Origin of the sequence: Nonomuraea sp. NPDC049158 (assembly GCF_040648335.1) — a bacterium.
GTDB lineage: Bacteria > Actinomycetota > Actinomycetes > Streptosporangiales > Streptosporangiaceae > Nonomuraea.
This window is the reverse complement of sequence record NZ_JBEZDM010000027.1, coordinates 56,224-111,954: the sequence shown is the minus strand read 5'-3', so window position 1 is coordinate 111,954 and position 55,731 is coordinate 56,224. Positions and strand designations below refer to the sequence as shown.

The 55,731-nt window shown below is 69.7% G+C and carries 56 protein-coding genes and 1 riboswitch (1 of these 57 only partly in view); of the genes, 25 read left to right on the top strand and 31 right to left on the bottom strand.

Translation table 11 applies throughout. The features are described from left to right. Positions 1-4: 4 nt before the first annotated feature. On the bottom strand, positions 5-1,429 hold the full coding sequence (glnA, locus tag AB0B61_RS41000) for a type I glutamate--ammonia ligase (protein ID WP_358444186.1): 1,425 nt from the start codon (positions 1,427-1,429) through the stop codon (positions 5-7). 95 nt (positions 1,430-1,524) lie between these two features. Further along, on the bottom strand, positions 1,525-2,610 hold the full coding sequence (locus AB0B61_RS40995) for a hypothetical protein (RefSeq protein ID WP_358444183.1): 1,086 nt from the start codon (positions 2,608-2,610) through the stop codon (positions 1,525-1,527). 88 nt (positions 2,611-2,698) lie between these two features. On the opposite strand from AB0B61_RS40995, the gene AB0B61_RS40990 reads away from it, so the two are divergent. The 4 genes from AB0B61_RS40990 to AB0B61_RS40975 all read left to right on the top strand — a co-directional run bounded on the left by AB0B61_RS40990 (position 2,699) and on the right by AB0B61_RS40975 (position 9,170). Continuing rightward, entirely contained in the window at positions 2,699-3,160 is a 462-nt protein-coding gene (locus AB0B61_RS40990) for an RDD family protein (RefSeq protein ID WP_358188393.1), read from the top strand. Between the two features lie 63 nt (positions 3,161-3,223). After that, on the top strand, positions 3,224-7,540 hold the full coding sequence (locus tag AB0B61_RS40985) for a GH92 family glycosyl hydrolase (RefSeq protein WP_358444180.1): 4,317 nt from the start codon (positions 3,224-3,226) through the stop codon (positions 7,538-7,540). 58 nt (positions 7,541-7,598) lie between these two features. Next, on the top strand, positions 7,599-8,219 hold the full coding sequence (locus AB0B61_RS40980) for a TetR family transcriptional regulator (protein ID WP_358444177.1): 621 nt from the start codon (positions 7,599-7,601) through the stop codon (positions 8,217-8,219). A gap of 12 nt (positions 8,220-8,231) precedes the next feature. Next, entirely contained in the window at positions 8,232-9,170 is a 939-nt protein-coding gene (locus tag AB0B61_RS40975; protein WP_358444174.1) for a hypothetical protein, read from the top strand. Between the two features lie 100 nt (positions 9,171-9,270). Here AB0B61_RS40975 and AB0B61_RS40970 read toward each other — a convergent pair whose 3' ends face one another. From AB0B61_RS40970 to AB0B61_RS40900, 15 genes are all read right to left on the bottom strand, one after another. After that, positions 9,271-10,035 carry a class I SAM-dependent methyltransferase gene (locus tag AB0B61_RS40970; protein ID WP_358444171.1) on the bottom strand — a complete coding sequence of 255 codons (765 nt, stop codon included), beginning with the start codon at positions 10,033-10,035 and terminating at the stop codon, positions 9,271-9,273. A 20-nt stretch (positions 10,036-10,055) separates the two neighbouring features. Continuing rightward, positions 10,056-10,736: a DUF4191 domain-containing protein gene (locus AB0B61_RS40965; RefSeq protein ID WP_357640112.1), complete on the bottom strand. Its 681-nt coding sequence runs from the start codon at positions 10,734-10,736 to the stop codon at positions 10,056-10,058. 286 nt (positions 10,737-11,022) lie between these two features. Next, a complete protein-coding gene (gene lipA / locus AB0B61_RS40960) occupies positions 11,023-11,952 on the bottom strand; it encodes a lipoyl synthase (RefSeq protein WP_358444168.1) in 930 nt (309 codons plus the stop codon). An 87-nt stretch (positions 11,953-12,039) separates the two neighbouring features. Continuing rightward, on the bottom strand, positions 12,040-13,077 hold the full coding sequence (locus AB0B61_RS40955; protein ID WP_358444165.1) for a hypothetical protein: 1,038 nt from the start codon (positions 13,075-13,077) through the stop codon (positions 12,040-12,042). A gap of 71 nt (positions 13,078-13,148) precedes the next feature. Continuing rightward, positions 13,149-13,841 (bottom strand): lipoyl(octanoyl) transferase LipB, encoded by a 693-nt coding sequence (lipB, locus tag AB0B61_RS40950; protein ID WP_358444163.1) that lies wholly within the window; start codon positions 13,839-13,841, stop codon positions 13,149-13,151. A gap of 38 nt (positions 13,842-13,879) precedes the next feature. After that, positions 13,880-14,653, bottom strand: coding sequence for a peptidase E (locus AB0B61_RS40945; protein WP_358444160.1), 774 nt, complete (start codon positions 14,651-14,653; stop codon positions 13,880-13,882). A gap of 14 nt (positions 14,654-14,667) precedes the next feature. Then, on the bottom strand, positions 14,668-15,561 hold the full coding sequence (locus tag AB0B61_RS40940) for a TIGR01777 family oxidoreductase (RefSeq protein WP_358444157.1): 894 nt from the start codon (positions 15,559-15,561) through the stop codon (positions 14,668-14,670). Positions 15,562-15,902: 341 nt separating this feature from the next. Then, a complete protein-coding gene (locus AB0B61_RS40935) occupies positions 15,903-16,154 on the bottom strand; it encodes a hypothetical protein (protein WP_358444154.1) in 252 nt (83 codons plus the stop codon). A gap of 12 nt (positions 16,155-16,166) precedes the next feature. Continuing rightward, positions 16,167-16,763, bottom strand: coding sequence for an AAA family ATPase (locus AB0B61_RS40930; protein ID WP_358444152.1), 597 nt, complete (start codon positions 16,761-16,763; stop codon positions 16,167-16,169). Between the two features lie 8 nt (positions 16,764-16,771). Then, the gene (locus AB0B61_RS40925; protein ID WP_358444149.1) at positions 16,772-17,338 is read right to left on the bottom strand and encodes a hypothetical protein; all 567 of its coding nucleotides are present in this window, start codon (positions 17,336-17,338) and stop codon (positions 16,772-16,774) included. A gap of 293 nt (positions 17,339-17,631) precedes the next feature. Continuing rightward, complete coding sequence (locus tag AB0B61_RS40920; protein ID WP_358444146.1) at positions 17,632-18,810, bottom strand: hypothetical protein; 1,179 nt, start codon at positions 18,808-18,810, stop codon at positions 17,632-17,634. Between the two features lie 28 nt (positions 18,811-18,838). Next, a complete protein-coding gene (locus AB0B61_RS40915; RefSeq protein ID WP_358444143.1) occupies positions 18,839-19,924 on the bottom strand; it encodes an enolase C-terminal domain-like protein in 1,086 nt (361 codons plus the stop codon). A 40-nt stretch (positions 19,925-19,964) separates the two neighbouring features. Continuing rightward, entirely contained in the window at positions 19,965-20,849 is an 885-nt protein-coding gene (locus AB0B61_RS40910; protein WP_358444140.1) for a carbohydrate ABC transporter permease, read from the bottom strand. Between the two features lie 23 nt (positions 20,850-20,872). Next, a complete protein-coding gene (locus AB0B61_RS40905; protein WP_358444137.1) occupies positions 20,873-21,718 on the bottom strand; it encodes a sugar ABC transporter permease in 846 nt (281 codons plus the stop codon). Further along, the gene (locus AB0B61_RS40900) at positions 21,705-22,997 is read right to left on the bottom strand and encodes an extracellular solute-binding protein (RefSeq protein ID WP_358444134.1); all 1,293 of its coding nucleotides are present in this window, start codon (positions 22,995-22,997) and stop codon (positions 21,705-21,707) included. The genes AB0B61_RS40905 and AB0B61_RS40900 overlap by 14 nt, the downstream gene beginning before the upstream one ends. Positions 22,998-23,127: 130 nt before the next feature. Between AB0B61_RS40900 and AB0B61_RS40895 the strand changes: the two genes are divergently transcribed. Then, positions 23,128-23,784, top strand: coding sequence for a GntR family transcriptional regulator (locus AB0B61_RS40895; protein WP_358444131.1), 657 nt, complete (start codon positions 23,128-23,130; stop codon positions 23,782-23,784). A gap of 138 nt (positions 23,785-23,922) precedes the next feature. On the opposite strand, the gene AB0B61_RS40890 is transcribed toward AB0B61_RS40895, so the two are convergent. Together AB0B61_RS40890 and AB0B61_RS40885 are read right to left on the bottom strand one after the other, a co-directional pair. After that, positions 23,923-24,552 carry a LysE family translocator gene (locus AB0B61_RS40890; protein ID WP_358444128.1) on the bottom strand — a complete coding sequence of 210 codons (630 nt, stop codon included), beginning with the start codon at positions 24,550-24,552 and terminating at the stop codon, positions 23,923-23,925. An 83-nt stretch (positions 24,553-24,635) separates the two neighbouring features. Next, complete coding sequence (locus AB0B61_RS40885) at positions 24,636-25,187, bottom strand: CHAP domain-containing protein (RefSeq protein ID WP_358444125.1); 552 nt, start codon at positions 25,185-25,187, stop codon at positions 24,636-24,638. 141 nt (positions 25,188-25,328) lie between these two features. After that, a riboswitch (cyclic di-AMP (ydaO/yuaA leader) is annotated at positions 25,329-25,470 on the bottom strand. Between the two features lie 306 nt (positions 25,471-25,776). On the opposite strand from AB0B61_RS40885, the gene AB0B61_RS40880 reads away from it, so the two are divergent. Together AB0B61_RS40880 and AB0B61_RS40875 are read left to right on the top strand one after the other, a co-directional pair. Further along, positions 25,777-26,118: a YciI family protein gene (locus AB0B61_RS40880; protein ID WP_358444122.1), complete on the top strand. Its 342-nt coding sequence runs from the start codon at positions 25,777-25,779 to the stop codon at positions 26,116-26,118. After that, positions 26,115-27,131 (top strand): DUF6596 domain-containing protein, encoded by a 1,017-nt coding sequence (locus tag AB0B61_RS40875; protein WP_358444120.1) that lies wholly within the window; start codon positions 26,115-26,117, stop codon positions 27,129-27,131. Before AB0B61_RS40880 ends, AB0B61_RS40875 begins: the two co-directional genes overlap by 4 nt. 166 nt (positions 27,132-27,297) lie before the next feature. On the opposite strand, the gene sucB is transcribed toward AB0B61_RS40875, so the two are convergent. From sucB to AB0B61_RS40860, 3 genes are read right to left on the bottom strand one after another with little or no spacing between them, the layout of a single operon-like run. Then, positions 27,298-28,773, bottom strand: a complete 1,476-nt coding sequence (gene sucB, locus AB0B61_RS40870; protein ID WP_358444117.1) for a 2-oxoglutarate dehydrogenase, E2 component, dihydrolipoamide succinyltransferase — start codon at positions 28,771-28,773, stop codon at positions 27,298-27,300. A 38-nt stretch (positions 28,774-28,811) separates the two neighbouring features. Beyond that, positions 28,812-30,176 (bottom strand): dihydrolipoyl dehydrogenase, encoded by a 1,365-nt coding sequence (gene lpdA / locus AB0B61_RS40865; protein ID WP_358444114.1) that lies wholly within the window; start codon positions 30,174-30,176, stop codon positions 28,812-28,814. A gap of 51 nt (positions 30,177-30,227) precedes the next feature. After that, complete coding sequence (locus tag AB0B61_RS40860; RefSeq protein WP_358444111.1) at positions 30,228-31,709, bottom strand: leucyl aminopeptidase; 1,482 nt, start codon at positions 31,707-31,709, stop codon at positions 30,228-30,230. Between the two features lie 105 nt (positions 31,710-31,814). Here AB0B61_RS40860 and AB0B61_RS40855 point away from each other — a divergent pair, with 105 nt between their 5' ends. Both AB0B61_RS40855 and AB0B61_RS40850 read left to right on the top strand, forming a co-directional pair. Further along, on the top strand, positions 31,815-32,162 hold the full coding sequence (locus AB0B61_RS40855; protein ID WP_357944901.1) for a GntR family transcriptional regulator: 348 nt from the start codon (positions 31,815-31,817) through the stop codon (positions 32,160-32,162). Next, positions 32,159-33,130, top strand: a complete 972-nt coding sequence (locus tag AB0B61_RS40850; RefSeq protein WP_358444108.1) for a hypothetical protein — start codon at positions 32,159-32,161, stop codon at positions 33,128-33,130. The genes AB0B61_RS40855 and AB0B61_RS40850 overlap by 4 nt, the downstream gene beginning before the upstream one ends. Positions 33,131-33,169: 39 nt before the next feature. Here the strand turns inward: AB0B61_RS40850 and AB0B61_RS40845 are convergent, their stop codons facing one another. After that, positions 33,170-33,904: an adenosylcobinamide-GDP ribazoletransferase gene (locus AB0B61_RS40845; RefSeq protein ID WP_358444105.1), complete on the bottom strand. Its 735-nt coding sequence runs from the start codon at positions 33,902-33,904 to the stop codon at positions 33,170-33,172. Positions 33,905-34,240: 336 nt separating this feature from the next. Here AB0B61_RS40845 and AB0B61_RS40840 point away from each other — a divergent pair, with 336 nt between their 5' ends. Continuing rightward, positions 34,241-35,041 (top strand): ATP-binding cassette domain-containing protein, encoded by an 801-nt coding sequence (locus AB0B61_RS40840; protein WP_358444102.1) that lies wholly within the window; start codon positions 34,241-34,243, stop codon positions 35,039-35,041. A 199-nt stretch (positions 35,042-35,240) separates the two neighbouring features. Here AB0B61_RS40840 and AB0B61_RS40835 read toward each other — a convergent pair whose 3' ends face one another. Both AB0B61_RS40835 and AB0B61_RS40830 read right to left on the bottom strand, forming a co-directional pair. Next, entirely contained in the window at positions 35,241-35,972 is a 732-nt protein-coding gene (locus tag AB0B61_RS40835) for a bifunctional adenosylcobinamide kinase/adenosylcobinamide-phosphate guanylyltransferase (protein WP_358444099.1), read from the bottom strand. A gap of 742 nt (positions 35,973-36,714) precedes the next feature. Further along, positions 36,715-36,963 carry a hypothetical protein gene (locus AB0B61_RS40830; RefSeq protein ID WP_358444097.1) on the bottom strand — a complete coding sequence of 83 codons (249 nt, stop codon included), beginning with the start codon at positions 36,961-36,963 and terminating at the stop codon, positions 36,715-36,717. Between the two features lie 475 nt (positions 36,964-37,438). Between AB0B61_RS40830 and AB0B61_RS40825 the strand changes: the two genes are divergently transcribed. Next, positions 37,439-37,645 (top strand): hypothetical protein, encoded by a 207-nt coding sequence (locus tag AB0B61_RS40825; RefSeq protein ID WP_214637851.1) that lies wholly within the window; start codon positions 37,439-37,441, stop codon positions 37,643-37,645. Positions 37,646-37,711: 66 nt separating this feature from the next. On the opposite strand, the gene AB0B61_RS40820 is transcribed toward AB0B61_RS40825, so the two are convergent. Next, positions 37,712-38,713, bottom strand: a complete 1,002-nt coding sequence (locus tag AB0B61_RS40820; protein WP_358444094.1) for an aldo/keto reductase family protein — start codon at positions 38,711-38,713, stop codon at positions 37,712-37,714. A 57-nt stretch (positions 38,714-38,770) separates the two neighbouring features. Between AB0B61_RS40820 and AB0B61_RS40815 the strand changes: the two genes are divergently transcribed. Further along, positions 38,771-39,838, top strand: a complete 1,068-nt coding sequence (locus AB0B61_RS40815) for an SMI1/KNR4 family protein (RefSeq protein WP_358444091.1) — start codon at positions 38,771-38,773, stop codon at positions 39,836-39,838. 6 nt (positions 39,839-39,844) lie between these two features. Here AB0B61_RS40815 and AB0B61_RS40810 read toward each other — a convergent pair whose 3' ends face one another. Further along, a complete protein-coding gene (locus AB0B61_RS40810) occupies positions 39,845-40,429 on the bottom strand; it encodes a DUF3043 domain-containing protein (protein ID WP_225298405.1) in 585 nt (194 codons plus the stop codon). Between the two features lie 153 nt (positions 40,430-40,582). Here AB0B61_RS40810 and AB0B61_RS40805 point away from each other — a divergent pair, with 153 nt between their 5' ends. The 7 genes from AB0B61_RS40805 to AB0B61_RS40775 all read left to right on the top strand — a co-directional run bounded on the left by AB0B61_RS40805 (position 40,583) and on the right by AB0B61_RS40775 (position 47,517). Then, positions 40,583-41,389, top strand: a complete 807-nt coding sequence (locus tag AB0B61_RS40805; RefSeq protein ID WP_358444088.1) for a PspA/IM30 family protein — start codon at positions 40,583-40,585, stop codon at positions 41,387-41,389. Then, a complete protein-coding gene (locus tag AB0B61_RS40800; protein ID WP_357640046.1) occupies positions 41,386-41,664 on the top strand; it encodes a hypothetical protein in 279 nt (92 codons plus the stop codon). The genes AB0B61_RS40805 and AB0B61_RS40800 overlap by 4 nt, the downstream gene beginning before the upstream one ends. A 2-nt stretch (positions 41,665-41,666) precedes the next feature. Next, on the top strand, positions 41,667-42,563 hold the full coding sequence (gene htpX / locus AB0B61_RS40795) for a zinc metalloprotease HtpX (protein WP_358444085.1): 897 nt from the start codon (positions 41,667-41,669) through the stop codon (positions 42,561-42,563). Between the two features lie 4 nt (positions 42,564-42,567). After that, a complete protein-coding gene (locus tag AB0B61_RS40790; protein ID WP_358444082.1) occupies positions 42,568-43,125 on the top strand; it encodes a hypothetical protein in 558 nt (185 codons plus the stop codon). 25 nt (positions 43,126-43,150) lie between these two features. After that, on the top strand, positions 43,151-44,530 hold the full coding sequence (locus AB0B61_RS40785; RefSeq protein WP_358444079.1) for an alpha/beta fold hydrolase: 1,380 nt from the start codon (positions 43,151-43,153) through the stop codon (positions 44,528-44,530). 167 nt (positions 44,531-44,697) lie between these two features. Further along, entirely contained in the window at positions 44,698-46,863 is a 2,166-nt protein-coding gene (locus AB0B61_RS40780) for a serine/threonine-protein kinase (RefSeq protein WP_358444076.1), read from the top strand. Positions 46,864-46,899: 36 nt separating this feature from the next. Then, positions 46,900-47,517, top strand: a complete 618-nt coding sequence (locus tag AB0B61_RS40775; protein ID WP_358444073.1) for an SIMPL domain-containing protein — start codon at positions 46,900-46,902, stop codon at positions 47,515-47,517. 22 nt (positions 47,518-47,539) lie between these two features. On the opposite strand, the gene nadA is transcribed toward AB0B61_RS40775, so the two are convergent. Continuing rightward, positions 47,540-48,697: a quinolinate synthase NadA gene (gene nadA / locus AB0B61_RS40770; RefSeq protein ID WP_358444070.1), complete on the bottom strand. Its 1,158-nt coding sequence runs from the start codon at positions 48,695-48,697 to the stop codon at positions 47,540-47,542. A 157-nt stretch (positions 48,698-48,854) separates the two neighbouring features. On the opposite strand from nadA, the gene erpA reads away from it, so the two are divergent. After that, positions 48,855-49,208, top strand: coding sequence for an iron-sulfur cluster insertion protein ErpA (gene erpA, locus AB0B61_RS40765; RefSeq protein WP_214637841.1), 354 nt, complete (start codon positions 48,855-48,857; stop codon positions 49,206-49,208). A gap of 113 nt (positions 49,209-49,321) precedes the next feature. Beyond that, complete coding sequence (locus tag AB0B61_RS40760; protein WP_358444067.1) at positions 49,322-50,308, top strand: carbohydrate kinase family protein; 987 nt, start codon at positions 49,322-49,324, stop codon at positions 50,306-50,308. Positions 50,309-50,434: 126 nt separating this feature from the next. Here the strand turns inward: AB0B61_RS40760 and AB0B61_RS40755 are convergent, their stop codons facing one another. From AB0B61_RS40755 to AB0B61_RS40745, 3 genes are all read right to left on the bottom strand, one after another. Beyond that, positions 50,435-50,863, bottom strand: coding sequence for a CBS domain-containing protein (locus AB0B61_RS40755; RefSeq protein WP_358444064.1), 429 nt, complete (start codon positions 50,861-50,863; stop codon positions 50,435-50,437). A 93-nt stretch (positions 50,864-50,956) separates the two neighbouring features. Further along, positions 50,957-51,202, bottom strand: coding sequence for a sulfurtransferase TusA family protein (locus AB0B61_RS40750; protein ID WP_225298426.1), 246 nt, complete (start codon positions 51,200-51,202; stop codon positions 50,957-50,959). Beyond that, on the bottom strand, positions 51,199-52,341 hold the full coding sequence (locus AB0B61_RS40745; RefSeq protein WP_358444062.1) for a cysteine desulfurase family protein: 1,143 nt from the start codon (positions 52,339-52,341) through the stop codon (positions 51,199-51,201). Before AB0B61_RS40745 ends, AB0B61_RS40750 begins: the two co-directional genes overlap by 4 nt. A 175-nt stretch (positions 52,342-52,516) precedes the next feature. Between AB0B61_RS40745 and AB0B61_RS40740 the strand changes: the two genes are divergently transcribed. From AB0B61_RS40740 to AB0B61_RS40725, 4 genes are all read left to right on the top strand, one after another. Next, entirely contained in the window at positions 52,517-53,311 is a 795-nt protein-coding gene (locus AB0B61_RS40740; RefSeq protein ID WP_358444059.1) for a cytochrome c oxidase subunit II, read from the top strand. Further along, positions 53,308-54,969 carry a cytochrome c oxidase subunit I gene (gene ctaD / locus AB0B61_RS40735; RefSeq protein WP_358444056.1) on the top strand — a complete coding sequence of 554 codons (1,662 nt, stop codon included), beginning with the start codon at positions 53,308-53,310 and terminating at the stop codon, positions 54,967-54,969. Before AB0B61_RS40740 ends, ctaD begins: the two co-directional genes overlap by 4 nt. Further along, complete coding sequence (locus AB0B61_RS40730) at positions 54,969-55,382, top strand: cytochrome c oxidase subunit 4 (RefSeq protein WP_225298434.1); 414 nt, start codon at positions 54,969-54,971, stop codon at positions 55,380-55,382. The genes ctaD and AB0B61_RS40730 overlap by 1 nt, the downstream gene beginning before the upstream one ends. A 141-nt stretch (positions 55,383-55,523) precedes the next feature. Further along, a protein-coding gene (locus AB0B61_RS40725; RefSeq protein ID WP_358444053.1) for an Ig-like domain-containing protein crosses the window boundary here: on the top strand, positions 55,524-55,731 show its beginning. Its footprint extends 1,076 nt past the window's final position; the window shows 208 of its 1,284 coding nt (coding positions 1-208); its start codon is at positions 55,524-55,526; its stop codon lies off the right edge, out of view.

Genomic DNA, 55,731 nt, shown 5'->3' with positions numbered 1-55,731 from the left:
ACTGCTAGATGTCGTAGTAAAGCTCGAACTCGTGCGGGTGCGGCCGCAGCCGGATCGGGTCGACCTCGTTCTCGCGCTTGTACGCCACCCACGTCTCGATCAGGTCAGGCGTGAAGACGCCGCCCTCCAGCAGGTAGTCGTGGTCGGCCTCCAACGCGGCGAGGACCTCGGGGAGCGAGCCGGGCACCTGCGGCACCTGGCGGGCCTCCTCCGGAGGCAGCTCGTAGAGGTCCTTGTCGACGGGCTCCGGCGGCTCGATCTTGTTGCGGATGCCGTCGAGACCGGCCATCAGCATGGCCGAGAAGGCGAAGTACGGGTTGCACGACGGGTCCGGCACGCGGAACTCGATGCGCTTGGCCTTCGGGTTGGACCCCGTGATCGGGATGCGGACGCAGGCCGAGCGGTTGCGCTGCGAGTAGACCAGGTTGACCGGGGCCTCGTAGCCGGGCACCAGACGGTGGTAGGAGTTGACCGTCGGGTTGGTGAACGCCAGCAGCGACGGGGCGTGCCTGAGCAGGCCGCCGATGTAGTAGCGGGCCGTGTCGGACAGGCCCGCGTAGCCGACCTCGTCGTAGAAGAGCGGCGAGCCGTCCTTCCACAGCGACTGGTGGCAGTGCATGCCGGAGCCGTTGTCGCCGAAGATCGGCTTGGGCATGAACGTGACCGTGTGGCCGTATTCGAGGGCGGTGCTCTTGATGACGTACTTGTAGAGCATCAGGTTGTCGGCCGTCTTGAGCAGCGTGCCGAACCTGAAGTCGATCTCCGCCTGACCGGCCGTGCCGACCTCGTGGTGCTGCATCTCGACGTCGATGCCGGCCTCGATGAGGTTGCGCACCATCTCCGAGCGCAGGTCCGTGAAGTGGTCCATCGGCGGGACCGGGAAGTATCCGCCCTTGTAGCGGGGCTTGTAGCCGAGGTTGCCGCCTTCGGTGGCCTTGCCGGTGTTCCAGGCGCCCTCGATGGAGTCGATGTAGTAATAGCCGGCGTTCTGCCGCGTCTCGAAGCGGACGTCGTCGAAGATGTAGAACTCCGCCTCGGGCCCGAAGTAGACGGTGTCGGCGATGCCGGTGCCCTTGAGGTATTCCTCCGCCTTGCGGGCGACGTTGCGCGGGTCGCGGCTGTAGGCCTCGCCGGTCAGCGGGTCGTGCACGAAGAAGTTTATGTTGAGCGTCTTGTGCTGACGGAACGGGTCGAGCACGGCGCTGGATGGGTCGGGCAGCAGCAGCATGTCCGACTCGTGGATGGCCTGGAAGCCGCGGATCGACGAGCCGTCGAACATGAGCCCATCGGTGAAGACGTTGGCGCCGAAGTTCTCTACCGGGAAGGTGAAGTGGTGCGTCGTCCCCGGCAGGTCGGTGAACCTGACATCGACGAACTGCACCCCTTCGTCACTGATGAACTTCAGGACGTCGTCGGCGGAGTTGAACACTCTCGAACCTCCCTGGGGACATGACTATCAGGCCGAGGTTAGGTCGCGGCCGTTTCCGATCGGTGTCTCGATTGTTTCGCACATGTTAAGCGGGCTCAGGTCCGTCTCGACCGGTGACATTTCTTGTCTCGCGGAAGATCGCGGTCGAGATCGTAGGGATCGGTGGGCGGGTCGGTGGCTCGCACCGACGTTTTGTCCGGCGCCGAGTCCCGGTAGGCCGGGTGGATGAAGGCATCCTTCACGTCGCATCGCCCGGGCGTCCCGGTCTGCCTGCCCCAGTTCCTGACCCACGTGACCAGCCGCCCCGACTCGCGGTAGACCAGCACCTGGCCCTCGACGCGGGAGACGAAGCGCAAGACCGTTCCGGGCTGGCCTGGCCGCTGCACGGCGTAGACGACGAGGTACTTGACCTTTACCTCGGCGCCCTCGCGACCGTACTTCGCCAGCTTCTTGACGGTGCTCCCGCCGCGCACTTTGATGACGCCGGTGGCCAGCTCGGCCGTCTTCGGGGCGAAGCTGTTGACCCAGTAGCGGCCGTCGAAGCGCGGCTTCTTCGTCTGTTTGACGTCGAGCTGGTCTCGGTACCAGCCGCGCTGACGCGCGTCGAGGCGCTCGATGAACGCCTTCGGCTTGCCGCCCACGAGCGTCTTACGGTCGAGATAGGCCGCGGCCAGGAGATCGCGAGTACGGTCCAGTGCCTTCGCGACCTCCTTCTTTGACAGCCGGCCCAGCGACTTCGCCTTCGGCATCACGAAGCCCGCCGCCCCCTCCGCGTACTTCTCGGCAGGGGAGCCCGCGAACGGGTCCGTCGCGGTCTCCTCTCCCAGGGCCGCCGCCTCCGTGCCGGTCGGCTCCGGCTCCGGCGCCGCGGTCTCGGCGCCGGTCGCCTCCGGGGCCGCCATGACCGGTTGGGTCTCCTCCGGGACCGGTCCCGTACTTCCCGCCTGCGGCGTCAGCAGGTCGGGACGGGCGGCGACGATCACGGTCGCGCCGCCGATCACCGCGGCCACCAGACCGGCCGCGAGCAGGCCCCGCCCCGCTCGCCGTGGCCGGGTGGCCTTGTCCGATCGCGGCGCCCTGGCTCCCCTGCTGGCCGCCGCGCGCATCCTGCGTCGCTCTTCCTCGTCGATCTGCGCGACGAGCTCGTTGAAGCGCGCGTCTAAATCATCCCCGTTCGGCATGGCGTACATGATGAGGGAGAAAGGTGATCTTTGTGGCGCGGTTGGGTCACGATCCCGACCGAGCCGCCCGCCGGATACCGTTGGGGGTATGAGCGGGAATGAGCCTCGGTGGACGCAGACCTGGCTGGGCGGTGTGAGGGCGGCGGGGGTCGATCTCGGCTACCCGGGTGAGCGCCTCGGGCTGCCGGAGCAGGGGAGCGGCGCCGTCGCCGGGTGGGGGCGGCGCATCGCCGGGCTGGTCATCGACTGGATGATCTGCACCTGGGTCGTGGTCCAGCTCGTGCTGCGGATGAATCCGGCGGAGTCGCCGTGGGCGCCCGTGGTGGTGTTCGCGATCCAGTACATCCTGCTCGTCGGGTTCATGGGGCAGACGTTCGGGCATCGGCTCGCGGGGATCAGGGTGGCCGCGATGGACGGTGGCAGCCCCCGGCTGGTGCCCGTGCTGGCGCGTACGGTGCTGCTCTGCCTGGCCGTGCCCGCGCTCATCTGGGATCGCGACCACCGGGGGCTGCACGACCGCGCCTCCAACACGGTCGTCGTGCGTATGTGAAACGTCCATTGACAACGTTGTCTTCGCGGAGTCTGCTGTTGACAACGTTGTCAGGAGGGCGACATGCGGAGAGCACGTCTTGCGGTCGTGGCGACCGCGGCTGTACTGGGATTCGCCGGGTTATCCGGGGTGGCGACGGCCGATCCGCCGACGTCACCAGCAATGACCGATCCAGCGCCGACGCCGCTGCCGTCGGACGCGCCTTCGGCGGCGCCCACGCAGCCGGCGCCCATCGAGGAGGTGACGCCGCCTCCGGGCGCCAAACGGGAGACCGCCGTACGGACCGCCCCGCCAGGGGCGCTCTTCTACTCCTCCCTCGAGACCGGTGACCCGCAGCCGGCCTGGCTCAACACGGTCGACGAGGGCAGGAAGGCCGAGGGGATCACCGGCAGCACCACCGGCGGCATCCCGGGCAACATCACCGACGAGGTCGTCGACATCGCGGCCAGCGGCGAGAACACCCCCTCGGGCGAGGTGAAGGAGAACTTGTTCGACGGGGACGTCAACACCAAGTGGCTGGCGTTCACCGGCACGGGCTGGGTGTCGGTGAAGCTGTCCAAGCCGATCGCGGTCACCCGGTACGCCATGGCCTCCGCCAACGACGCCGCCCAGCGCGACCCGCGTGACTGGGCCCTGGAGGGGTCGGCGGACGGGCAGAGCTGGACGGCCGTGGACACGCGGGCGGGAGAGGTGTTCGACGCCCGGCTGAAGACCCGCGAGTTCGACGTCGCGCACCCGGCCTCCTACCTCTACTACCGGCTCAACCTCACGCGGATCGGCTCGGGCGCGATCGTCCAGCTCGCTGAGCTGCAGCTCTCGGACGGCGACACCGCCCCGAAGCCGCCCTCCGACATGCGCAGCCTGATCGGCCCCGGCCCCGGCAGCGGCTACACCGCCAAGCCCCGCGCCGGCTACACGGGCCTCAAGGCGCTGCGCTACTCCGGCAGTACGACCACCAGCGGCGGCGGCCACTCGGCCAACAAGGTGTTCGAGACCGACATCGAGGTCACAGCCGACACCGAGCTGTCGTACGTGCTGTTCCCCGAGTTCGCCGGGGCCGCGCTGAGCTACCCCAGTACGTACGCGAGCGTGGACCTGGCCTTTTCCGACGGCACCTACCTCAGCGACCTCAAGGCCGACGACCAGCACGGGGTCAAGCTGACGCCGCGGGCGCAGGGCGAGTCCAAGACCCTCTACGCCGACCAGTGGAACTTCCAGCGCTCCCGCATCGGCGACGTCGCCAAGGGCAAGCGGATCAAGCGCATCCTGATCGCCTTCGACGCGCCGGCCGGGCCGCTGCCGTTCAAGGGCTGGGTGGACGACATCACGCTCGTCAACGCCAAGCCGCAGCAGGTCAAGAGCCTGGCCGACCACGTGGTGACGACGCGCGGCACCCAGTCGACCGGCGGCTTCTCACGAGGTAACAACTTCCCGGCCACGGCGGTGCCGCACGGGTTCAACTTCTGGACGCCGATGACGGGCTCCGGGTCGAACTCGTGGCTGTACGAGTATCACCGCAACGGCAACGCTGACAACGTCCCGACCATCCAGGCGTTCGCCGCCAGTCACGAGCCGAGCCCCTGGATGGGGGACCGGCAGTCCTTCCAGGTCATGCCGTCGCTGCTGGCCAAGCCGAACCCGGACCGGGTCGCCAGGGCCACGCCGTTCCTGCACTCGGGCGAGACCGCCAGGCCGTACTACTACGGGGTCGACCTGCTCAACGGCATCCGTACGGAGATCGCGCCCGCCGACCACGCGGCCGTGTTCCGCTTCACCTTCCCCGGTGACGGCGGCAGCCTGATCTTCGACAACTACAACAACGACGGCGGGCTGACCATCGACCAGGGCGTCGTCACCGGCTTCACCGACACGCGCAGCGGCCTGTCGGCGGGCGCCACCCGGATGTACGTCTACGCGGTCTTCGACCAGCAGCCCACCGGCGGCGGCAAGCTGACCGGCGCGGGCCGCGACAACGTGACGGGCTATGTCGCCTTCTCCGCCAAGCAGGTCACGATGCGCATCGCCACCTCCTTCCTCGGCGTGGCGCAGGCCAAGCGCAACCTGGAGCTGGAGAACGGCACGTTCGAGGAGGTCAAGGCGCGGGCCCTGCGCGCCTGGGAGGACAAGCTGGGCACCGTCGAGGTCGAGGGCGCCACGCCCGACCAGCTCACGACGCTGTACTCGAACCTGTACCGGCTCTTCCTCTATCCGAACTCGGGCTTCGAGAACACCGGTACGGCCGCGACGCCCGCCTACAAGTACGCCAGCCCGGTATCGGCCAGGAACGGGCCTGACACCCCCACCCAGACCGGCGCCAAGATCGTGGACGGCAAGATCTACGTCAACAACGGCTTCTGGGACACCTACCGGACGACCTGGCCCGCCTACTCGCTGCTGGCTCCCGAGGCGGGCGAGCTGATCGACGGGTTCGTCCAGCAGTATCGCGACGCCGGCTGGATCGCCCGGTGGTCCTCGCCCGGCTACGCCGACCTCATGGTGGGCACCAGTTCGGACGTGGCCTTCGCCGACGCCTACAGCAAGGGCGTGCGCGGCTTCGACGCCAAGTCGGCGTACGCGGCGGCGGTGAAGAACGCCACCGTGGTGCCGACGAACCCGGCCGTCGGGCGCAAGGGGCTGCAGACCTCGATCTTCCGCGGGTACACCGCCCTGAACGAGGTAGGCGAGGGCCTGTCCTGGGCCATGGACGGATATATCAACGACTTCGGCATCTCGACCATGGCCGCGGCCCTGGCCAAGGACGCCACCGGCGCGGAGAAGGCCCGCTATCTGGAGGAGTCCGAATATTTCCGTAACAGGGCCCTGAACTACGTCAACATGTTCGACCCGGAGGTGGGCTTCTTCCAGGGCCGCGACTCCACGGGCAAGTGGCGCCGTACCAAGGCCGACTACGACCCCCGCGTCTGGGGCTACGACTACACCGAGACCGACGGCTGGAACATGGCCTTCCACGCGCCCCAGGACGGCACCGGACTCGCCGCCCTCTACGGCGGGCGCGCGGGCCTGGCCAAGAAGCTCGACGCGTTCTTCGCCGACCAGGAGACGGCCACGTTCCCCGGTTCGTACAACGGCGTGATCCACGAGATGCGCGAGGCCAGGGACGTCCGCATGGGCCAGTACGGCCACAGCAACCAGCCCTCGCACCACATCATCTACATGTACGACCACGCGGGGCAGCCGTGGAAGGCGCAGGCCAAGGTCAGGGAGGCGCTGTCGCGGCTCTATCTGGGCAGCGAGATCGGCCAGGGCTATCCGGGCGACGAGGACAACGGCGAGATGTCCGCCTGGTACGTCTTCAGCGCCCTCGGCTTCTACCCGCTCCAGGCCGGCAGCCAGGACTACGCGATCGGCTCGCCGCTGTTCACCAAGGCCACCGTGCACCTGCCCAGCGGCAAGGACCTGGTGATCAATGCCCCGGCCAACAGCGCCGAGAACGTCTACGTCCAGGGCCTCAAGGTGAACGGCAAGGCGTGGACGTCCACCGCGCTGCCGCACGACGTGCTGGCCGGTGGGGGCGTACTGGACTTCGCGATGGGGTCCAAGCCGTCCACATGGGGCGAGCCGCCGGAGTCGATCACGCCCGACGACGAGATGCCGCGCCCGATGCGCGACATCCCGGTCACCGGGGGCCCGGCGGCGCTGTCGGACGACACCTCGGCAACAACAGCCACCATTTCCGGAAATATCACTCTTCAGGCTGGCACGCGGGATCTGGTGAGCTTCTACACCCTCACCTCGGCGGCCACCGGCCCCACGTCGTGGAAGCTCGAGGGCTCCTACGACGGTACGGCCTGGACGGTCATCGACCAGCGGGACGGCCAGACGTTCGGCCAGGCGCGCCAGACCCGGCCGTTCAAGATCGCCCGTCCCGGACGGTACGCCCAGTACCGCCTCACCGTCTCCGGCACACTGGCCGAGCTGGAACTGCTGGCGGTACCGGATCCGGCCTGCACCCGAACCGTCACCGACACCCACGGCGGCCCGCTCACGGTCGGCTCCGGCGTGACCTGCCTGGCGGCGGGCGCGAACGTGACCGGCCCCGTCGTCGTCCGGCAGGGCGCCTCGCTGATCGCCCGGTCCGCCACGGTCGGCGGCCCGGTCACGGCGGTGGGCGCCGGGCGGTTGGTCCTGGTGGACACCTCCGTGGGCGGGCCGCTCACGGCGACCTCGGTGAAGGAGCTGTCCGTGGAGAAGTCGGTGGTGGGCGGCCCGGTCACGCTGGTCGGCGACAGCGGGCCGCTGATCGCGGCCAGCACGGTCAAGGGGCCGCTGACCTGCACGGGCAACTCCCCGGCGCCGACGGCGAATGGCCTGTCCAACACGGTCTTGGGGCCGTCGGCCGGCCAGTGCAAGGGTCTCTAGCGCGATAAAAAACCTTACCGGGTTCGATATTGAACCCGGTAAGGTTTATGCTGTCCCCATGATGATGGCGGGGCTCAGGGAGAAGAAGAAGGAGCAGACCCGGCGGCGGATCGCCGAGGTGGCGCTGCGGATGTTCGCCGAGCGGGGCTACGAGGCCGTGACGGTCAACGAGATCGCCGAGGCGGCCGGGGTCGCGAAGGTCACGCTGTTCACCTACTTCCCGACCAAGGAGAGCCTGGTCCTCGACGTGGTCAAGGAGGACACGGCGAAGATCGTCAACGAGCGGCGGCCGGGACAGGCGCCGCTCGATGCGCTGCGCGAGCACTACCGGGCGTTCGCCGCCGAGGGCACGGAGGGGGTCGACGTCGAGGGCCTGCTCACCCGGGCCTGGGTGATCTCGGCCAGCCCGGCGCTGATGGCGGGGCTGCACCAGACCCAGGCGGGGCAGCGGTACGAGCTGGCCGCCGCTCTGGCCAGTGCGCGGGGGATGCCGGACGGGTCGTGCGAGCTGCGGGACCAGCTCATGGCCGCGCAGATCACGGCCGTGCTCACGACGGTGCAGGAGGGGTTCTTCCAGCGGCTCGTCGAGGGGATGCCCATCGCTGAGGCGGGCGGCCGGCTGGCGGACGACGTCGAGCTCGCCTTCGACCTCCTGGCGAACGGCTTTACAGACCAATAAGGGGATATTTCTGTGAAAAAAGGCATCAACTATGACACCGGGTTTCTGCCGGGCGAGAGCCGGTCCCGGACGGCGTTCGACGCCGAGACGGTCGGACGCGAGATGCGGGTGATCGCCGACGAGCTGCACTGCGCGGCCGTACGCGTGTCCGGCGGCGACCCGGAGCGGCTGAGCGTGGCGGCCGAGCAGGCCGCCGCGGCCGGGCTGGAGGTCTGGTTCGCGCCGTTCCCCGTCGACCTCACGCCGGAACAGGTGATCCCCCTCTACGCCGACTGCGCCGAACGAGCCGAGGTCGTCCGGCGCGGCGGCGCCGAGGTGGTGCTGGTCACTGGCTGCGAGACCAGCGCCTTCTGCGACGGGTTCATGCCCGGTGCCGACTACATGGAGCGCATGCGGGCGATGATGTCGGCCGACATGGAGTGGTGGCAGTCGCTGGGCGCGATCATGGGGCGCTTCAACGGCTTCCTCGGGGAGGTCACCGAGACGGTGCGGCCGCTGTTCGGGGGGCGGATCACGTACGCCTCCGGGCCGTGGGAGTTCGTCGACTGGACGCCGTTCGACCTGGTCGGCGTGGACGCCTACCGGGCCGCCTACAACGCCGGGAGCTTCGTGGAGGAGCTGCGCGGCCACTTCAAGCACGGCAAGCCCGTCGTGGTGACCGAGTTCGGCACCTGTGCCTACACGGGGGCGGGGGAGCGCGGGGGCATGGCCTGGGACGTGCCCGACGGCGCCAAGCGCGACGAGGGTGAGCAGGTCCGCTATCTGAACGAGCTGCTCGACGTCTTCGAGCAGGAGGGCGTCGACACGGCCCTGTGGTTCACCTTCGCCTCCTACAACCGGTCCGGCGACGCCGACCTGGGCGCGTACGGGGTGGTCCGGATGCTCGACGAGACCCGCTGGGAGCCCAAGGCGGCCTTCCACGCGATGGCGGCCCGGTACGGGCGCGCCTGAACCCCGCGCGGCCGGTCGGTCGCGCGAAGGTCCGCGTGCCAGGCTGGGCGGCCGGTTGGTCGCGCGAGTCCGTGTGGCGGGCCGGCGGAGGCGCGGTGGGTCAGTGGCGGGTGCAGGTGAAGATGGCGGTGCCCGGGATGTGCTTGCCGCGCAGCGGGCTCCAGCCGCCCCACACCCGGTCGTGGCCTTCCGGCCATTCGGGCTCCAGCAGGCCCGTCACGGTCAGCCCTGAGGCGACGATCAAGCCGATCCAGTCGCCCATCGTCCGATGGTGCTCGACGTAGGTGGGCGTGCCGTACTCGTCCGTCTCGACATAGGGCGAACGGTCGAAGTAGGACCGGTCGGAGGTCAGCCCGCGCGGCCCCGGATCGTCGGGGAACGCCCACCGGATCGGATGGCTGACCGAGAACACGAACCGCCCGCCCGGCCTGAGCACCCGGCCCACCTCCCGGAACACCGCCAGCGGATCGGCCACGAACGGCAGCGCCCCGAACGCCGAGCACGCCAGATCGAACGACCCGCCGGCGAACGGGAGCACCTCGGCGTCGGCCTGCACCACAGGGACGTGCAGGCCGGTGTCGAGGTCGATCCGCTGCGAGTGGCGCAACTGCCGGTGCGACAGGTCGAACGCGGCGACCTCGGCCCCCTGCCCGACCAGCCACCGCGCGCACTGAGCCGCGCCACAGCCCATCTCCAGGACCCGCCGGCCGTGTACGTCGCCCAGCAGGTGCGCCTCGGCCTCGTCGACGCCCTCCGGGCACCAGACGAAGCCGGTGTCCCGCAGGAACTCGCCGTGTTCGACCTGGTAGTCGTCGGCGTTGCCGTCCCACCAGCCGCGGTTGGCCCGCGAGGAGTCCGACAGCATCGGTGCGCTCCCCGCAGGCACTAGCGCATCTTGGGGCCGCGCGGAACGCGAGCGCCCTTGGGCATCGGGCCCTTGGGCATCGGCATGTTCTTGGGGAGTGAGCGCAAGCGGTCCTTGACCTCGTTGACCGCGGGCTTCTTGAGGTTGCGCGGCAGCTTCATGATGTGGCGCTGGAGCTTGCCCAGCGGCACCTGCCCCTCGCCGTCACCGCACTGGATGTCGTAGATCTCGACGCCCAGCACCACCCGCGCGACCCGCTTCTTCTCGGCCGCGAGCATCTTGGCCACCCGGTTGCCGGGCCCCTCGGACACCAGCACGACCCCCGGGAACCCGATCACGAGGTGGATCAGGTCCTGGTCACGGTTGACCGCGATGGCCGGGGTGACCTGCCAATTGCCCCGCATGCCCTGCAGGACCGCGGCGGCGGCGCCGGTCTGGCCGTGCAGGATCGAATACTGGGCGCGCTGGGCCAGCTGCCCGAACACCACGAGGCCGACGGTGAGCGCGGCGAGCACGCCGAGGAACACCGAATACCACAGATAGTCCGTGACCAGCCCGATCACGACGATCACAGCCAGCGTGCCGACCGCCGAAAGGAAGACGATCGGCAACCCCTTGGGGTTGGCCTGCTTGATGATCTGCGCGATCATGCGGAACTGCTTGATGCGTCCCGGCTTCTCTGGGTCCTCGGACTTTGCCATGCTCCGAAGAATACAAACCAACCGAGCGGGATACGAAAACGCATCTGGTCGTTCTGGGGTTTTTCTTTTACGGCAGAGCACGGTGGGCCCCACCCGCCGTACAGGGCCGGGCCCTGTCCAGGGGCACGCTCCTCCGGTGATGCGGGGCCGGGCGCCGTGACGAGACGGTGAGACCCCGGCCTACGTGCGTTACCAAACCGGTATTGCGCGGTCGCCTCCATGGCGAGCCCGGTCGCCTCCATGGCGAAGCCAGGCCGCCTCCGTGGTGGAGGCGGCCCAGGGGACGTCAGGCGCTCTGGCGAGCCTCGATGGCCTGCTTGTAGAGCTTGCCGGCGCGGTAGGAGGAGCGGACGAGCGGGCCCGACAGGACGCCCGCGAAGCCGATCGCCTCGGCCTCCGCCTGGAGCTCGACGAACTCCTCCGGTTTGACCCAGCGCTCGACCGGGTGGTGGCGGGGCGTCGGGCGCAGGTATTGGGTGATCGTCAGCAGGTCGGTGCCGGCGGCGTGCAGGTCGCGCATCGCCTCCACGACCTCCTCGCGCGTCTCGCCCATGCCCAGGATCAGGTTGGACTTGGTGACCAGCCCGGCCTCACGGGCCGTCGTGATCACGCCGAGCGAGCGATCATAGCGGAACGCGGGCCGGATGCGCTTGAAGATCCGCGGCACGGTCTCGACATTGTGCGCGAACACCTCGGGCTTGGCCGAGAACACCTCTTCCAGCTGCCCGCGGTCGCCGTTGAAGTCGGGCACCAGCAGCTCGACCCCGCAGCCGGGCAGCAGCGCGTGGATCTGCCGCGCGGTCTCGGCGTAGAGCCAGGCGCCGCCGTCGGGCAGGTCGTCGCGGGCCACGCCGGTCACCGTGGCGTAGCGCAGGCCCATCTGCTCGACCGACTCGGCCACGCGACGCGGCTCGTCCCGGTCGTACTCCTTGGGCTTGCCGGTGTCGATCTGGCAGAAGTCGCAGCGGCGCGTGCACTGGTCGCCGCCGATGAGGAACGTCGCCTCGCGGTCTTCCCAGCACTCGTAGATATTGGGGCAGCCCGCCTCTTCACAGACCGTGTGCAGGCCCTCCCGGCGCACGAGCGATTTGAGCTCGGTGTATTCGGGGCCCGTCTTCAGCTTGGTCTTGATCCACGGGGGCTTGCGCTCGATAGGGGTTTCGGCGTTGCGCACCTCCAGGCGGAGGAGCTTTCGGCCTTCAGGAGCAACGGTCACCGACCCAGCTTACGTCTCGCCCAACCTGTCCCACTCCCAGGGGCGTCATTCCCAGGGTCATCGGATGATTCCGGTGATTCGGCCGGCTCAGATGACCAGGCCGAAGCCGGGGATGGCGCGGGTGTAGTGGCGGAGCAGTTCGTCGTCGATCCGGTCCGACTCGGCCGAGCCGAGCAGCTCCGAGCTGGACAGCACGGACCCGGGCAGCTCCAGGCCGGGCAGCTCCGGGCCGGCCAGCGCGGAGCCGGGTGCGGTGGCGCGGACGCGGTCGGGGGCCAGCAACGCGGTCTGCCTGATCGACGCCACGCTCTCGCCGCGCAGGGCCGCCGCCTGCATGGGGGCGACGTACCTGCCGCTGGCCAGCAGCCCGTCGATCTCGGCCAGTTCCTCGGCCGTGAGGACACGCAGGGCCCTCGCCTGCCGCCTTTCCTGCCTGCGGGCGTCGTCGGAGCGGGTCAGCCGTTTGAGGCAGTACTCGGTGAGCAGCACCGGGCCGCCGAGCACCCGCCCGACGATCCGGCCCAGGAAGCTGACCGCCTCGTAGCCGGTGCTCCTGGAGTCCAGAACGCCGAGCGACGCCATCTGCGTGTGGGCCGCCTCGCGCGCACGCAGCGGTGCCGCTCCGATGAGCGCCTCCCGCCATGCGCCCAGCGTCGACAGCGCGCCGTCCACGATGAGCTCGCCGCCGCTCGGCAGCTCCGCGTACGCCCTGGCCAGCAGCGCGACCCGTTGCCGCGGCGACAGAGCCAGCCACGAGGGCAGGCCGATGACCAGCACGGGCACCCTGAGCGGGCCGGTGCGCGCGTACGTGGTGCCCAGGACCAGATCCCTGACCGCCACCTTCTGGGGACGCTTGACGCCGATCCGGTCGGCCACCCGCTCCGCCATGCCGTACACCTGCCGGGCCGAGGAGGGGTCGAGGACCTCGGCGTCGGCGGGCAGGCGACCGAGGCGCGGCCGCAGCATCCACCCGATGGCGATCAGCAGGGCGCCGAGCGCCCACGCCACGGCGAACCGGGCGTTGACCACGATCGTCCATCCGCCGAGCACGACGAAGGCCAGCGTCAGGGTGTGCACGACGAGAGCGAGTACCAGAGCCGCGAGCCACGTCGCAGACTGTTTCACAGATCGCTTCACAGGCCGATCGTAAGCAGGCGAATGCCAGATTTCACCGCGATTCGGCGACCGGCCGTGCGTCAGCGGCGCATGAGGTCTTCCTCGTGCAGGTCGTACGGCTCCAGGCCCAGCGCTTCGGCCAGCCGTTTCTCGGCGATCGGCATGACCTCCTCGACCACGATCCGCCTGCCCGTCTCGGCGGACAGCGAGGAGACGCCCACGTCCGGGATGCCGCAGGGGACGATCCGGCTGAACCACCGCGGATCATTGGCGCAGTTGAGGGCGAAGCCGTGCATCGTGACGCCGCGTGAGACGCGGATGGCCACGGCGCCGAGCTGGCGGTCGGGCAGGCCGAGGCTGGTGTCGCCCGCGGCCCAGACCCCGGCCCAGCCCGGTATCCGCCTGGCCGTGACGCCGAAGTCCGCACAGATCTGGATCATCGCGTCTTCGAGCCGGCAGATGTAGCGGGTCACGTCGTCGATCTCGACGATCGGGTAGGCGACGAGCTGGCCGGGACCGTGCCAAGTGATGCGGCCCCCGCGGTCGACGTCGATCACGGGGGTGCCGTCGGAGGGGCGTTCGTGCGGGGCGGTGCGCTTGCCCGCCGTGTAGACGGGCGCGTGCTCAAGGAGCAGGACCGTGTCGGTCAGCTCCCGGGCCACCCGTTTGCCGTGCACCCAGCGTTGCAGCTGCCAAGCCTGCTCGTAGGGGACGTCGACACCGAGACGGACGATGGCCAATGCGTGGGGGTCGACCCCGTGCTTGGGGCGCATGGGTCCATTGTGCCGTTCCCTCACCCATCCAGGGTAATTCAGGAAGCCAGCAACCGAGGCTCGATCCGGAACTCCTTTGCCCCCTCGGCCCCGTCATGCTCGACTTTGTAGGCGTATCCGGCTGGATCGGTGGTTACGGCCTGAATGAAATCGGTGCCCACGTAGTGCAGCGCCACGCCCTCGTCGGCGGCGTAGCCCTCGGGCAGCTCGCCGCTGGCCACCGACTGGTGCAGCAGCTGCCGGCGTTGCGGCTCGGAGTTGTAGTGGACTCCGCACGAGTAGGGCAGGAAGGCCAGGCCGTCGGCCCACACGTTGAGCTCGGGGCCGAAGGAGTCGGTGTTGCCGCCGACGTGCCAGCACAGCGCGCCCGCGCTCTGCCCGGACAGCACCACGCCCGACCGCCACGCCTCCTCGAACGCCTCGTCGTAGCCGTGCAGCCGCCACAGGGCCGCCAGGTTGGCCACGCTGCCACCGCTGACATAGATCATGTCCTGCTCGAGCATCCACGCCCGGGGATCCTTGACATTGGGCATCGGGAACACCGTCAGATGGCTCAGCTCGACGTCCCATCCGGCGAAGGCGCCGTACATCTTCAGCAGCCAGTCGGCGTCGTCGCCCATCGCGGTGGCGACCAGCCCCAGCTTCGGCCGGTCCTGGCCGGTCAGGTCGAGGCCGTAGCGCAGCAGCGGGCTCGCCTCCAGAAAACCGTGACGCGCCGTCGGGCGGAACGACCCACCGCCGATGGCAAGAATGTGCGACTGGCCCGACCTGATCATGTTGGTATCTCCCGCGTGGTAAAGGATGAACAGCACCTAAGAATATGGCGCTAGATTATGTCGCTCAAGGCCTCGTCGAGATGGCTATGGGTGAATCCGTAGCCGCTGCCGGACAGTTTCCCGGGCAGAATCCGGTGGCTGGGCAACAGCCCTTCCCGCGCGAACTCTCCCAGGCCGATGCTCAGCGCGAAGGCCGGGACGGGCATCGGCACGGTGCCCTTACGCAGGGCTTTCCCGAGCGTGGTGGTGAACTCCGCATTGCTCACAGGATTGGGCGAAGTCAGATTAACCGCCCCCACCAATTCCCGATTTTTCAGGATATGTAGTACTGCCTGCACCCAGTCGTCCTCGGATATCCAGGACCAGTACTGCTTCCCACTCCCGAGCGGCGCGCCGAGCCCCATCTTGAAAATGGGCAGCATCCGCCCAAGCGCTCCACCCCGCCCGCTCAAGACGAGCCCGGTACGCAATTGCGCGGTCCGGACACCGATCTCCTCGGCGGCCCTGGCCGTACCTTCCCAGAGCTCGCACAGATCAGCCAGAAACCCGGTGCCCTTCCCCTGAGACTCATCGATGACCCGATCCCCGGTATCACCGTAGAAATCCACCCCCGAGGCCGACACGAGCACCTCAGGCGGCCGGGACAGCTGCCGCAACGCGTTGACGAGCACCCGAGTCCCGTCGACCCGGCTTTGCACCAGCTCGCGCTTGTACGCCTCACTCCAGCGCTTGTCGGCGATGGGCGCTCCGGCCAGATGTACGACTCCTTCGGCCCCTTCGAGCACCGAAAGATCGATCACATCGTCCCGAGGCTCCCAGTAAGCCTCCTCATCGCTCTCCGGAGGCCGTCGCACCATCCGGACAACCCGCTGCCCCTGCCCCTGCAGCGCGTCCACCAACGGCCCCCCGAGCAGCCCGGACGCCCCCGTAACGATGATCGCCATACCCCCACACTACGCCGGAGGCCTCCCGCCCCCACCCGTTACCCGTCTGGAGTGTCGGCCGTCTGATGCCCGCCCCGATCGAAGGTGCTCGCTTCGCTCGCTCGCCCTGCCAGGCGGGCTGGCGCCCGCCCCCGCGTCGGTCCTCGCTTCGCTCGGGCAGTTCCCTGAGATGCGGCTCCGCCACGCGCTTCGCCCAAAGCCTGCATCGCGGTTCTCAGGCGAGAGCGACCGGTGGCCAACGCCCGTCAATTAGCCGAATGGCCGTCCGAAGGGCTGTTCAGAAATGTCCTCGCCCGGCTCAGCGCTCCTGATCGCCAGCATTATGTTGTACAGCGCAACGCTCAGTTGCCATGGATCGCCGAGCTCGCGGTGGATGGCCGCTGCCGCACGATGGAAGTCGAGCGCCTCAAGGGGGCGCCGAGCTCGCGATAAGCCTCACCGGTGCCATCCAGTGCCCGTGCTTCACGACTGCGGTCACCAAGGCGTCGCTGGATGCTCGCGGAGCGCTGGAACGCAATCAGCGACTCGGCGGGGCGGCCCATTGCCACTTGCGCGTCGCGTACCTCTAGCTCACCCAGAAGCGCGATCCGCACGCCGTCAGCGCCTCACGAAGCCGCGCCGGCCGTCGTGGTCCCGGAGCGCGTCCATGAGAGGATCCGCGACGCTAGACTGGCGACGTCCCCGCCCCCTTCCTCACCCCCGGAGGTCCCGGAAGCCCCGGAGGTCCCGGAGAGGAACACCACTGGGATCAGCGCCCGGCCCTGCGCGGCGTCCTCAATCGCGCCCTCGATGGCCTCCTCGATCCACTCCCGCCCCAGGTCGCGCGTCCGCAGCCGGTCCTCTCGTACCTCATCGGGACAGTCCAGCAAGGCCCAATGGACCGGCCCGCCCCACCGCCCCTCCGAAGCGAGCTCGTGAGGATCGGGGATCGGGCACAGTAACAGCACTGGAGTCCCCGCCCGCCGCACCATGGTCACGATGCGCGTCCACATCCGGTCGTACGCGGGCCACACAGGAGCGGCCTGCGGCTCCGCGATGGGTACCCCGAGCAGCGCGCCGTCCTCGAGCAGCTCGTCCATGTCCATCACGACCAACCCGCCCGCCGCCCGCAGCAGGTACGGCAGCAAGGTCGTCTTTCCCGCGCCAGGAGCGCCCGTGAGCAGGTACAGAGGCGCGAGCCCACCGGCCGGTTGATCTTCCACCGGCTTGATCATAGAAGTTGACCGCGGTAGCAGTCGCGTAGGCGGTGTTCCGCGTCGGCGCTCACGCCGAGCTTGTCCAGGCCCAGCAACGCGGCGCCCACGGCCGGGGGCACGTCCACCACGCGGGCCGTCGCCTTCGGCGCCACCCGGTGGCAACCGGCGTGGATGCGGTCGAGCAGGTACTCATCGCCACCTGCGAGGACGCCGCCCCCAAGCACGATGTCCACCGGAACGTGGAGCAGATCCAACCGGCGCAGCGCCGCCGAAGCGAGCAGGACCACCTCCTCGGCCAGCCGGTCGACCACTTTTCTGGCCACGGCGTCGCCGGCCCCCGCGGTCGCCAGCAGCAGCGGATTGAGCTCCTGGAGCCGGGCGCGGCCGACCTCCCCGAAGTGGAGCCGCTCGACGAGGTCGGCCACACAGGACACGGCGAAGTGATCGGTCACCACCCGTCGCAACGCGGTGTCAGGGCCGCGACCGTCTTCGGCCCGCACCGCCCGCCACAACGTCTCGTCGCCCAGGAACGAACCGCCGCCCCAGTCGCCGGACAACCGGCCGATCGCGGGGAACCGCAACGTCCTGCCGTCCGCACTCGAGGAACGGCTGCTCGAAGGCCGACAGGATGGTCGGGGCGCTGGGCGGGGTGGTGTCGGTACCGGCGGAGGCCGGTCCGGCGAAGACCGAGGCGGCGAGCGTGGTGCCTATGAGCAGGACGATTGCGCGACGAGACGTAGCTGATTCCCATCTGCCCATGAACAACGACACGTGCGACGTTCGCCCCTCAAAACGGTTCTGACTGATGGATGGTTCAACCGGCTCCGCGCTGACCCCCTGGGCCCTGGAATCGGGGGCTCAGGGGGTCAGTGGGTCAGGTGAGGAGCGCGGCGAGGTGGTTGGTCCGCGTTCCCTCGGCGGAGGTCAGATAGCCGCGCAGCCGCCTTGCGATGGCGCCCAGTTCGCCGGACAGCGCGTGCGTCGGGCCGTACAGGGCGGGTGGCCGGATCGCGGCGACCTGTGCGTTGAGGTCGGTGACCAGGCCGGCGGTGGTGCCGCCGTTGGGCGCGATGCGGATCGTGTAGTCCAGGATGCTGCCGGCCTCCCCGCCGGTGATGTGGGCGCCGGGCAGGACGCCGATGCCGGTGTCCCAGTCCATCGAGTTGCGTACGTTCTCGAACACGGCCGAGGTGGCGTACTTCGTGCCCGGGTTCTTGGAGAAGACGACGGCCACGTTGGGCGTGGTCCGGTGCGCGCCCTCCTTGAAGACCATGGCGTAGCCGCTGGTGCCGCCGGTCGGCGTCCATGGGTAGTAGGGGATGTTCTCGCCCGCCCGGTACCACTCGCTCGGGTCGCCGTTGGCGTCGAGGCGCATGGCCAGCGCGGTGAAGGTGTCGGTGGAACGCAGGAACGGCAGCCAGTTCTCCAGGTAGAACTCGACGTCGGCGACCGTCGTACCGGCGTTGACGACCTTGGGCAGCCGGATGACGCGGCGGATCTCCAGCGCTCCGCCGGCCAGCCTGGTGTAGCGGGTGAGCTGCGGGACGGCGTCCGAGCCCGCGAAGTCGGCGACGAGTTCGGCGTACCACTGCCGGTCGGCGATGGTCCACACGTCGGTGGTGGTGGAGTTGGTCCGTTCGACGCGTACGGTGCGCTGGTAGGCGCCGGGGCGGGTGCCCGCCTGGTTGACGTTCCAGCGCCGGTCGAGGACGTTGGTCGCGGCTTCGACGTTCAGGCCCCACAGGACGGCCTGCATGACCCGGTCGGTCTCCTCACCCTCGTAGGTGGGCGAGAGCAGCGCCCGGTAGCCGCTGGGGCAGTGCCGCATCTGCGGGACGCAGCCGCCACCACCGAGCCGGAAGTCGAACTGCTCCCCGCCGTTCCAGTAGTTGCGCTGCCACACGTCGGTGCCGTCTTTGAACAGCTTCCACGACCAGCCCTTGGCCTTGGCCGCGGCGGTGGCGGGCGTCGCCACCGCCACGATCAGCGGCAACGCCGCGGCGCTCGCCAGGACGGCACGCCGGCTCGGGCCGGTACTCCGCTTGTCGCTCATGTCGGTGATCTCCTTTGTTGGGGTGATTTCAGGAGGTGAAGGGCTCCAGCCCGGCTGGTACGGACGTGCGCTCCCATTCGGCCTCGTAGCCGATGCCGGGCGCGGTTCCCGCGTGGACGAGGCCGTTGGCGTCGACCGCTTCCTCCCTGGTCACGGGGTTGGCGGGGACGAACGACTCGTAGTAGGTGGTGTTGGGGATGGCCATGCACAGGTGGGTGTGCACGATGCCGCCGCCGTGGACCTCGGCGCGCATCCGGTAGGCGTCGGCCAGGTGCGCGATGCGCATGGCCCCGGTGATGCCGCCGCGCAGGCCCGCGCTGGTGCGCACCGCGGTGGCGGAGCCGTTGGCGATGAAGTCGGCGGTGTTCATGTGGGCGCCGTCGCTGGTCTCGGCGACGATCAGCGGTACGTCCACCTTCTCGGCCAGGCGCTGGTAGGCGGTCGCGCTGAACTCGCGCATCGGCTCCTCGTACCAGAGGTAGCCGGCCTCGGACAGGACCCTGCCCAGCTTGATCGAGTCGAGCAGGTCGAACCCGGCGGATCCGTCGTACATCAGCGGCACCGAGTCGCCGACGTGCTCACGCAGTGCGGCGCACAGGGCGATGTCACGGTCGGCGTTCCCCCAGGCGTGCAGCTTGATGGCCGGATAGCCGAGCTCCAGGCATTGGTCGGCGACGTCCAGGTACTCGCTGATGGTGGCGAAGGTCGCGGTGGAGGCGTACGCGGGGATGGCGGAGCGGTACCCGCCGAGCAGCCGGTGCACCGGCAGCCCGGCCGCCTTGCCCGCGATGTCCCACAGCGCCACGTCCACCAGGCCGTGGATGTAGAGCGGCATCTCCTCGATGCGGTCCAACTCCCAGACGCGGTGCCACAGCCACTCGCGCTGCAGGGCGTCGGCGCCCAGCAGTTCGGGGCGGAGCCGCCGGTCGACGATGTCGGCCAGGATGACGCCGCGCTGGCTGTAGGCGTAGCCGGTGTGCCCGTCGTCGGTGGACAACACGAGCCAGCCGCCGGTGTGCGCGGGCTCGGATCCCGGCAGACCGTCGCGCCAGCGGAAGGCGGGCGTGACGGCGGGCCGCGCGCACAGGACGACGTCGACAGCGGTGATCTTCACGTTCACTCCGTTTGCGGTTTCGGTTCTTGACGGCGCGGGTTCAGTTCTTGACGGCGCCGTCGAGCAGCCCGCGCACCAGGTGGCGCTGGGCGAACAGGAAGACGAGCGCCACGGGCACCACGGTGAGCACGCCCGTGATCGCCGCTTCTGGCCGGTGGATGGGCAGATCGCTGCCGCCCAGCGCGGGATTGAGCGCCGGTGAGCCGGAGATGAGCACGCCGAGCCCGACCGGGAGGTTGAAGGTCTCGTCGTCGCCGAGCATCACGAACGGCAGGAAGTAGTTGCTCCAGTTGCCGATGAAGGCGAAGAAGGTCAGCAGCGCGATCAGCGGCTTGCCCAGGGGCAGGGCGACTCTGGCGAACAGGGCGGCCTCCGAGCAGCCGTCGATCCTGGCCGCTTCCAGCACCTCGCGCGGCAGCAGGGTGGAGAAATAGATGAAGGCGAGGTAGACCCCGAACGGGTAGAGGCCGGCGGGCAGGATCACCGACCAGGCGGTGCCGGTGAGCTGGACCGCGTTCACCTCCAGGAAGAGTGGGAGCACGAGCGCGGCGGGTGGCACGATCATCGCCAGCAGCGTGGACAGGAGGATGACCCGCCGCCCGGCGATCTTCGTCGCCGCCAGCGCGTACCCGGCCAGCAGGGACGTGGTCACCGACAGCAGTACCGCGCCGCCGGTGTAGAGCACCGAGTTGCCGATCCACTGGTAGATGACGCCGTCGTTGAAGGTGGTCAGGTTCCGCCAGGCGGCCAGGTAGCCGCCGAGCGAGCCGAAGGACAGCGGATGCCTGCCGGTGATCTCGGCGTCGGACTTGGTCGGCGCCAGCACCAGCCACACCAACGGCAGCGCGCAGGCCAGGGCCACCAGGCCGAGTACGACGGACACGGACATCCGCCACACCCAAGCCCCGCCGATCAGTTCGGTCATCGGCCGATCTCCGTGCCGCTTGGTCATCGGTCGACCTCCGTCTCGAAGAACTTGGCCTTGAACACCAGGAAGCAGGCGGCCACGGCGCAGACGGCCAGCAGCATCAGGCACAGCGCGGCGGCCGCGGCGAAGTCGCCGTTGTCGAAGGCGAACAGCAGGCCGAGCTGGTTCAGTGACCAGGACTTGGAGCCGGTGAAGGCCACGCCGTACAGCAGTTGCGGCTCGATGAAGATCTGCAGCCCGGCGGTGAAGGCCAGGATGACCATGTAGACCACGTACTTGGAGATGAGCGGCAGCTTGATCCGCAGGGCCGTCTGCCACCAGGTGCAGCCGTCCATCCTGGAGGCCTCCAGCACCTCCTGCGGCACTCCCTGCAGGGCGCCGTACATGATGACCACCCACTGGCCGAACCCGGTGGCGAAGGCCATCAGCGCGAAGATCACCACCAGGTGCGACGGCTTCAGCACGTCGTTGCCGGTCCGCAGGCCCATGCCGCTCAGCAGGGGGGCGAAGGGGCTGAGCGCGGGCTGGAGCATGACGTACCAGAGCAGCACACTGGCCGAGCCGGTGACCGCGCCCGGCAGCATGTAGACCAGCCGCAACGTCGTGCCGTACAGGGGACGCTGGTCCTGGACGAACAGGGCCAGCAGCAGCACGCCGATCACCATGACCGGCAGGTACAGCGCCATGAACAGCGACACGTTGCCCACCGCGGGCAGGAACCGGAAGTCGGCGGTCGCGTTGAGGTAGGCCCGTGGGTCGCTCAGGGACTCGTAGAGGGCGTACAGGATGGGGCCGATCCCGAAAACCACCAGCAGGATCAGGTACGGCGCCACGCACAGCCAGCCGAACAACCTACCCGACGTCATAACCCTGGGCCTTCGCCAGGTTCACCAGCTCGGTCTGCAGCGCGTCCAGGCCGGTTCCGACGGTGCCACCGGAGCGGATCGCGGGGACCACCGTCTGAGTGAACGCCCCCTCGACGTCATAGCGGGTGGGCTGCTGCACCGGGTTGACCTTGGCCGCCTGCTCCCGCATGACCGGGAACGGGTCGGCGGCGTAGAACGGGTCGGTGGCCAGCCGCTTGGCCCACGCGTCGGCCGAGGGGCCGTAGGCGGGGTAGGTCGGCGCGCTCTTCTGGTAGCCGGCGTCGGTGGTCATCCACTGGATGATCTCGGCGGCGCCCTTCATGTTCTTGGAGTGGCGAGAGACCAGGTAGACGCCGCCGCCCGCACTGCCGGACCAATTGGTCGTCTCGCCCTCCCAGGACGGGTACGGTGCCGCGGCGATCTGCCCGTCGGGCGTGGCGAACAGGTCCTTGGGCTTGAACAGGTAGTCGCCGAGCCAGGAGGCGCCGGGCAGCATGAGGACCTTGCCCTCCTTGCCCAGTTTGGCCATCTCCGGGTCGAAGAGCCCGGCCTTGGTGAGCGAGCCGTTCTTGATCAGGGGGTCGAGCACGTCGGCGACCCGGGTGCACTTGGCGTCCTTCAGGTTGATGTGCACCTTGTCCGGCCCGGTCACCTGCTGGATCGGACAGCCGCTGGACCAGAAGTAGTCGTAGTAGGTGAAGAAGCTGCCCGCGCTGCCGATGACGTAGCCGGGGTGCTCCTTGGCCACCCGCTCGCCCAGCGCCCGGTAGTCGGTCCACGTCTTGGGGAGCTGGTAGCCGAAGCGCTCCATGAGCGGCTTGTTGTACCAGAGCACGGTCTGGGCCAGGTCGTTGCGTAAGCAGTACAGCTTGCCGCCGACCTCGCAGGGCGCGTTGGCCGTGCCGAAGTTCTCGCGGATCTGCTGCGGTATCAGCGAGTCGAGGGGCTGGGCGTAGTTCAGCTTCCCGGCGAACTGGGAGACCACGTTGGGCTGCCCCGCGAAGACGACGTCCGGCCAGCCCTTACCGGTGCGGTTGAACAGCTGGATCTTCGTCAGCAGGCTCTGCCCGTCGTAGGTCTCGACCTTCATCCTCAGGTTCGGGTGGGTCTTCTTGAACTGCTCGAATCCGGCCAGCCGGGTGGGGTCACTCCACACCAGCAACGTCGCGTCGCGGTCCTCGGTGATGGCCCCGCCGACGGCTGCGGGCGTGCTGGACGAACAGGCGGTGAGCAGGGCGGCTGCGAGGCACGCCGTTATGGGGATGCGGAGTCTGATCACAGCTGGCCTCGACATAATCGTGTACGATGTTTGAAGTCAGATGTTGCATGCACGTTACGTCCACGTCAACCCCATGTGCCGCTATGTTTGAACGCCAGGAGGCTTGGATGAACGACTCCCCGAGGCTTGGATGACTGACTCCCCATCGCCAGAACTGGCGCTCCCACGGCGGCAGGTGCTCGCCGACGACGTCTACGACGTGTTGCGAGAGATGCTGCTCAGCGGGCATATCCCGCTCGGCAGCCGGGTCAAGATCGACGCTCTGGCCGCGCAGCTCAAGATCTCCAACACGCCGATCCGCCAGGCCCTGGGGCGGCTGGAGGCCGACGGGCTGGTCAGCAAGCATCCCTACCGCGGCTTCGTCGCCGCCGACCTGCCCGACCGCAAGACGATCTCCGACCTCTACGAGTGCAGGCTGCTGCTCGAACCTCCCACTGCGGCCCGCGCCGCCCAGGAGTTCCGTACGGAGGATCGGGCGTTCCTGCGCCGGCAGGTCGACGTGCCGGGCGGCGACCTCACCGCGATGGCCAAGGCCGACGAACTGCTGCACGGCAAACTCGCCCAGATGTCCGGGAACCTGGTCGTGGCCGACACGCTGGAGCGGTTGTTCGTCCGTTCGCGCGCTTTCCGGATCTTCTACGCCAGGGAAGGCGCCGCCGAGCTCACGCGCGCCGAGCACGAGGCCATCGTGCGGGCGGTCGTGGCGGGCGACGGCCCGGCCGCGGCGGACGCGATGACCGGCCACCTGCGGTCGGCGGGGGAGCGAATGCTCGCGTCACTGCCGTGAGGCTCGCGGCCGGCGGCCTGCTCCCGGGCATGTCCCCAGCCGCCACGTAGATGAGAGTCGCGGATTAGCGTCGCCCGGCAGGGCGGGGCCAGGTGGGTGGCGGAGGCCGCGTTCCTCCGCCGGCTGTGCCGCAGTCGGTCAGCGTTCGGCCGCGAGGGTGACGCCCAAACCGATGAACACGCTCCCGGTCGCGGCGTCGATCCGGCGGCGCACCGCCTGACGGCCGCGCAGCCAGCCGCCGATGCGCCCGGCCAGCACGCCGACCGTCGCGTCGGCCAGGAACTCCAGGACGATCAGGATGGCGCCGAGGACGGCGAACTGCAGCCAGACCGGCCCCGCCCCGGGATCGATGAACTGGGGCAGGAAAGCGACCATGAACGTGAACGTCTGCGGATTGGCCATGGAGGAGACCACGCCGTTGAGGAAGGCACGCCGGCCGGACATTCCGCGGCTGGCCGGATCGTCGGCCTGGCTGTTCTTGCGGTTGCGGATCATCTGGACGCCGAGGTAGATCAGGTACGCGGCGCCGGCGAGCCGTAGCACCGTGAACACGACCGGGAACGTCGTCAGCAGCACGGCGAGCCCGGCGGCGGCCGCGGCGATGTACAACGCGTCACCCGTGATCACGCCGACCGTGGCCAGCAGCCCGGCGCGGGGCCCACCCCGCAGACCGCATCCCAGCACGAACAGCATGTCCGGTCCGGGGGTGATCAGAGCGACGATGGTGGTCGCGGTGAAAACGGCGAGCAGGTGCGGATCGATCGGCATGTGATGATCTTTCCACCTCTGGTGTCGGCGCACCGCTCCGGGGGGACGCCGCTCGGGGGGTGCCACAGGCGCCAGACCAGTTGTCAGGCGGCGTACTGCGGGTAGCCGTAGCCGACGACCTGGGAGGTGGGACGGACGCGCTGCTCGACCTTGCCGTTGCCGGTGTTGCCCTCGACCGTGGAGATCGTGCCGTCGCCGTTGTCCTTGACCACGAAGCCGACGTGGCTGATGGAGCTCAGGTCCTTGCTGCCGCTCCAGGAGTAGAAGACCACGGCGCCGGGCTTGGCCACGGTGCCCCAGCGGTGGTTGGCGGCGAACCACTTGGCGTGGGCGACGGTGTAGGCGTCCCAGCCGACCTGGGAGCGGGCGCCGGTCTCCTCGCCGACCCAGGAGACGAACATCGAGCACCAGGCGGCGTTCAGGTAGTCCTGCCTGCTGCCGCCGTCACGCTGGACGGTCTCGGCGGCGCGGGCCGAGTTCATGTACCACTTCTGGAACTTGGTGCCGCCGCCGTTGGCGTCCTCGGACGTTCCGACCTGGGCCTTGGCCAGGTTCAGGACCTGCTGGGCGGTGACGTTCACCTTGGTCTCGCCGTTCCTGCCGCCCTGCGCGGAGGCGGGGGCGGCCTGAGCCACGGCGGCGGTGTGCTGCGTGGGGGCCGTGGCGGCTGTGTCGGCGTTCGCCGCGGTGTGGGCGCCGAGGGCGGCGGCGGTGAGGGTCGCGCCGAGCGCGATCTTGGCATAGCTGATCTTGGGGGTGCGGATAATGGTGATTACTCCTTGCTTCCATTCCGCTTACCGGGTTAGCTGACGGGCTCGGGCGTGGAAGCTGCCCTACGGCACGTTGTCGTGCCGATTAGCCCCGATCGAGACATGGGTCCCCGGTCCCGCGCACAGGCGGGTTCAGCGGTCACAGGTGATTTCCTGTGATGCATGTGATGGGTATGACGTCCGTACTCGGACATTGGCGGCGCGGCCAGAGGGATACTCACTGTCTAGGCCAGGCGCACAGATGGGTATAACGCACCCCTGACCTGGGTAATTCCATCGCCATGAAATTGCCACGCCCAGCCCGGCCGGCTCGTCGATCCGTCAAGTAGCGGGGGTGCCTTGCTGAAGTCGCGCCAGGGCGCATCTGGAGAAGGTTCGCGTACGGTCTGTCGAATTCGCGTCGCCCGTCCGACGTAGAGGCGTACCGACCGGACGCACAGTCAAGGAGACCCTCATGGCCCAGTACGCGATCCTCATCTTCGACGACGCCGCGGCCGGCGACTACACCCCTGAGCAGCAGGCGGCGAGCCAGCGGCACGCCGACGACCTCGTCGACTCCGGCGCCATGATCGCGGCGTACGCGCTGCGGTCCGCCGACACCTCGTTGCGCGGCGACGCGGTCACCGACGGGCCCTTCATCGACGCCAAGGAAGTCGTCGCCGGCGTCTGCGTCATCGAGGCCCCTGACCTGGACGCCGCCCTGGACCTGGCGCGTCGCAACCCCGCCGTCCAGTGGGGCCGTGGCGGCGTCGAGGTACGTCCCGTCGCAGGCGGCATCGCGCCCGTCGCCCGATGACGGCTGCGACGGCCGCGGAACAGACGGCCCCGGAACAAGGGTGCGCGGGCCAGGCGGGCGCGAGACAGGCGGTGGCCGACGCGCATCGGCGCGAGTGGGCTTTCGTGCTCGCCGCGACGGTGCGCGTCGCGCAGGACCTGGACCTGGCCGAGGAGTCGAAGCTGCCCCTGCTGGTGGAGCCCGACGAGCCCGCTCCGCACAGGCTGACGGACCACGACGAGGCGGACGCGGCGAAACTCGAGGACGCCGTACCCGACGAACGGCTGCGGCTCATCTTCACCTGCTGCCATCCCACCCTCGCGCAGCAGGCGCGGCTCGCGCTCACACTGCGGCTGGTGTGCGGACTGCCGACCCCGGACATCGCCCGGGCACTGCTGGTGTCAGAGCAGACGATGGCCGCTCGGATCACCCGAGCGAAGAAGAAGATCTCCGTCGCCCGCATCCCCTATCGGGTCCCGCGCCCGGCGGAGCTGCCGGACCGGCTGGCAGCCGTACTCGGCGTGCTCCACCTGCTGTTCACCGCCGGGCACACGGCACCCTCAGGCCCCGCGCTCATGCGCACTGACCTGGCCGACCGCGCGCTGGACCTGGCCCGCGCGCTGCGAGAACTCATGCCCGACGAGCCCGAGGTACGAGGGCTGTTGGCACTGATCCTGGCCACCGACGCCCGGCGTGCGACCCGGACCGGCGCTGACGGCCGGCTGCTGCGCCTTGAGGAGCAGGACCGCTCGCGGTGGAACCGCGGCGCGCTCGCCGAGGCGCACGAGCTGATCGTGGCCGGGCTGCGCGGGGGCCGCGCCGGGGGTCGCGCTGAACCGGACCGTGCCGGTGTCGATGCTCCACGGACCGGCGGTCGCACTGACGCTGGTGGAGGCGCTGGAGCAGGATGGCCGGCTCTCCCGGTACCAGTACCTGCCGGTGATCAAGGCAGACCTGCTTCAGCGCCTCGGTCGTACGGACGAGGCGGCGGCCGCGTACCGGCAGGCGCTGGAGCTGACCGGCAACGAGGTTGAGCGGGCCTTCCTCACCGGGCGTCTAACTGATCAAGGGCATAGCCCGACGTAAGGGCCGCGTACTTGCTGGCCGACTGCACGGCCATGTCCGGTCTGAAAAGCGCGAAGCCCTTTGTGAGGCGGTGGCCAGGGCCGAGGAAGACTCCCCGGCCCTGGTGCGCCTGAACTACGCGAGGCCCAGCTGAGCCTCGAAACGGCCCTCTTCGAGGCGCCGCTTCACGGTGGTCAGGAAGCGGGCCGCGTCGGCGCCGTCCACGAGGCGGTGGTCGTACGTCAGCGCCAAGTACACCATCGACCGAACGGCGATGACCTCGCCCTCAGCGGTGTCGATCACGACGGGACGCTTCACGACGGCGCCGGTGCCGAGCATGCCGACCTGCGGCTGGTTCAGGATCGGCGTGTCGAACAGGGCGCCGCGGCTGCCCGTGTTGGTCAGCGTGAACGTGCCGCCGGTGATCTCGTCGGGCGTCACCTTGTTGGCGCGGGTGCGCTCGGCCAGGTCGGCGGTCTTGCGGGCGAGGCCGGCCAGGTTGAGGTCGCCGGCGTTCTTGATGACCGCCGCGATCAGGCCGCGCTCGGTGTCGACCGCGAGGCCCAGGTGCTCTACGTCGAAGTAGGTGACCTCCATGGTCTCGTTGTTGATCGTGGCGTTGAGCTTCGGGTGCTGCTTGAGCGCCTCGATGGCCGCCATCTCGAAGAACGGCATGAACGACAGCTTGACGCCCTCGCGGCGCAGGAAGTCGGCCTTCGCCTGGTCGCGCAGCCGGGCGATCTTGGTGACGTCGACCTCGACGACCGTGGTGAGCTGGGCCGCGGTCTGCAGCGACTCGACCAGGCGCTTGGACATGGTCTGCCGCAGTCGCGACATCTTCTCCGTACGGCCGCGCAGCGTGGTGTCGACCTCGACGGGCTCGGGAGCGGCGGCGACCGCAGCCGGCGCGGCCTGAGCGGGCGCGGCGGCGGCGGGAGCCGGAGCGGCCTGGGCGGCGGCGGGAGCCGGCGCGGCGGCCTGCTCGCGCTGCGACTTGGCGGCCTCCAGAACGTCCTGCTTGCGGATGCGACCGCCCACGCCGGTGCCGGTGATCGCCTCGAGGTCGACACCGTGCTCGTTGGCGAGCTTGCGCACCAGCGGCGTCACGTAGGGGCTGTCACCCGAGGACGGCAGCGGGGTCGGCTCGGCGGCGGCCGGAGCCTGCGGGGCGGGCGCCTGAGCGGCCGGGGCCTGCTGCACCGGAGCGGGCGCCGGGGCGGGCGCGGGCGCCGGGGCCTGAGCCTGGGCAGGGGCGGGCTGCGGGATCGAGGAGACCGGCGCGGGAGCCGGGGCCGGCTCGGGCTCCGGCTGCGGCTCGGGCTGCGCGGCGGGCGCCGGCGCGGCCTCCTGCGTGGCGGCGCCGCCGGCCTGGCCGTTCTCGTCGATGACGGCGAGCTCGGCGCCGACCTCGACGGTCTCGTCCTCAGCGACGACGATCTTGGTGAGGACGCCGGCGGACGGCGACGGGATCTCGGTGTCGACCTTGTCGGTCGACACCTCGAGGAGCGGCTCGTCGGCCTCGACGCGCTCGCCCTCCTTCTTCAGCCAACGGGTCACCGTGCCCTCGGTGACGCTCTCGCCGAGCTGGGGCATCTGTACAGAGACCGGCATCGTTATCTTCTCTCGCGTTCTGATTTCGAGGGCTTGAATTAGTTGTGTACGTGCAACGGCTTGCCGGCCAGGGCCAGCATCGCCTCACCGACGGCCTCGGACTGGGTCGGGTGGGCGTGGATGAGCTGGGCGACCTCCGCGGGCAGCGCCTCCCAGTTGTAGATCAGCTGACCCTCGGTCACGAGTTCGCCGATGCGGCGGCCCACCATGTGGACGCCCACCACGGGGCCGTCCTTCTGGGCGATGACCTTGACGGCACCCGCGGTGCCGAGGATCTGGCTCTTGGGGTTGCCCGCGAGGTCGTAGACCTGTTCGACGATCTCGATGCCGCGCTCGGCCGCCTGCGCGGACGTGATGCCCACCGAGGCGACCTCGGGGTCGGAATAGGTGATCCGCGGCACACCCGCGTAGTCGATGGCGGGCGGGTTGAGTCCGGCGATGTGCTCGGCCACCATGATGCCCTCGGCGAACCCGGCGTGGGCCAGCTGGAGGGTCGGGATCAGGTCGCCGATGGCGTAGACGCCGGGGACCGAGGTCTGGCAGTGCTCGTCGACCACGACCGCGCCGCGCTCGATCCTGATGCCCTGCTCCTCGAAGCCCATCCCGGCCGAGACGGCGCCGCGGCCGACCGCGACCAGCAGCAGCTCGGCGTCGAGGGTCTTGCCGTTGGCGAGCGTGACGACCACGCCGGTGTCGGTGGTCTTGACGCCCTCGAAGAAGACGCCCAGCTCGTACTTGATGCCGCGGCGGCGGAAGGCGCGCTCCAGCAGCTTGGAGCTCGACTCCTCCTCGGTCGGCAGCAGGTGGGGCAGCGCCTCGACGATCGTGACCTCGGCGCCGAACGAGCGGTAGACGCTGGCCAGCTCGACGCCGATCACGCCGCCGCCCAGCACGATCACCGAGGAGGGCACGCGGTCCATCCTCAGCGTGTGCTCGCTGGTGATGACGCGCTCGCCGTCGATGTCCAGGCCGGGCAGCGACTTGGGCGCGGAGCCGGTGGCCAGGACGATGTCGCGGCCCTCATAGACCTCGGAGCCCACCTGGATCCGGTTTGATCCGACCAGGCGGCCCTCGCCTTCGACGATCGTCACGCCGGCGCCCTTGAGCAGGCCCTGCACGCCCTTCCAGGCGCGGGTGACGATCTTGTCCTTGAACGCGTGGACGCCGGGCACGTCGATGCCGTCGAACCGGGCCTTGACGCCGAACGTCTCGCTCTCGCGCGTCTCGTCGGCGACCTCGGCCGAGTGCAGCAGGGCCTTGGTGGGGATGCATCCCCTGTGCAGGCAGGTGCCGCCGATCTTGTCCTTCTCGATCAGGGCGACCGTCTTGCCCAGCTCAGCCGCCCGTAGCGCGCAGGCGTATCCGCCGCTGCCGCCTCCCAGGACGACGATGTCGTAGGCCACAGTCAGGCTCCTTGTCGGGGTGTTCGTGATGCCGTCATCTTTTCATTTGTTTCAGATGCTCGCGTGCCGCTCGGCCAGTCCGATGAGCGTGCGGGTGATGGCCCCGGTGCCGCCCTTCGGCGTGTAGCCGTGCGGCTCGCCCTTGTTGAACGCGGGTCCGGCCATGTCGATGTGCGCCCAGCGCACCCCGTCGGGCACGAACTCCTTCAGGAAGATGCCCGCGGCCAGCATGCTGCCCCAGCGCTCGGGCTGGAGGTTGGCGATGTCGGCGATCGGGGAGTCGAGGCCCTTGCGCAGTTCCTCCGGCAGCGGCATGCCCCAGGCGCCCTCGCCCGCGGCGCCGGCCACCTCGACGACCAGCTCGCGTACGGCGTCGTCGTTGGCCATGACGCCGGCCGTGCGCCAGCCGAGCGCGACGATCTGCGCGCCGGTGAGGGTGGCCACGTCGACGATCAGGTCGGGGGAGTCCTCGGCGGCGCGGGCGATGCCGTCCATGAGGACCAGGCGGCCTTCGGCGTCGGTGTCGAGCACCTCGACGGTCTTGCCGCTGTAGCTGTGGATGACGTCGGAGGGGCGCTGCGCGGTGCCGCTGGGCAGGTTCTCGGCCAGGCAGAGGTAGCCGACGACGTTGACCTTCGGGGCGAGGCGGGCGACGCCGATCAGGGCGCCCAGGACCGCGCCCGCGCCGCCCATGTCGGATTTCATCCAGTCCATGGAGGCGGACGGCTTGAGTGACAGGCCACCGGAGTCGAACGTGATGCCCTTGCCCACGTACGCCAGCGTCTTGGTGGCCTCGGGGTGGGTGTAGGAGAGGCGGACCAGGCGCGGCGGGTTGGCCGAGCCCTGGCCGACGCCGATGAGGCCGCCGTAGCCGCCGTCCTTGAGCTGCTTGTCGTCGAGCACCTCGACGCTCAGCCCGGCCTCGCCGCCGCGCTGCTCGGCGATCTCGGCGAACTTGGCCGGCCACAGGTCGGAGGGCGGCGTGTTGACCAGGTCGCGGACGAGCGTGACCGACTCGGCGAGTACGGAGGCACGGCCGGCGATCCCGTCGGATCCATCCGCTTCATTCGCTGACAGTACGGTGAGGTCGCCCACGGGCTCCTTCACCTCGCCGTTGGTGCGGTAGCGGGAGAACCCGTAGGCGCCCAGCAGCGCGCCCAGCGCCACGGCCTCGGCCTGGTCGGCCGATTCGGCGGGCAGGAGGAGCGCGGCGCGGGCGGTGCCGGCGAGGGACCGTACGGCGGCGCCCGCGGCGCGGCGTAGCGTCTCGGCGTCGGCGGAGTCGCCGAGGCCGACCGCGACCAGCAGCGGAGCGGTGATGGCGCCGAACACGGGCACCTTGGCGAGCTCTCCGGGCTTGCCGGAGAAGCCGACGGCGGTGAGCGTGGCGGCGAGTCTGCCGCCGAAGGCCGCGTCGAGGGACTCGGCGCCCGTGGCGGGGCGAGGGCCTTCGGGGCCGGACCGGAACCCGACGATCAGCGCGTCGGTGTCGAAAGAGACTGGATCTGCTGAGTTCAGCCGCACAGTGGTCACGTAAACCGATGCTATCCAGGGTTTAGAGGTACTCACAAACAGGGGTTCATCCTACCATTCGTCAATGCGTGGGCAAGACGACTTGGTGCTAGTGTCATTAGCACCATGTTGCTGACCCTGGACCTCAACGACGCGCGTCCCCTCCACGAGCAGGTGGCCGGCGCGATCCGCCGCGCCATCGGCGAGGGCTCGTACGCGCCGGGAGACCGGCTGCCACCCGCCCGCGACCTGGCCGAGGCGCTCGGCATCAACCCCAACACGGTGCTGCGCGCCCTGCGTGACCTGCGTGACGAGGGGCTGCTGGAGTTCAGGCGGGGGCGCGGCGTCAGCGTCGCGGGCCGCGCCGACGGGCGGGCGCTGCTCCTGCAGCGGGCCCGCGAGTTGCTGGAAGAGGCCACGAGGCTCGGCTACCGCCGCGAAGACCTCATCACGATGCTGGAGGAGCTGCCATGATCTCGCGATTCGCCGCCGCCGCGTGGGGGCTGATCGTCGCCGCCGCGCTGGTCGCGGGTCCGCTCGCCCTGCGCGACCGGCTGCCCGACCCGCTGGCCGCGCACTGGGGATCGGGTCTCGTGCCCGACGGCGAGCAGTCCTTCACTGCCTTCCTGGTCGTGAGCGTCGTGACGTGGGGGGTGGCCTGGGCGGTGCTGTTCGGGGTCGCGGTGAACGGGAAGGCGATGGAGCGCAGGCTCAGCCGGATGTACTGGTGGGGGTCCCTGGCCGGTATGGGGGTGTTCGCGCTCGGCATGAGCGGTGCGGCGCTGTTGGCCAACCTCGACGCGCCCACCTGGCGGGAGGCGGAACTGGAAGGCCGTACCGTGGTGGTTGTCATCGGCGCCGCGCTCGCCGCCGCGTTCCTGGCCGGCCATCTCGGCCGAGGCGGCCCCGACCAGCGCCCGCCCGCCGGCGAGGAGCCGCCGCGCCTGCGGCTCCAGCCGGGACAGCGCTCGGTATGGGTCAGCCGCATCACCAATTCCTGGCTGACCGCCATGAGCGTGGCCGCGGCCGTCGCCCTCGCCGTGGCCGGCGTGCTGGCGATCACCGGAGTCCTGGCGGATCTGCACGTCGGGGGCACGGTGCCCGGGCTGGGCATCGTGCTGTTCGCCGGACTGCTCACCTCGTCGCTCACCGCCCGGGTCACCCGGGACGGGCTGGCGATCGGGTTCGGGCCGCTGGGCTGGCCGGTGCGGCGGATCCGGCTGTCGAAGATCGACAAGGCGTGGTCCGAGGTGCGGTATCCGAGCCAGGTCGGGGGCTGGGGCATACGCGGGCTGCCGGGCAGCGCCACCATCATGCTGCGGGGCGGCGAATGCCTGATCATCCGGTACCGCTCTGGCGGGCAGCTGGCCGTGAGCATCGATGACGCCGAGCGCGGCGCGGCCCTGATCAACGCCTTCATCGCGGAGCGGCCCGCCGTGTAGGCATGACGTTCTCTCGAGTGGTACGGCAGGCCGCGTCGGTCAGCCGAGCACGGCGCAGACCGTGAGTGTGGTGGCCGTGGCGGTCTCGACGAGCGCCCCCAGCACGTCCCCCGTGACCCCGCCCAGGCGCCGCCTGGCGTGGCGGAGCAGCAGCAACGCCGCGGCGAGCCCGGCCACCACGCCGAGCGGAAGGATGTAGACCATCCTTTGTCCCGCCACCAGACCGAGGCCCGCTGCCGCCACCAGGGTCAGGGCGGTGGCCGCCCAGGCGGCGCCCGGCCGTACCGTGCCCGCGACCAGCGCGCCGAGCCCGTCGGGGCGGGCGGCGGGAACTGCCGACCGGCAGGCCCAGGTAAGCGCCAACCGGCCGGTGACGCAGGCGGCCACCAGGGCGGCCGGTCCGAGCCCGGAAAGGGCGGTCACCTGGATGAGCAGCGTCAGCACCAGGGTGATCACGCCGAACGGCCCAATATCCGACTTTTTCATGATGTCGAGCGCCTGAGGGGCGGGCTTCCCGCTGCCCAGCCCGTCCGCGAGATCCGCCAGGCCGTCCAGGTGCAGCCCTCGCGTCAGTACGGCCAGCAGCCCGACCGTGAGCGCCGCACCCAGCAACGGCGGCCCCGGCAGCAGCAACGGCAGACAGGCCACGGCGCCCAGCACCAGCCCGACGACCGGGGCCAGCACCATCGCGCGCCCCGCCACCTGGCGATCCACGCGCGTCACCCGGACCGGGAACACACTCAGCGTCCCGATCGCGAACCGCACCCCGTCCATCACGCCCTCCCTACGGTTGCCGCCGCGTCCACGGACCAGGCCAGGTAGCCGCACATGCTCCTCCCCACGGACCAGGCCAGGTAGCCGCACACGCTCCTCCCCACGGACCGGGTCAAGAAAGCGCGCACGCTCTCCCTACGGTGGCAGCGTGTCCACGGACCGGGGCCAAGAAGACGCACGTCACGGCGCCCAGCCCGGTGAACCGGAGGAGCGTGCCCCTGGACAGACCTCAGCCGCATATGGCGGGTGGGGCTCACCGGGCCGGCCGTAAAAATAGCAATAACACCCACCCATCGGACGCTGAGGGAGTCCGGGGGCGGCCACTAGGGTGGCCGGATGCACGTTGTTGAACTCGAAGGCGTAGGAGTCCGGGTCGCCGGCAAGTCGCTGCTGAGTGCGGTCGACTGGCGAGTGGAGTACGGCGAGCACTGGGCCGTGCTCGGGCCCAACGGCGCCGGCAAGACGACGCTGCTCTCGCTGGCCGCGGCCGTACGGCACCCGACGGAGGGCACGGTCAGCGTCCTCGGCCACCGGCTCGGCCGGGCCGACGTACGCTCGCTGCGGCGCCACATCGGCCTGGTGGCCTCCAGCCAGCGGCTGATCGACGAGGAACTCCTGGAGGAGGAAGGCGCCACCGCCCTCACCGTGGTGCTCACCGGCCATACGGGCACGAGCGCCCCGCTCTGGGACAAGTACGGCGACGCCGAGCGGGACCGCGCACTGCGCCTGCTGGGGGACGTGGGCTGCAAGGACCTGTCCGAGCGCTTGTTCCGGGTGTGCTCCCAGGGCGAGCGGGCCAGGATCAGGGTGGCCAGGTCGCTCATGGCGGACCCGGCGGTGCTGCTGCTCGACGAGCCGTTCGCCGGCCTCGACCTGCCGGCCCGCGAGGACCTCATCGAGGCGGTGGAGGACCTGGCGACGACCAGACCGGTGCTCACCACGGTGACGGTGACCCACCGCCTGGAGGAGGTACCCGCCACGACCACGCACGCCATGCTCATGCGCGACGCGCGCGTCCTGGCGGCCGGGCCGGTGGCGGACGTCCTCACGCCGGCCAACCTGTCCGACTGCTTCGGCCGCCCTCTGCACGTCGACCGCATGGAGGGTCGCTGGTACGCCAGAGCGATCCGCCACTAGACGGCCGTACGCCAGACGGCCGTACGCCAGACGGCCGTACGCCAGACGGTTCGTCACCAGAGCGGCCCGCCGCGAGGCCCGGTCATACTCCTCCGCCGGGCCCGGCCGTATCCGGAGCGGCCCGCCGCCGGGCCCGGTCGTACACCAGGGCAGTTCGCCGCCCGGCTCGGCCGCGCTCCGACGTCGCGTTTCCCCGGTGTCACAGGCGCACTGGGCGGCCGGCGATCACCAGGGCGACATATTCAGACTCGTCGGCGAGGCGCTCGTTGAGCCGTCCCAGCTCGTCCCTGAACGCCCGCCCGCTGGCCGTCGCGGGCACCACGCCCATGCCCACCTCGTCCGACACGGCCACGATCCGCTGGGTCGTACCCCGCCACGCCGCCACCAGCTCATCGCAGCGCTCGGCGACCGGCGCCCGATCGCCCTCCCAGGCGCCGCACTCGTCGAACACCGCCGCCAGCCACGTACCCAGCCCGTCGACCAGCAGCGGCGTCGTCGCCGCCCGGATCGCACCCGTCAGGTCGGTGGTCTCCACCGTCGCCCAGTGCGCGGGCCTGCGCTCCCGATGGGCCCGCACCCGCGCCGCCCACTCGCCGTCGCCTTCGCCGCGCGAGCCGGTGGCGACATAGGTGACGTACGGCTCGGCGGCCAGTCGTAGCTCGGCCTCCGCCGACTTGCCCGAACGGGAACCGCCCAGCAGCAGGACCCTCCTCGGCTGCGTCGGCGCCGGTGGAGCGGCGAGCGCGGTGTCGAGCGTCGTCCCGTCCGGCACGGCTCGTACGTTCCACAGGGCCAGCCGCCGCGACAGCTCCTCTTCAGACCTGACCCGGTGGTCCAGCCCGACGGCCACCACCTGGGTGCCGCCGCCCACCAGGCCCGCCCGCCGCAGAAGCCCGATCCGCTCGGGCCGGTCGAGCGGATCGACCAGCACGACGTCGTACGGGCCGGCTGGGGTCGCTGTCGCCTCCGGGATCGTTGTGGCTTCTGGGGTCGCTGTCGCCCTCGGGATCGTTGTGGGTCCCGGGGCTGCCGTCGCCTCCGGGGTTGCTGTCGCCTCCGGGACCGTCGTGGCTGCCGGGGCTGCCGTCCCCTCCGGGGGTGCTGTCGCGTCCGGGGTCGTAGTGACTTCCGGGGGTGCTGTCGCGTCCGGGGCCGTCGTGACTCCCGGGGCCGACGTCGCCGCCAAGGGCGCCGCTGCATCTGGGCCTGTGGTCGCGGCTGAGGGCGCGTACAGCAGGCGGGTGCCGTCTGGGCCCTCCAGGCCTTGACCGTCGGCCAGGATCCGGTAACCGGGTGGTACGTCGTCGAACGGGAAGCGCGCCACACCGTCGACGACGAGCTCGAACGGTCGTCGGTGGCCGGCGGGAAGCCCGGCACACGAGGCGCATGGGCAACCCGGCTCTGGCCAGCCCGTGCGGCCCGCAGTACCGGGGAGAAGGAGTTTCACCGGGCCGAGCGTACATAGGCCCCGGCATCCCGGCCCGCAGCGGAACTGCGCTTTCGGCGGGCTGAGGCTCTTGGGGCTGGGGGATGGCCGCAGCGGGACTGCCGTTTCCGGGCTGCGGGCCCTTGGGCTGGGAGTGGCCTACAGCGGGAACTGCCGCTCTCGGCGCGTCAGGGCCGGCGCCGGGGGCCGGGGGCCGTAGGCGTGGGCGTGGGGCGTGCGGCGTGGGTCAGTGGGAGGGGGTTCGGGGGTGGCGGCGGGTGGCGACGATGGCGCCGCCGCCGAGGAGGACGAGGGCGCCCGCGCCGCCCAGGATCAGGGTGAGTGGTGGCCCGTCCGATGAGGCGCCGTCCGATGAGGAGTTGTCCAGTGAGGCGCCGTCCGATGAGGCGCCGTCCAGTGAGGCGTCGGCGGGTGAGGTGGGGGTGCCGAGGTCGGTGCCGGCGGCGGCTCTGGCCGGGTAGGCGTTGATCGCCACTACGTCCCCCTGAGCGTTCACACGGGCCTTGGCGGCTGAGGTCAGTGGGGGCCATAGAGGCGGTCTCCGCGCCCGTCACGCACTTCGTCAGCCCCTCCGCGGGCGGTTGCTCGCCGGGGAAGGCGTCGGACTCGGGGTCGCCGAAGTCCACCCTGACCACGACCCGCTTGCTGCCGGAGGCCGCAGCGTCTTTGCCGCACACCATCTGGAACGACGGCAGGTCGCCCCCGGGTGGCTCCGTCGCGGTGCCGTCGGACGAGGCGGAGAAGCGCCAGCCGATCATCGAGCCGTCCCCACTGCGACTCCCGCCACACGGGCCGCTCCGTAGGCGGCCCTCGCCACACGGCCCGCCCCCACAGCGACTTCCGCCGCCACTCGATACGCGCGCAGCATCGATTGACCTCCAAGCTCGGGAGTAAGGTTCCAGTGCCGTCGGAGGGTGCGTCGGCGAACCCGCGGAGAAGGAGCGTATGGCATGACATGGCGATGGCGTTATGAAAATGCAAATGGTGGTGAGGTGACGGATCGCCCTTTGCCGCGAGAAGTTTTTCCGAGCCAGGCGGACGCGGAGTCCTGGCTTGGCGAGAACTGGGGTGAGCTGCTGGAATCCGGGGTTGAGCAGGTGGCGCTGCTCGACGAGGACCGGGTCGAATACACGGGATTGTCATTGCGTCCGGAGTGAGGCAAGGCGAAATGAAAAACCCCTTGAGCGTCATTGTTGCTCAAGGGGTTTTTGCTGCCGGGGATGTTATGGGCGCTTCGGGGGGCTGGCCGTCTTGGCGGGGTCGCGCTCGACGACCGGGCCGAGCACGGAGTCGATCCGCTCCAGTACGTCGGAGTCGAGCTTGACCCCTACTGCCTTGACGTTGTCGCGCACCTGCTCGGGGCGGGAGGCGCCGACGATGGCGCTGGAGACGTTCGGGTTCTGCAGGACCCAGGCGACCGCGAGCTGGGCCATGGTGAGGCCCAGGTCGGCGGCGATCGGCTGGAGCTCCTGTACGCGGGTGAGGACGTCGTCGTTCATGAAGCGGGCGATCATGTCGGCGCCGCCGGCCGTGTCGGTGGCCCTCGAGCCTGCCGGCGGGGCCTGGCCGGGCAGGTACTTGCCGGTCAGTACGCCCTGCGCGATGGGCGACCAGACGATCTGGCCGATCCCCTCACGCTCGCTGAGCGGTACGACCTCCGGCTCGATGACGCGCCAGAGCATCGAGTACTGAGGCTGGCTGGACACGATCCGGTCGAAGCCCATGTCGTCGGCGATCTTCAGCGCCTGGGCGATCTGGTCGGCCGTCCACTCGCTGACGCCGAGGTAGAGGACCTTGCCCTGCCGTACGAGATCGTCGAAGGTCTTGAGCGTCTCCTCCAGCGGCGTCTCGTAGTCGAAGCGGTGCGCCTGGTACAGATCGACGTAGTCGGTCTGCAGACGCCGCAGCGAGCCGTGGATGGACTCGGTGATGTGCTTGCGGGACAGGCCGCGGTCGTTCGGGCCGGGGCCGGTCGGCCAGTAGACCTTGGTGAAGATCTCCAGCGATTCCCTGCGTACGCCCTTCAGGGCCCGGCCGAGGACCGACTCGGCCTTGGTGCCGGCATAGACATCGGCGGTGTCGAACGTCGTGATGCCCTCGTCGAGTGCCGCCTGCACGCACTGCTTGGCGGCGTCCTCCTCGACCTGGGAGCCATGGGTGAGCCAGTTGCCGTAGCTGATCTCGCTGACCTTGAGACCGCTGCGACCGAGGGTACGGAATTCCATAGATCCGACCTTAGGCCCGTCTCATGAAGTGATCTAAATCGGGATAGGGTGCGCGACGTGCTGAAGCTCGTACGGCTGGCGCTGACCGCGGCCATCCTGACCGCGATAGCGGTACGGCTGCGCCGCCGGGCCCGCAGCCTGAAGCAAGGGACGGAGCAAGGGCCGGAGCCGAGCGGCCCAGAGCCGATCCTGGGTCGCCCCAGCAGGGCTGATCTGGCGCGTTACCGGGTGCGTGGCCAGGCCCGGCCGATGGTGGCGCTGCTCGGCGTGGGCGCGCTGACCGCGGTCGTCTTCGGAGTGTTCGCGCTCATGGGCATGCCGATCCACGACCGGGAGGAAGACCCTGTCGGCGAGATGTTCCGCGACGCCGCGAGGCGCTCGGCCATGGCCGCCACTGCCACCGCCGAGCCCACTCCGAACGAGCCCATCTCGAACGAGCCCATCTCGAACGAGCCCGCCACCGACGACGTGTCCTCGACGCCCGCGCCCGCCGTACCCGATCCGTTCTGCCGCCCCCAGCGGCGGCCGGTCACCGTCCGGCCGCTCGACCCCAAGGTGAAACGCGCGGTCGACCGCCAGTGGCGGCGCGTCGAGCGGTGGCTGAAGGCCAACGCGCCCAAGACGTACGCGACGCTGGGCCGTCCGGGCCGTGCCAAGACGATCGCCGTCGCCGAGTCGCAGATGGGCGTGGACTTCCCCGACAGCCTGCGCGCCTCGCTGCTGCGCCACAACGGCTCCAGAGGGGCCGGCGCCTTCGGCTTCGGCGCCTGGTTCGACGGCGCCGTCAACCTCGGCATCCGCGACATCAGGGACACCTGGCGGGCCCTCTGCGCGCGCGACGGCACCGACGAGGGGACCGATCCGGCGATCGAGTGGTGGAGCGGCCGGACGATCCCTTTCCTCTCCTTCGGCCGGCGTGAGGGAGGGGAAGGCGAGTACGCCGTGGTCGACTCCGTCGGCGGCAAGGTCGGCTGGGACGACACGATCTCCGGCATGAGCCCGCGCCTGCCCTCCTACTACGCGCTGATGTCGGCCGTCGCCGACAGCCTGGAGAACCATAGGGAGTTCGACGGCTGGCGGCCCACGGTCACGCGAGGGGTGCTGCGCTGGGAGACGCCGGAATGAACGGGTCTACTTCTTGGGCGGAACCGGCTTGCCGCCCGGCAGGACCGCGGGCGGCGGGAAGCGCAGCTTGCGGATCTGCAGAGCCCGCATCGCGGCGTAGAAGCCGACGCCGCGCAGGTTCTCCTTGGGATACTTCTCCGCCACCAGCTTCTTGATCCGCCAGGCCACGAAGATCGAGGTGAAGAGCACGCCGATCATCATGATCGGCCAGCCGATCGTGATCACGTAGCCGAGCACCAGCGGACGGATGTCGGCGGGCCATGGGATCCACGTCGCCAGCAGGATCACCAGCGAGAACGGCAGGAAGTATTGGCTCGGCAGCCGCCGCGAGTCGACCCAGTCGCGCGCGAACTTGCGCGCCGGGCCCTTGTCGCGGGCCGGGAAATAGCGTTCGTCGCCCGCGAGCATGCCCTTACGGGCCCGCTCGCGCTCGACAGTCTGCTTGGCGCGGGCCTGTCGATAGGCCTCTTTGCGGTCCTTGGGCGCGGTGACCGGCTGGCGCCGTCTGCCTTCCGCGTCCCGGCGCTTGGGTGTGGGACGACCCTTGCCCTGGGGCTTAGGATCGTCAATGGGGACGGGGGTGTCGTCCACGGAGGTTTGGGAACGGCGTCGCAACACAACGTCAACCCTACCTGGATGGCAACTTAGTGACGCCCCCGTGCGTTATGCGTAGGGTAATCCCAAGGCGGCTGCGCTGCACTGGGTGAACACCAGCACGACCTAAGAAGGGGACGGCCGACGCGCATGAGCGTGATGAAGAGACTTTCGATGATCTTCAAGTCCAAGGCCAACAAGGCCCTGGACAAAATGGAGGATCCGCGCGAGACCCTCGACTATTCCTACCAGCGGCAACTTGAGCTGCTGCAGAAGGTACGCCGGGGCGTGGCGGACGTCGCCACCTCGCGCAAGCGGGTGGAGTTGCAGGTCAACGGCCTCGAACAGCAGGCCAGGCGTTATGAGGAGCAGGGCCGCAAGGCGCTGTCCGTCGGGCGTGAGGACTTGGCCCGTGAGGCCCTCCAGCGCCGGTCCAATCTGCAGGGGCAGATGGCCGACCTGAAGATCCAGCATGAGAATCTGCAGGCCGAGGAGGAGAAGCTGACCACGGCTTCCCAGCGGCTGCAGGCGAAGGTCGACTCCTTCCGTACGAAGAAGGAGACGATCAAGGCCACCTACACCGCGGCCGAGGCGCAGACGCGCATCAACGAGGCCTTCTCCGGCATCTCCGAGGAGATGGGCGACGTCGGTCTCGCGATCCAGCGCGCCGAGGACAAGACCGCGCAGATGCAGGCCCGGGCCGGCGCCATCGACGAGCTGCTCGCCAGCGGCGCGCTCGATGACTACAGCGGCACCCGCGGCGACGACATCCAGGCCGAGCTCGACCGCATGGGCGGCGGCATGGACGTGGAGCTGGAGCTGGCCAGGATGAAGGCCGAGCTCGGCCAGGGTCCGGCGCCCAAGAGCGCCATCGAGCCGGGCCAGGGCCAGGCCGCGCCCCAGCAGGCTCAGCCTCAGAACACGCAGCAGCTGCGCCAGCCTGGGGAGGGCGCATGATCGTCAGAATCATGGGCGAGGGGCAGGTCGAGATCTCGGCCGAGGACATCTCCGTGCTCAACCAGCTCGACAGCGAGCTTGAGTCGGCCATCGAGTCCGACGACGAGGCGAGCTTCCGGGTCAAGTTGCACGCCCTGCTCGACAAGGTTCGCCACGTGGGCAAGTCGCTTCCCGACGACAGCCTTGAGCCGTCAGAGCTGATCCTTCCCCCCGCGGACGCCTCGATCGAGGAGGTCCGGGAGATGCTGGGCGACCAGGGTCTCATCCCGGGCTAGCCATGAACACGCGGTTCGCGCCCGACCGCGGCCTGACCACCCGCATGGTCGTGACGATGTTCCTGCTGGGGCTGCTCTACGTGGCCTTCATGGGTGTCCTCATCGCCGTGGGCGTTCAAGGACTGGTCGTGCTGGTGCTCGCCGGGGGCCTGCTGCTCGCGCAGTACTTCCTGTCCGATCGCATCGCGCTGTTCGCGATGCACGGCCGGGAGGTCTCGCCGCAAGAGGCTCCCGAGCTCCACGGCATGGTCGACCGCCTGTGCGCGATGGCCGACATGCCCAAGCCGCGGGTGGCGATAGCGGATTCCGACGTCCCCAACGCCTTCGCCACCGGCCGCAACCAGAACAATTCCGTCCTCTGCGTGACGACCGGCATCCTGCGCCGCCTGGAGCCCCAGGAGCTGGAGGGCGTGCTGGCACACGAGCTGTCGCACGTCGCCCACCGTGACGTCGCGGTCATGACGATCGCCTCGTTCCTCGGCATCGTGGCCGGTCTGATGACCAGGTTCGCCCTCTACACCGGGCTGGGCCGCAGCCGCGACAACAACGGCGGCGTGCCGATCGGGCTGATCATCATGCTGGTCTCGATCGTCGTGTACGCGATCAGCTTCCTGCTCACCCGGGCCCTGTCGCGCTACCGCGAACTGGCCGCGGACCGGGCGGGCGCCTTGCTCACCCAGCGGCCGTCGGCCCTGGCCAGCGCGCTGACCAAGGTCACCGGCGACATGGCCAGGATCCCGAGCCAGGACCTGCGTGAGGCGGCGCCGTTCAACGCCTTCTACTTCGCCCCCGCGCTGGCCAAGGGCACCTCCATCGCCACCCTGTTCTCCACTCACCCACCGCTGGAGCGCCGCCTGGAGCAGCTGGCCAGGATCTCCGCCCAACTCGGAAGGGGCTGACCGTATGGGCTGGCTCGACACCCTGCTAGGCCGGTCGAAGCCCGCACCGCCCAACCTCGACGCACTGTTCGCGCTGCCGTCCGCGGCGGTGACGCTGCAGGCCGCCACCGGTCTCGTTCCCACCGGTCTCGGCTCGGTGTCCTTCCGCGCGGCGGAGGGCGGCGCGTTCGCCACCCTCGAAAGCGACGTACAGGCGCTGCTCGGCGACCGCGTCGACAAGTCCTCCGACAGCTACGGCTACACCTGGCTCCTGGTACGCCGATCGCCCGACGACGTCAGCGACCTGGTCACCGAGCTCCACGCGGTCAACGCCTCACTGGAGGGCGCCGGATTCGGCCCCTCGCTGCTCTGCTCGCTGGTTTCCTTCGCCGATCCCAACGGCCGACGGCTGGCGATCGTCTACCTGTACAAACGCGGCACGTTCTACCCGTTCGCGCCGCTGTCCGGCCAGCACCGCGACAACGCGCTCGAACTCCAGGCCAGAGGCGCGCTGGAGGGCGAGCTGCCGCTGGAACAGGATCTCGGCCGCTGGTTCCCGGTATGGGGCGCCCCCGGCCTCTGATCGCACCGGGTGATCTAATGATCACGTGGAGCGAAGACTGCTGGTGCTCGCGGCCACCGCCTTCGTGGTGGCGGCCGTGCTGTACAGCGCCTGGATGCCCGGCCAGTTCACCAGCCCGCTGGCCGACCGGACCGGCCTGGTCGGCGAGCTGGCGGCGCGCGACCAGCCCGCGACGCGCCTGTTCAGGACCGCCGACGTGCTGGCGGGGCTGGCGATCGTGCTCGGGGTGGCGCTGACGCCCAGGGTGCGGCGGGAACGGTTCGCCTGGCTCGGGCTGGCGGCCTTCGGTGTTCTCGTGCTCGCCGGTGGGCTGTTCCCGCTCGACTGCGCCGCGCTGGACGATCCCGTCTGCGAACTCGGCCCGCTGTCACTCTCGCACCACGTCCACGCCGTGACCGGCGTGCTGGCCACGGCCGCCGTGCTGGCCGCGATGGGCCTGCTGAGCCGATACTGGGACACGTGTACCGCCTGGCTCATCACCGGCGCGGCCCTGGGCGTCACCGCACTGACGCTGGCGGCCATCGCGGGCGGATACCCGGCCGGGCTGGTGCAGCGCGCGCAGGCGACCCTTGTGGCGATGTGGCTGGTGTACGTCGCGCTGCGGCTGCTGGAGGCCGACGAACCTCCGCTGCTGCTTGGTGCGGGGCCGCATGTGGTCGTTCAGGGTGCGGGGCCGGTCGTGCTCATCAGCGCGGGACTGGGCGGAGCCTCGTCCCACTGGGACGGGGTGGCCGCCGAACTCGCCCGGAGCCACCAGGTGATCCGCTTCGACCGGCCCGGTCTCGGCCGCAGCCCCGCCTCGCCGGCTCCACCCACCCTGTACGGGGAGGCGGCCCGCCTGGCCGCCCTGGCCCCTGCCCATCCCGAACAGGTCACCGTGGTGGCCCACTCGGTGGCCGCCTGGCACGCGGAGGCGTTCGTCAGGCTGCATCCGATGTGCGTGTCCCGGCTGGTGCTCGTCGACCCGAGCCGGGCCGACCGTGGCCGGCGCGCCTCGTCGCTCGGCAGGTCGGTCGGCCGATGGCTGCCCGCGCTGGGCGGCGCCTGGGGTGCCGCCGCGCTCGCCTTCCTGGCGGGTCCGGTGGTCCATCGGCTGGTCGGCGGCTTGCCGGATCGGGGGCGCGGGTACCGTACCGGGCGGGTGTTCGCCGCGGCGGTGGGGGAGTTTCTGGCCCGGCGGGACATGGCGGCGGACCTGCGCCGCGTCCGGGCGCGGCACGCCTTTCCGGACGTACCGGTGACCGTGATCAGCCCGGTGGCCGTGATCGGAGTGCGCGGGCGGGCGCGACGTCAGGAGCGGCTGGCCGGCGACCTGAACGCCGACCTCGTCCGCCTGACCTCCTCGACCCGCCGCATCCACCTCACCGCCTCCGGCGCGATCATCGACGCCGTTCGGCGCCTGTGACTCGACGCCGTCCGTGGCCTGTGACGCGACGGCGCACCCCGGCCTCGGCGGCGGAGCGCGGACCGACCTGACGAGAGTGTTCTGGCTGGTGTGTGCGTCGATGGGCTGACGCGGAGCCGCGTAACCCACCAGAATGGCGGAAAAGACGCCATATATGGGGGTTGTACATGCCGGACCTCGTGGCCCTCAGGCCAGGAGATCCCGCGTCGGTGGGGGCGTACACCCTGTCGGGGCGGCTGGGCGAGGGCGGGCAGGGGACCGTCTACCTCGCGACCGCCGCCAACGGCGCGCGCGTCGCGGTGAAGCTGCTCCGCGCGGACCTGGCCGGGGATCACGAGGCGTCGGAACGGTTCGTCCGCGAGGTGGCGATGGCCCGGCGGGTCGCCCCCTTCTGTACCGCTCAGGTCATCGAGACGGGATTGTTCGGCGGCCTGCCGTACATCGTCAGCGAGTACATCGACGGGCCGACGCTCGATGACGTGGTGCGTACGGACGGTCCGCGCTCGGGGACGTCCCTGCACCGCCTGGCGATCGGTACGGTGACCGCGCTCGTCGCCATCCACCAGGCGGGCATCGTGCACCGCGACTTCAAGCCGTCGAACGTCGTGCTGGCCTCCGACGGGCCCCGGGTGATCGACTTCGGCATCGCCAGGGCGCTCGACCTGACCTCGTCGCTGACGGCCAGCGCCATCGGCACGCCGTCGTTCATGGCGCCCGAACAGCTCACGGAGGCGGCTCCCGGGCCGCAGGCGGACATGTTCGCGTGGGCGTGCACGCTGCTGTTCGCCGCCTCCGGGCAGCCGCCGTTCGGGCAGGACAGCCTGCCGGCGGTGGTCAACCGGATCATCCATACCGACGCCGACGTCACACCGATCCAGGATCCGGCGCTGCGATCGCTGGTGACGGACTGCCTGGCCAAGGATGCCGGGCGGCGGCCCACGGCGAGTGACGCGCTGATGCGGCTGCTCGGCCACGGGCCCGGCGGCGCCGCACCTCGCCCCCTGGACCAGTCCGGCGGCGCCGCACCCAGCCTCCTGCACCAGGGCACCGCCGTGGCCGCCTCAGGCCCGGTCCCGGCGATGGGCTCCACGCCTCGGGCGCCGGGGGGCTCCGGGCCGGTGCCGTCGACGCGCCTGCCGTACCAGCAGCCACCGCCGCCCCCGTACGCGCGGCCGTTATACCAACAGCAACTCCCGCTGACCCAGCCGCCCGCCCGGACCGGCGGCAGGCGGGGCGTCGGGTGGATCGTCGCCATAGCGGTCGCGTGCACGCTGGCGCTGGCCACGGTCGGCGGCGTCGTCGCGGTACGGCTCGCGTCCCTGCCCGGCCCGATCGGCACCTCCTCGCCGACACCGGACGACACGAACAGCACGGATGCCTCGTACACCCCGACCCCGACCCCGACCCCAACCCCCACGCCGAGCCCGGACCAGAGCACCCGGACCATCGCACTGCCCGGCACCTCCGTGGAGATCCGCGAGAACGGCGCCGACCCGATCAAGCTGGCCTCCTACAGCATGAACGGCGGCAAGGGCGTCTACGTCCGGCGGGCCGCCTCCGACGACTTCACGCTCGACAACCACTACTTCGAGTACGCCCTGGACGCCGACGGCGGCCGCGCGCTCGCCACCGACGTCGACTACAGCGGCGACGGCTACTCCCTCGTGTCGATCATCGACCACCGGACCGGCGCCAAGCGCACGGTGAAACTCAGCGCCAGGCCGGTGTTCCCGACGACGCCACGCTGGTCGCCGGACGGCAAACTCGGCCTGGTCACGCTCTTCAAGGACACGGGCTTCAAGGGAAAGGGCGGGGCGGCAAGCGTCGAGTACGGCTACGGCGTCATCGACGTCGCGCGGGGCACCGGCAAGGTCTACCAGGTCAAGGAGAAGGGCGCGGGCGAGTGGCGCTTCTTCTGGGACGCCGGCGGGCAGGCCGTCGGCACGTGGGTGGACGGCCGGATGAAGTTCTACGACCTGGACGGCAACGCGCTGCGTACGCTGTCCAGCGCGGGTTCGCCCGTCTGGGTGGAGGGCGACGACGTCTCCCCGTCGGGCGGGCTGTTCCTGTCGCACTGCACCGCGGCGGGCGGCACGCTCTGCGCCAGGTCCACGACGGGTGGCGGGAGCACGCCCGTCACCATCCCGTTCACCACCAACCGGCTCATCGGCTGGTGGGATGACCAGCACCTGGCCGTGTGGCGGGTCAAGGGCGCCGGATACGAGGCGGTTGTGATCGATCTGAAGGGGCAGGTCATCAGAGTGCTGGCCACCGCGGCCAAGCGGGCCGAGTTCGACAAGATGGGCATGCGCTTCAGCCGCGGTACGCCCTGACGAACCCGCCGATCCTACGGACCCAAGGGGGTGCGCGTGGAAACGGAGCACGAGCAGATCGCCGTCGCCGGCGAGGGGGCGGTCTCGGCCGCGCCCGACGTCATGCGCCTGAACGCGGGCGTGGAGGTACGCAGGACCTCGGCCGCCGAAGCCTTCGCCGCCGTCAGGGCCGCCGCCGTCCGGCTCACGGAGGCGCTGACGGGGGCCGGCATCGCCCCGGAGGACCTGCGCACCAGCGAGTTGTCCCTTGGCCCCGAGTACGAGGTCTATCCCAAGGTGGCCGCCTACAGAGCCGCGCAGGGCGTCGAGGCGCTGGTCCGCGACCTGTCGCGGGCCGACCGGGTGATCGACACCGTGGCGGGGGTGGGGGAGGAGGCACGGCTGAACGGCGTGACGTTCGAGCTGTCCGACCCCACCGGAGCCCTGGCGGAGGCGAGGACACGGGCGTTCCGCGACGCCGCCGCCAAGGCCGCCCAGTACGCCGAACTCGCCGGGCGCCCGCTGGGCGGGGTCGTCTCGGTGACCGAGGAGTCGGTGGGCGGCCCGCAGCCGATGGCGTTCGCCGCGCTGGCGGCGGCGGAGAAGGCGTCGATCAGCCCCGGACGCCAGACCTTGTCGATCGGCGTCCGGGTCGTCTACGCCTTCGGCGACTAGCGCGATGGGGCGGTGTGAGGGGTTAGGGCAGGGCCAGCATGCGGTCCAGGGCGACCTTGGCCCAGTGGGTGGTGTCGGCGTCGACCGTGATCTGGTTGACGACCTCCCCGAGCGCCAGTGACTCCAGCGCCCACACCAGGTGCGGCAGGTCGATCCGGTTCATCGTCGAGCAGTAGCAGACCGTCCTGTCCAGGAACGAGACGTTCTTGTCGGGGAACTGCGTGGCGAGCCGCTTGACCAGGTTCAGCTCGGTGCCGATCGCCCAGCTCGAACCCGCCGGAGCCGCCTCCAGCGTCTTGATGATGTGCTCGGTCGAGCCGACGTGGTCGGCCTTGAGCACCACCTCGTGCCGGCACTCCGGGTGCACCAGCACGTTGACGCCCGGGATGCGGCGCCGTACGTCATCGACCGACTCGGCCGTGAAACGGCCGTGCACCGAGCAGTGGCCCTTCCACAGGATCATCTTGGCGCGGTCGAGCTGCTCGCGGGTGAGGCCGCCGTTCGGGCGGTGGGGGTTCCAGACGACGCAGTCGTCCAGCGACATACCCATCTCCAGCACCGCGGTGTTACGGCCCAGATGCTGGTCGGGCAGGAACAGCACCTTCTCTCCCTGCTCGAAGGCCCAGTCGAGAGCCCTCTTGGCGTTGGAGGAGGTGCAGACCGCGCCGCCGTTGCGGCCGCAGAAGGCCTTGATGTCGGCGCTGGAGTTCATGTACGTGACGGGAATCACCTGATCGGCGAGACCGGCGTCCTCCAGCGACTCCCAGCACTCCTCGACCTGGTCGAAGGTGGCCATGTCCGCCATCGAGCAGCCCGCCGCCAGGTCGGGCAGGATCACCTTCTGCGCCGGGCCGGTCAGGATGTCGGCGGACTCGGCCATGAAGTGCACGCCGCAGAAGACGATGAACTCCGCCTCCGGCCTGGCCGCGGCCTGCTGCGCGAGTTTGAAGGAGTCGCCGGTGACGTCGGCGAACTGGATGACCTCGTCACGCTGATAGTGGTGGCCCAGCACGAACAAACGGTCACCGAGCGCCTCCTTGGCCTTGCGCGCCCGCTCCACCAGGTCCGGATCGGAGGCGGGTGGCAGCTCACCAGGACAGTCGACCCCCTTCTCACTGTGCGGATCGGCGTCCCGGCCGAGTACGAAGAGCGGTAGCCCAGTCTGGGTGGCCATGGCCATACCCCCTTATCGTCGAACTGACGATACTCATCATGACATATCGCCCGTAGCACTTATTCCGGGGGTCTGGAGGGCTGGGAATGTGTAGCACAGGGGATGTGTTGGTAGCGTCTAAGTAGGACGTCGTAAACAGACAGCCGGGTTAGGGAGTCAGCAGATGACGGTTGAGAGCAGCGAGACCACGACGCAGGGCCTGATCCTGACTGACGCGGCCGCCGCGAAGGTCAAGGCGCTGCTTGAGCAGCAGGGCGAAGAGGGCCTGCAGCTGCGCGTGGCCGTGCAGCCGGGTGGCTGCTCCGGTCTGCGCTACCAGCTCTTCTTCGACGACCGCTCGATGGACGGCGACGTCGTTACCGACTTCGGCGGCGTGAGCGTGGTCACCGACAGGATGAGCGCCCCTTACCTGCTGGGCGCCTCCATCGACTTCGTCGACACGATCGAGAAGCAGGGCTTCACCATCGACAACCCCAACGCCACCGGCTCCTGTGCCTGTGGCGACTCGTTCAACTAGTCGATGCCGCCAAGGTCCCGCTCGCATCCGTGCGACGCGGGACCTTCGCGTATCCTTACTCGCGTATCCTCGTTTGGTTCATTGGCTTGCTGACAACGAGGAAGAAGAATCCCGTGCGCATCGCCGTCACCGGCTCCATCGCGACCGACCACCTGATGACCTTCCCAGGAAGCTTCGGCGAGCAGCTCATCGCCGAGCAGCTCGATCGGGTGTCGCTGTCCTTCTTGGTCGACGACCTGCAGATACGTCGCGGCGGTTGCGCGGCGAACATCGCCTTCGGCATGGGCTGCCTGGGGCTCACCCCGATTCTCGTGGGCGCGGTCGGCTCGGACTTCGCCGACTACCGCTCCTGGCTGGAGCGCCACGGCGTGGACTGCGATTCCGTGCACGTCTCCGAGAATCACCACACCGCCCGCTTCCTGTGCACCACGGACGAGCATCACAACCAGATCGCCTCGTTCTACACCGGCGCGATGGCCGAGGCGCGGCTCATCGAGCTGCGGCCCGTCTCCGACCGCGTGGGCGGTCTCGACCTGGTGCTCATCAGCCCGAACGACCCCGACGCCATGCTGCGCCACACCGACGAGTGCCGCCAGCGTGGCATCCCGTTCGCCGCCGACCCCTCGCAGCAGCTCGCGCGCATGGGCGACGAGCAGATCCGTGACCTCGTCGACGGCGCCGCCTACCTGTTCTCCAACGACTACGAGAAGGGGCTCATCGAGCAGAAGACCGGCTGGTCCGACGCCGAGATCCTCGACCGAGTGGGCGTCCGCATCACCACGCTCGGCCCCAAGGGCGCCGTCATCGACCGCGCGGGCGAGCCGTCCATCCAGGTCGCTCCCGCGCCGGAGCAGGGCAAGGCCGACCCGACCGGCGTCGGCGACGCCTTCCGCGCGGGCTTCCTGTCCGGCCTGGCCTGGGGCCTGCCGCTGGAGCGCTGCGGACAGCTCGGCAACCTGACCGCCACGCACGTGCTGGAGCGGGTCGGTGGTCAGGAGTACGAGCTCGGCCAGAAGGCCTTCCTGGAGCGGTTCGCCGCCGCCTACGGGGCCGGCGCCGCCGAGGAGATCGCGGACCTCGTCCGCTGCCACCACGCCTGACCCACCGCTCGTGGAGCGCCCCGCCGCACGGTCAGTGCGGCGGGGTGGTGTGTTTTCCCGTGAAGACGCGCCCGGTACGGACGCGACCACGGCGGGGGCCTGTGCGGCCCGCGACGCGGCAGGCGGTCAGGCGCCCATGTACACCCGGTGCACGAATTCGACCAGCTGGTCGTCGGGCAGGTGCCTGGCCAGGTCGGCCTCGGTGATCATGCCGACGATCCGCGTGTCCGCCATCACCGGCAGCCGCTTGATCTGATTCTCCTCCATGAGCTGGAGGGCCTCTTCGACCGTGGCGTCGACCGGTACCGAGACCAGCCCGACCACCAGGTCGCCCGCCCGCATGGCCGACGGGGCGCGCCCCTCGGCCACGCACTTGATCACGATGTCGCGATCGGTGATGATCCCGGTCACGCGGTCGTCCACGCAGACCGGCAGTGCCCCGACGTGGCTGTCACGCATCATCTGCGCGGCCCGGTCGAGCGTCTCGTGGGCGGGGATGCACTCCGCGCCCTGGCTCATCAGGTCGCGCGCGGTCTGGTGCGAGTGTCCATCCATGATGTCTTCCCCCCGGAAGTCGATGGTCTGGCCCGAGGGGGTTCCTACCCACTTTGGGGTACTTTCGATGCTTTGTGCTGTACGTACGAAATTTCAGTAATTGCGGCGTACGTGGATGGACCAGCCGCCCTGCGGCAACTCGTAGGAGCCCACGTGGCGGTGGGACTTCAGGCGGCACCACGCGGGGACGTCCGTGAACGCGGCCGGATCGTCGGCCAGGACGGCTATCACGGCGTTGAGCGGGACATAGTTGATCTGCTCGGCGAGCATGATGATCGGGATCGGGCACTTCTTCCCGAGCGCGTCGATCGTCAACGCCGGCTGAATAACCTCGGTCATGCGACTCCTGCGTCCTGCCGGATTCGGTGCACCACATCGGGCAGCACGGCGAGGAACCTGTCGACCTCGGCCGCGGAAGCGCCCCTGGGCAGTGACACCCGGACATTCCCATGTGTGAGCACGCCCATGGCTTCCAGAACGTGCGATGGACGAAGCGTACTAGCGGTGCACGAGCTCCCGGACGATACCGCGAATCCGGCCTTGTCCAGCTCGGTGAGCAGGACCTCCCCGTCGACGTAGAGGCAGGAGAAGGTCACGATGTGGGGCGCCCGCTCGACCGGATCGCCGATCACCTCCACGTCGGGCACGATCTCCGGCACGGTCCGCCGGATCTTGTCGACGAGCGAGGAGAGCCGGGAACGTTCGCGCGCCGCCTCGGCGGTCATCGCGCGCAGCGCGGCCGCGGCGGCGACGATGCCCGGCACGTTCTCGAACCCAGGGACGCGGCGGCGCTCGCGCTCGTCCTCCGGCAGGTACGACCGGAATCGCGTGCCCTTGCGCACCACCAGCACGCCCACCCCGGCGGGACCGCCCCACTTGTGGGCGCTGGCCGTCAGCACCGACCAGCCGTCCGGAATCGGCAGCCGACCGGCCGTCTGCGCGGCGTCGACCAGCAGCGGGACGCCGTGCTCCCGGCAGGCCGCGGCCACCTCCGCCACCGGCTGGAGCGTGCCGACCTCGTGGTTGGCCGTCTGCAGGCAGGCCAGGCCCGTGTCGGGCCTGGAGACGGCGGCCTTGAAGGCGGCCGGGTCGACGCGTCCGCGCAGATCCACCCCCACGATCTCCACCGTACCGCCGCCGCGTTCGTGCAGGCTGGCGGCGTGCAGCACGCTGGAGTGCTCGACCGCGCCGGTCACCAGATGCCGCCCCGCCCTCCGCCTGCCGTGTAGGGTGCCGAGCACGCCGAGATGCACGGCCTGCGTGCCCGAAGAGGTGAACGACACCTCGTCCGGGCGTGCGCCGAGCGCCTCGGCCACTTCCGTACGGGCCTGCTCCAGCAGCAGGTGCGCACGGCGGGCCTGGCCGTACAACCTCGCGGGGTCGGCCCAGCCGACATCGATCGCCGCCAGGAGCGCCTCGCGGGCCTGGGGGTGGAGCGGCTCGGTCGAGGCCGCGTCAAAGTACGCCACGAGACCCATCGTCCCACTTGCCGTACGCCTTCGAGGGGGCGCGCGGGAGGGCGGGGCTCTTGCACGCTAATGTGTCTGCAATCAGCTGTGCTTTTAGACATTACGAGCGCCCAGGAGGACTCCTGGGCTTCATCTGTGGGGTAGGCGATCCGTGAGTCCGACTCGCCGTTCGACACGGCGTTCGTTGGCCCGGCGCAGAGTGCCGCGAGCCGCCGCTTTGGCGTTGCTGCTGGCCTCCGCTACGGCATGTGCTAATGACGTTCCCGAGGCCGATTGGTCCAAGGGTCTGCTTCCTGAGCACATCACCAGCCAGGGCGACATCGTCCAGAATCTTTGGAACGGGGCCTGGGTCGCCGCACTCGCCACGGGCGCCGTGGTCATCGTCCTGATCATCTGGGCGTGTGTGTTCCATGTGAAGCGCAAGGCCAAGGCCGAGCTCCCGCCGCAGGTGCGTTACAACCTGCCGATCGAGATGCTCTACACCTTGATCCCGCTGGTGATGGTGTCGGTGTTCTTCTTCTTCACCGCGCGCGACAGCCGGGATCTGCAGGTGCTCTCCGGCCACCCTGACGTCAAGGTCAAGGTGGAGGCGTTCCAGTGGAGCTGGCGGTTCACCACGACGATCAACGGCAAGACGTTGAAGCCGGTCGTGGGCCAGCCTGTGAGCGACTACAAGTCGGGCCCGCAGCTCGTGCTGCCCGTGGGCAAGAAGGTGGAGTTCGAGCTGGAGTCGCCCGACGTCATCCACTCCTTCTGGGTGCCGGCGTTCCTGTTCAAGCGTGACGTCATCCCGGGGCTGCCCAAGGACAACAAGGGCCGCTTCTTCGAGATCACCACGCTCGACAAGCCCGGCGTCTACGCGGGCCGTTGCGCCGAGCTGTGCGGCGTCGACCACAGCCGCATGCTCTTCTCGGTGAAGCTCGTCAAGCAGGCTGAGTACGACCAGTACATCGCGACTCAGGCTGGGAGCGCTCAGTGACCGCCATCCAAGAGCCAATCTCCACGACCCCGAGGCGCGCCGCCAAGGGCGCGGTGGTCGTGAAGTGGCTGTCCAGCACCGACCACAAGATCATCGGTCACCTCTATCTGATCACGTCGTTCGTCTTCTTCCTGATCGGCGGCGTCATGGCGCTGATCATGCGGGCCGAGCTGGCGCAGCCGGCGCTGCAGTTCGTCAGCAACGAGCAGTTCAACCAGCTGTTCACCATGCACGGCACGATCATGCTGCTGATGTTCGCGACGCCGCTGTTCGCCGGGTTCGCCAACGAGCTGATGCCGCTGCAGATCGGCGCGCCCGACGTGGCCTTCCCCCGGCTGAACATGGTGAGCTACTGGCTCTACCTGTTCGGCAGCATCATCGCGGTGTCGGGCTTCTTCACGCCCAACGGCGCCGCCTCCTTCGGCTGGTTCGCCTACACGCCGCTGTCGACCGCGATCAGCTCGCCGGGCATGGGCGGTGACCTGTGGATCATGGGTCTGGCGCTGTCCGGCCTGGGGACGATCCTCGGCTCGGTCAACTTCATCACCACGATCATCTGCATGCGCGCGCCGGGCATGACCATGTTCCGGATGCCGATCTTCACCTGGAACATCCTGCTGACCAGCATGCTCGTGCTGATGGCCTTCCCGGTGCTGGCCGCCGCGCTGCTGGCCCTGGAGGCCGACCGCAAGCTCGGCACCCACATCTTCACCCCGGAGAACGGAGGGGCGCTGCTGTGGCAGCACCTGTTCTGGTTCTTCGGTCATCCGGAGGTCTACATCATCGCGCTGCCGTTCTTCGGCATCGTGAGTGAGATCTTCCCGGTGTTCAGCCGCAAGCCGATCTTCGGCTACATCAGCCTCGTGGCCGCGACGATCTCGATCGCCGGCCTGTCGATCACGGTCTGGGCGCACCACATGTTCCCGACCGGGCAGGTGTTGCTGCCGTTCTTCTCGTTCATGACGTTCCTCATCGCGGTGCCGACGGGCGTGAAGTTCTTCAACTGGATCGGCACGATGTGGCGTGGGCATCTCACGTTCGAGTCGCCGATGCTGTTCTCGATCGGCTTCCTGATCACCTTCCTGCTGGGCGGCCTGACCGGCGTCATCCTGGCCTCGCCGCCGCTCGACTTCCAGATCAGCGACACCTACTTCGTCGTGGCCCACTTCCACTACGTGGTGTTCGGCACGGTGGTGTTCGCGATGTTCGCCGGCTTCTACTTCTGGTGGCCCAAGTTCACCGGCAAGATGCTCGACGACAAGCTCGGCAAGCTGCAGTTCTGGCTGCTGTTCATCGGCTTCCACGCGACGTTCCTGATCCAGCACTGGCTCGGTGTCGTCGGCTTCCCGCGCCGCTACGCCGACTACAGCCCCGCCGACGGCTTCACCGACCTGAACCTCATCTCGTCGGTCGGCGCCTTCGTGCTCGGCCTGTCGGTGCTGCCGTTCTTCTACAACGTCTGGAAGACCGCGCGCAGCGCGCCGAAGGTCACGGTCGACGACCCGTGGGGCTACGGCAACTCGCTCGAATGGGCGACCTCCTGCCCGCCGCCGCGGCACAACTTCACCATGCTGCCGCGGATCCGGTCCGAGCGTCCCGCGTTCGACCTGCACTACCCGCACGTGTCCGCCAAGACGCCCCAGGAGGTCGAGGCCTGATGAAGGTACAGGGTTGGCTGTTCCTGCTGTGCGGCCTGTTCTTCGCCGGTGTGGACGTCGCTTACTGGTTCTGGACCAAGGCGGACACCGGTCACGGCGAGCCGGTCGGCACCACGGCCATGGCCATCTCGGTCGGCTTCGCGTTCATGATCGGCTACTACCTGATGTTCACGGCGCGCCGCATCGGCGACCAGCCCGAGGACAACAAGCAGGCCGAGATCAGCGACGGCGCCGGTGAGATCGGGTTCTTCAGCCCGAGCAGCTGGTGGCCGCTGTTCCTCTGCCTGGCGGCGGCGTTCGCCTTCGCCGGGTTCGTGATCGGGTTCTGGATGTTCCTGATCGGCGTGTTCCTGATCATCATGGCCATGATCGGATTCGTGTTCCAGTACTACCGGGGTAACTTCTCGCACTGATCGCGAGACTTTCGGCGGGTGTCCTCTTCTGGGAGAGGACGCCCGCTTTTTGTTGTTCTTTACCGGTGCGCGGATGTGACGAATCAAGCACTCAGGGTAACAAGTGAGGGGAATGGATCGATCTCGGACGGGGGAGTGCACGTGGGGCGCTTGGCTCATGGATCCGCCGGGCTGCTGGCCCTGGCCCTGCTGACATCGTGTTCTGGGACCCAGACCGACCCTGCCGGCAACGCCGGGGCGACCGGTGCCGCCACCGGGGGTCCGGCCGCCGGGGCTGCGGCCGGTCAGACCGCCGCGGTCGGTGAGGGGGTCGCGAAGCCGCCTGTGGCGGCCACCGTGGTGGTGAATC

Coding starts and splice junctions, on each gene's coding strand:
- AB0B61_RS40995 (WP_358444183.1), bottom strand. CDS start 2,610: ATGCCGAACGGGGATGATTTAGACGCGCGCTTCAACGAGCTCGTCGCG.
- AB0B61_RS40990 (WP_358188393.1), top strand. CDS start 2,699: ATGAGCGGGAATGAGCCTCGGTGGACGCAGACCTGGCTGGGCGGTGTG.
- AB0B61_RS40985 (WP_358444180.1), top strand. CDS start 3,224: ATGCGGAGAGCACGTCTTGCGGTCGTGGCGACCGCGGCTGTACTGGGA.
- AB0B61_RS40980 (WP_358444177.1), top strand. CDS start 7,599: ATGATGATGGCGGGGCTCAGGGAGAAGAAGAAGGAGCAGACCCGGCGG.
- AB0B61_RS40970 (WP_358444171.1), bottom strand. CDS start 10,035: ATGCTGTCGGACTCCTCGCGGGCCAACCGCGGCTGGTGGGACGGCAAC.
- AB0B61_RS40965 (WP_357640112.1), bottom strand. CDS start 10,736: ATGGCAAAGTCCGAGGACCCAGAGAAGCCGGGACGCATCAAGCAGTTC.
- lipB (WP_358444163.1), bottom strand. CDS start 13,841: ATGCGCCCCAAGCACGGGGTCGACCCCCACGCATTGGCCATCGTCCGT.
- AB0B61_RS40940 (WP_358444157.1), bottom strand. CDS start 15,561: ATGGCGATCATCGTTACGGGGGCGTCCGGGCTGCTCGGGGGGCCGTTG.
- AB0B61_RS40920 (WP_358444146.1), bottom strand. CDS start 18,810: ATGAGCGACAAGCGGAGTACCGGCCCGAGCCGGCGTGCCGTCCTGGCG.
- AB0B61_RS40910 (WP_358444140.1), bottom strand. CDS start 20,849: ATGACCGAACTGATCGGCGGGGCTTGGGTGTGGCGGATGTCCGTGTCC.
- AB0B61_RS40905 (WP_358444137.1), bottom strand. CDS start 21,718: ATGACGTCGGGTAGGTTGTTCGGCTGGCTGTGCGTGGCGCCGTACCTG.
- AB0B61_RS40895 (WP_358444131.1), top strand. CDS start 23,128: ATGACTGACTCCCCATCGCCAGAACTGGCGCTCCCACGGCGGCAGGTG.
- AB0B61_RS40890 (WP_358444128.1), bottom strand. CDS start 24,552: ATGCCGATCGATCCGCACCTGCTCGCCGTTTTCACCGCGACCACCATC.
- AB0B61_RS40880 (WP_358444122.1), top strand. CDS start 25,777: ATGGCCCAGTACGCGATCCTCATCTTCGACGACGCCGCGGCCGGCGAC.
- AB0B61_RS40875 (WP_358444120.1), top strand. CDS start 26,115: ATGACGGCTGCGACGGCCGCGGAACAGACGGCCCCGGAACAAGGGTGC.
- sucB (WP_358444117.1), bottom strand. CDS start 28,773: ATGCCGGTCTCTGTACAGATGCCCCAGCTCGGCGAGAGCGTCACCGAG.
- AB0B61_RS40855 (WP_357944901.1), top strand. CDS start 31,815: ATGTTGCTGACCCTGGACCTCAACGACGCGCGTCCCCTCCACGAGCAG.
- AB0B61_RS40850 (WP_358444108.1), top strand. CDS start 32,159: ATGATCTCGCGATTCGCCGCCGCCGCGTGGGGGCTGATCGTCGCCGCC.
- AB0B61_RS40845 (WP_358444105.1), bottom strand. CDS start 33,904: ATGGACGGGGTGCGGTTCGCGATCGGGACGCTGAGTGTGTTCCCGGTC.
- AB0B61_RS40840 (WP_358444102.1), top strand. CDS start 34,241: ATGCACGTTGTTGAACTCGAAGGCGTAGGAGTCCGGGTCGCCGGCAAG.
- AB0B61_RS40825 (WP_214637851.1), top strand. CDS start 37,439: ATGACATGGCGATGGCGTTATGAAAATGCAAATGGTGGTGAGGTGACG.
- AB0B61_RS40820 (WP_358444094.1), bottom strand. CDS start 38,713: ATGGAATTCCGTACCCTCGGTCGCAGCGGTCTCAAGGTCAGCGAGATC.
- AB0B61_RS40805 (WP_358444088.1), top strand. CDS start 40,583: ATGAGCGTGATGAAGAGACTTTCGATGATCTTCAAGTCCAAGGCCAAC.
- AB0B61_RS40800 (WP_357640046.1), top strand. CDS start 41,386: ATGATCGTCAGAATCATGGGCGAGGGGCAGGTCGAGATCTCGGCCGAG.
- htpX (WP_358444085.1), top strand. CDS start 41,667: ATGAACACGCGGTTCGCGCCCGACCGCGGCCTGACCACCCGCATGGTC.
- AB0B61_RS40790 (WP_358444082.1), top strand. CDS start 42,568: ATGGGCTGGCTCGACACCCTGCTAGGCCGGTCGAAGCCCGCACCGCCC.
- AB0B61_RS40780 (WP_358444076.1), top strand. CDS start 44,698: ATGCCGGACCTCGTGGCCCTCAGGCCAGGAGATCCCGCGTCGGTGGGG.
- nadA (WP_358444070.1), bottom strand. CDS start 48,697: ATGGCCATGGCCACCCAGACTGGGCTACCGCTCTTCGTACTCGGCCGG.
- erpA (WP_214637841.1), top strand. CDS start 48,855: ATGACGGTTGAGAGCAGCGAGACCACGACGCAGGGCCTGATCCTGACT.
- AB0B61_RS40755 (WP_358444064.1), bottom strand. CDS start 50,863: ATGGATGGACACTCGCACCAGACCGCGCGCGACCTGATGAGCCAGGGC.
- AB0B61_RS40750 (WP_225298426.1), bottom strand. CDS start 51,202: ATGACCGAGGTTATTCAGCCGGCGTTGACGATCGACGCGCTCGGGAAG.
- AB0B61_RS40745 (WP_358444062.1), bottom strand. CDS start 52,341: ATGGGTCTCGTGGCGTACTTTGACGCGGCCTCGACCGAGCCGCTCCAC.
- AB0B61_RS40730 (WP_225298434.1), top strand. CDS start 54,969: ATGAAGGTACAGGGTTGGCTGTTCCTGCTGTGCGGCCTGTTCTTCGCC.